The organism is Shewanella corallii (assembly GCF_023349125.1).
In the GTDB taxonomy this organism is placed as follows: Bacteria; Pseudomonadota; Gammaproteobacteria; order Enterobacterales; family Shewanellaceae; genus Shewanella; species Shewanella corallii.
Window position 1 is genome coordinate 634,386 of record NZ_JAKIKT010000002.1, and the last position, 57,671, is coordinate 692,056.

Genomic DNA, 57,671 nt, shown 5'->3' on the forward strand with positions numbered 1-57,671 from the left:
GCAGCTCTGCCAAACGCGCATCGGCAAAGCCTTTACGCTTCAGCTGACGCAGCAGGTCGGCATCCAGGTTAGCCCAACCCAGTTCACGAACCTTGTTCTCAGACTTAATCAGGTCTTCAATCTGTACCAGGAACCAGGGGTCAATATTGGTCAGCTTAAAGATGGCGTCCATAGACAAACCGGCACGGAAAGCGTCAGCGATGTACCAGATACGATCCGCACCCGGCTCTTTCAGCTCATGGCGGATTTTCTGCAGGGCATCAGCTTCTTCGACATCAACCACTGGGTCCAGACCGTTACGGCCTACTTCCAGACCGCGCAAAGCTTTCTGCAGAGACTCCTGGAAGGTACGACCAATCGCCATCACCTCACCCACAGACTTCATCTGAGTGGTCAGACGGTCGTTGGAACCGGCAAACTTTTCGAAGTTGAAACGTGGAACCTTGGTCACAACATAGTCGATAGCAGGTTCGAAAGAGGCTGGGGTCTTACCGCCTGTGATGTCGTTGGACAGTTCGTCCAGGGTGAAGCCTACTGCCAGCTTGGCCGCAATCTTGGCAATCGGGAAACCGGTTGCTTTGGAGGCCAGTGCAGATGAACGGGATACACGTGGGTTCATCTCGATGATAACCATACGGCCTGTCTTCGGGTTAATACCGAATTGAACGTTGGAACCACCGGTTTCTACGCCGATTTCACGCAATACCGCCATGGAGGCGTTACGCATGATCTGGTATTCCTTGTCGGTCAGCGTCTGAGCTGGCGCCACAGTGATAGAGTCACCGGTGTGAACGCCCATAGGATCGAAGTTTTCGATGGCACACACGATAATGCAGTTATCGTTGCGGTCACGAACCACTTCCATCTCGTACTCTTTCCAGCCGATCAGGGATTCGTCAATCAGCAGCTCATTGGTCGGAGACAAATCCAGACCACGGCTACAGATCTCTTCAAACTCTTCCTTGTTGTAAGCGATACCGCCGCCTGAGCCACCCATGGTGAAAGATGGACGGATGATACATGGGAAGCCCACTTCATCCAGCACGCCATAGGCTTCTTCCATAGTGTGGGCGATACCGGCACGAGGACATTCCAGGCCGATAGATTTCATAGCCACGTCGAAACGTGAGCGGTCTTCTGCTTTGTCGATAGCATCGGCAGTGGCACCGATCATCTCAACATTGAACTCAGCCAGTACGCCCTGACGTTCCAGTTCCAGTGCGCAGTTCAGTGCAGTCTGGCCGCCCATGGTAGGCAGAATCGCGTCTGGACGCTCTTTGGCGATAATGTTGCGCACCACTTCCCAGTGAATTGGCTCGATGTAAGTGGCATCGGCCATTTCCGGGTCGGTCATGATGGTGGCTGGGTTGGAGTTCACCAGAATGACACGGTAACCTTCTTCGCGCAGGGCTTTACAGGCCTGAGCACCTGAGTAGTCAAACTCACAGGCCTGACCGATAACAATCGGACCGGCACCCAGGATAAGGATACTTTGTATGTCTGTACGTTTTGGCATGGCTTACTTCTCTGCTCCGAATTCTGTTACTTGGCGGTCTGACGATATTGCTCAATCAGTTCGATAAAGTGGTCGAACAAAGGTGCACAATCGTGTGGGCCCGGGCTCGCTTCAGGATGTCCCTGGAAGCTGAACGCTGGCTTGTCGGTCAGGTGAATACCCTGCAGTGAGCCATCGAACAAGGACTTGTGAGTCACCTTGATGTTGGCTGGCAGTGTTGCCTCATCAGCAGCAAAACCGTGGTTCTGGCTGGTGATCATCACAGTGCCTTTTTCGATATCGCCCACCGGGTGGTTTGCACCATGGTGACCGAACTTCATCTTCAGAGTCTGTGCACCGCTGGCCAGAGCCAGTAGCTGATGACCCAGACAGATACCGAAAACAGGGATGTCGGTAGTCAGGATTTCCTGAATCGCTGCGATAGCGTAGTCACATGGCGCCGGGTCACCTGGGCCATTGGACAGAAACACACCGTCAGGATTCATCGCCAGTACTTCACTGGCAGGAGTTTGCGCAGGGACTACAGTGACATCACAGCCACGGTCAACCAGCATGCGCAAAATATTGGTTTTTACGCCATAGTCGTAAGCCACGACTTTGAACTTAAGCTCTTCGGCAGGTGTGTCTGAAGGCAGACCACCTTCCAGACGCCAGCTTCCTTTGCGCCACTGATAGGTCGACTCAGTGGTCACTTCCTTGGCCAGGTCCATCCCTTTCAGACCAGGGAATGCACGGGCAGCTTCCAGTGCTTTGGCTTCATCCATATCACCCACCAGGATACAACCTGCCTGAGCACCTTTCTCACGCAGAATGCGGGTCAGGCGACGGGTGTCAATGTCTGCAATACCAACTATGTTGTTGGACTTCAGATAGTCACTGAGGGATTGTTCATTGCGGAAGTTACTGGCGAGAAGAGGAAGATCCCGGATGATCAGACCACAGGCATGAACGCTGTTGGATTCTGTATCTTCTGAATTGGTACCGGTATTACCAATATGTGGGTAGGTTAAAGTAACGATTTGGCGAGAATAGGAAGGATCAGTCAGAATTTCTTGATACCCTGTCATCGAAGTGTTAAAAACAACTTCTCCAACGGCGATTCCATTCGCTCCAATTGCGGTACCTCTGAAAACGGATCCATCTTCGAGTACGAGTAAGGCAGACTGTGTCAACGCGACCTCCGAAAGACAAGCCACTGAAAATTGAATTTATTTGTATAGTTAAATTACCAAATTCCGCTTAATTTCGAAATTTTGACAAATTCCGAGGATTATACCTTGGGGATTAGAACCCGTCTACACCCAAGCTTTCTATTCTGAAAAAAAATTCCAAAAAAAACCGCCTTGCGGCGGCTTTCATTAACTTAACCCTAACACTTGCTGCATGTCATACAGACCGGCATCCTGACCAGATACCCATAAAGAGGCACGCATCGCACCATTAGCAAAGGTCATACGGCTTGAGGCTTTATGGGTAATCTCCAGACGTTCGCCGATATCAGCAAACATGGCGGTATGTTCACCTACCAGATCGCCAGCACGGATAGTGGCAAAACCTATTGTCTCGCGGTCACGCTCACCAGTAATCCCCTCACGCCCATAGACGGCGCACTTTTCCAGGTCACGGCCGAGCTTATTGGCAATCACCTCGCCCATCTTCAAGGCTGTTCCGCTGGGTGCGTCTTTCTTGAATCTGTGGTGGCCTTCGATAATTTCGATATCTGTGTATTCACCCATGACTTCAGCTGCCAGTTCCAGCAGCTTCCACATCAGGTTTACCCCCACAGACATATTGGGTGCCAGCACCACTGGGGTCTGCTCAGCAAAGGCAGCTATCTGCTCTTTCTGAGCAGCATTAAAGCCAGTAGTGCCTATCACTATGGCTTTATGGTTACGGGCACACCAATCCAGGTGCGCAAGCGTGCCTTCGGGGGAAGTGAAATCAATCAGAACATCAAAGTCATCGCTGGCTTTATCCAGGCTATCAACCAGAGCAATTGCCTTGTTGCCGATCCCCGCCAACTCACCGGCATCACAGCCCAGCAGGCTTGAATCAGGACGCTCGATAGCCGCCCCCAGAATAATGTCAGCATGGTTTTCAGTTGCTTCAATCAACGTCCGACCCATGCGGCCGCCGGCGCCTACTATCGCAACCCGAACATCTCCACTCATCACTAGCTCCCTGAATCTGATAACGCTATTGCCCGGCTCGCGGACAAATGAATGGATTGATTCTACATAAACTATGAAGAGGAGGGAGAAAAATCTCTATACTTGACCAGATTTCAGCGTTTTAAGGCTTACGTCAGTGCCAGGCGGATTCCGGGCATAAAAAAACGCCGGCAGTGCCGACGTTTTTATAAGTAATAGCATCAATCCAATTACAGGATATCCAGCAGCTCTACTTCAAATACCAGTGCAGAGTATGGAGGGATAGATGCACCGGCACCACGCTCGCCATAGGCCAGGTGCTGAGGTACATACAGCTTCCACTTGGAGCCAGCAGGCATCAGCTGCAGGGCTTCAGTCCAACCAGCGATTACACCGGATACAGGGAATTCAGCAGGCTGATCACGAACAACGGAACTGTCGAACACATCACCATTGATGAAAGTACCATGATAGTGAGTGCGTACAGTGTCATTGTAGGTAGGCTTGGCACCGTTACCTTCAGTGATGATTTCGTACTGCAGACCTGATTCAGTGGTGAATACACCGTCACGCTTTGCGTTGTCAGCCAGGAAAGCTTCGCCTTCAGCAGATGCAGCTGCAGCCGCTTCTTCCTGTGCCTTTTGCAGACGCTGACTGATTTCAGTGAAAGCAATCTGCATATCCTGCATGGATACTGCACTATCTTTGCCGTCGAACGCATCAGCCAAACCGGCTTGTACTGCAGCGATATCGATACCTTCGAAAGAGTTGGCTTTCAGCTGCTCACCCATTTGGCGACCTACACCATAGCTGGCGTGCTGTTCTACGGTAGAGAACTTCTCAGACATAATCAGGTTACTCTTGGTTAGTGATAATTTATGCGGCGGGCATTGTAACATAGTGCATTACGCAACGCCCTGCCATAACAGGGTAATTTCTGAGCACTTACCTCGGGCGACACTCACGTATCCCGTCTTCCCTGGCCTGTTGATAGGCTGGCATTACATGGGGAATTTGCTCGTTAAGCTCCTCTATACGACTGCCGTGGGATGGGTGAGTTGAGAGTATTTCCATGGGCTGACTGCCGGGCGCCCTGGCCATATTTTGCCACAGACTGACTGCTGCCCTGGGGTCAAATCCGGCTTTGGCCATCAGCACCAGCCCGACCACATCCGCCTCTGTCTCTTGATCACGGCTAAACGGCAGAGTAATACCCACTTCAGCGCCCAGGCCCAACGCGGCCATCACCATATCCCTATGCTCGACTTCGCCCATATCCAGAGCAAAATCCACCGCCTTAAGGCCAAAATTTTTCATCTCGGAACGGGAAGCCTGTTCGTTACCGTGACTGGACAGAACATGAGCCACTTCATGACCTATCACAGCGGCCAGTTCATCCGGCGTGTGGGCCAGATTAAGCATGCCGGTATACACACCAATAAAGCCACCGGGCAGCGCAAAGGCATTGACCTGAGGCGAGTCAAACAGCACGACTTCCCAGTGCTTATGACGGGTATCGCCCGCCTGCTTGACGATACGCTGAGTAATACAGTTGACGTAGGCGTTCAGCTGGGGATTGCGGTTAATGGGCAGACTTTGCTTCATTTGCGCAAAGCTCGCCTCTCCCATCTGTGCCATATCAGATTCGGAAAACAGTAGCGTCTGGCTACGCCCGGTTGGGGAGGTATGGGTATCGCAGCCACTCAATAAAGTGGCCGCCAGTGACAATACAAACGCAGGAATAAACTTCTTCATAGGCAAATAAACAGCATTCGATGACAACAGTGCTTATTTACCTATATGTGGGCAGCAAATGAATTATCCAATGACATTGGGCCAGGTTTAATTATTTTTGCTTGCTGCAGGTTGGCCAATTCATCGCTTTGGCCGCCTGATAATATTGTTGAGCCGATTGCTGTTGAGCGGTCAGCTCATTAATACGGGTACTGTGAGAGGGATGAGTGGACAGCATTTCGGGTGGTGCACCTTCACTGGCTTTGGCCATATTGTGCCAAAGGTCTACAGAAGCGGCCGGGTCAAAGCCGGCTCTGGCCATCAGTTCAACGCCCATAATATCTGCTTCAGTTTCCTGCTCTCTGCCATAGGGCAAAGTGAAAAACACATTGGTGCCCAATGCTGCCAACTGGGTAATCGTGCCGGCACTTTCAACACCATAGGCAGCAAGGCCAATATTCAGTATTTGCAGCCCGGTTCCCGTCAGCTCAGAGCGGGACACCTTTTCATTACTGTGGCGAGCCAGTACGTGCGCCACCTCGTGCCCCATGACCGCGGCCAATTGGTCCTCGTTTTGGGCGACATTCAGCATGCCGGTGTAAACCCCTATATATCCCCCTGGCAAGGCAAAGGCGTTCACCTGAGGAGAGTCAAACAGTACCACTTCCCATTGCTGAGCAGGCAGCACTCCGGTAATTCTGTCAGCGATGCAATTCACATAGGCAATCCTGGCCGGATCGCGGCTGACCTTTTCCTGCTGTTTCAACTGCTCAAAAGATACCTGCCCCAACTGCGCCATTTCTGCCTCGCTGTGCATCAGCATCTGGCTGCGTCCTGTGGGCGATTGGTGAGTGGCGCAGCCTGCCATTGTCAGGGTTAATGCCAGTGCGGCTAATTTCACAGATATCTTCATTGGTTTAGTCCGTTACAACAATGTGGATAGAGTGTAACCAATACAGACAGATAAAATCGATAGTCAGTGCAAAAGTAAAAAGCCCGATACTGTCACCAGTACCGGGCTTTGTTAATTCATCGTTCGACAGAGTCGGAGGATCAGTTATTCAGATCCTGGAAGAACTTCTTCACACCATCGAAGAAACCTTCAGCTTTAGGGCTGTGCTTGCGTGATTCGCCCGTCAGGGTTTCTTCAAACTCACGCAGCAGTTCTTTCTGACGCTCGTTCAGATTAACCGGGGTTTCAACTACAACCTTACACAGCAGATCGCCCACGGCATGGCTGCGAACAGACTTCACACCCTTGCCACGCAGACGGAACATACGACCTGTCTGAGTTTCCGTTGGGATCTTCAGGCTAACCTTACCATCCAGAGTTGGCACCTGAACTTCGCCGCCCAGTGCTGCCTTGCTGAAGGAGATAGGCACTTCGCAATACAGGTTGTTGCCATCACGCACAAAGATAGGATGTTCGCGCACGCTGACCTGTACATACAGATCGCCTGGAGGTGCACCGAACTCACCGGCTTCACCTTCACCCGCCAGACGGATACGGTCACCTGTATCAACACCGGCCGGGATCTTCACAGACAGAGTCTTGGTCTTCTCGACACGACCTTCGCCATGACACTTGCCACAAGGGTCTTTAATGATTTTACCGCGACCATGACAGGTTGGACATGGCTGCTGCACAGCAAAGAAACCCTGACGCATCTGCACCTGACCGGCACCATGACAGGTACCACAGGTTGTAGCGCTGCTGCCGGCTTTGGCACCAGAACCATCACAGACGTCACAGGTCGCCAGTGTTGGAATACGCAGTTCTTTGGTCAGGCCACGTACGGCCTCTTCCAGAGACAGTTCCAGGTTGTAACGCAGGTCTGAGCCACGGGCAGCCTGACGCTGACCACGGCGACCGCCGCCGAAGATATCACCAAAGACATCACCGAAAATATCACCGAAATCAGCGCCACCGCCGAACCCACCGCCACCACGGTTAGGATCAACACCGGCGTGACCAAATTGATCATAGGCCGCTTTCTTATCGGAATCGGTCAGGATCTCATAAGCTTCCTTCACCTCTTTAAAGGCGGTTTCCGCTTCTTTGTCACCCGGGTTACGGTCGGGATGGTATTTCATCGCCAGGCGCTTGTACGCCTTTTTGATATCGCGCTCGCTGGCGTCACGGCCAACGCCCAATACTTCGTAATAATCTCGCTTTGACATAGTCTTCGCTTTCTCTGAGCTGGCAGTTCATTTTGACTGCGGGAGACATAACAACGGGCGTTAGGGAGATCCCGTAACGCCCGCCGGACGAATAATTAAGGACTAAACCTCAATTATTTCTTGTCGTCTTTAACCTCTTCGAACTCGGCATCAACAACATCGTCAGCAGACGCATTGCTCTGACTGGCTTCAGCCTGGGCACCGCCCTGAGCAGACTGAGCTTTCGCCTGGGCAATTTCCATCAGCTTGGAAGAGGCTTCGATCAGCTCCTGAGAAGCTTTCTCGATGGCTTCTTTGTCATTGCCTTTGTTGGCAGTGTCAACTTTCGCCATAGCTTCTTCGATCTTGGTCTTGTCGTCAGCACTCAGTGCTTCACCGGCTTCTTCGATCTGCTTCTTGGTCGCGTGTACCAGACCATCAGCCTGGTTACGTGCAGTTACCAACTCTTCGAACTTCTTATCTTCGTCCGCGTGAGCTTCTGCGTCGCGTACCATTTTTTCGATCTCTTCATCGTTCAGACCAGAAGAGGCTTTGATGGTGATCTTCTGCTCTTTGCCGGTCTTCTTGTCTTTGGCAGACACATTCAGAATACCGTCAGCATCGATGTCGAAGGTTACTTCAATCTGTGGCATGCCGCGTGGAGCTGGCTCGATGCCTTCCAGGTTGAACTGACCCAGAGACTTGTTGGCGCTGGCCTGCTTACGCTCACCCTGCAGCACGTGAATGGTCACTGCGCTCTGGTTGTCGTCAGCAGTAGAGAAGGTCTGAGATGCCTTGGTAGGAATCGTGGTGTTCTTCTCAATCAGCTTGGTCATTACGCTGCCCATGGTTTCGATACCCAGAGACAGAGGAGTTACGTCCAGCAGCAGTACGTCTTTCACGTCACCGGCCAGTACACCACCCTGAATCGCAGCACCCATAGCTACCGCTTCATCCGGGTTAACGTCTTTACGAGGTTCTTTACCGAAGAAGTTGGTTACTGCTTCCTGAACCTTAGGCATACGGGTTTGACCACCCACCAGAATAACTTCGTTGATGTCAGACACAGACAGGTCAGCATCAGCCAGAGCAACTTTCAGTGGCTCCAGAGAGCGCTGGATCAGGTCTTCTACCAGAGATTCCAGCTTGGCACGGGTGATTTTAACCACCAGGTGCTTAGGACCGGTTGCATCAGCAGTGATGTATGGCAGGTTAACTTCAGTTTGAGTAGTGCTGGACAGCTCGATCTTGGCCTTTTCAGCGGCTTCTTTCAGACGCTGCATTGCCAGTGGGTCGTTGCGCAGATCCAGGCCCTGCTCTTTCTTGAATTCGTCAGCCAGGTAGTTGATCAGACGGTTGTCGAAGTCTTCACCACCCAGGTGAGTGTCACCGTTTGTTGCCAGTACTTCGAAAGTCTGGTCGCCGTCGTTGCTGTCGATTTCAATGATGGAGATATCGAAGGTACCACCACCCAGGTCGTATACAGCTACAATATTGTCGCCCTGCTTCTTGTCGATACCATAGGCCAGTGCCGCAGCAGTTGGCTCGTTGATGATACGCTTAACTTCCAGACCAGCGATACGACCGGCATCTTTGGTTGCCTGACGCTGAGCATCGTTGAAGTATGCAGGTACAGTGATAACCGCTTCAGTTACAGACTCACCCAGGAAGTCTTCAGCAGTTTTCTTCATTTTCTTCAGCACTTCAGCAGACACCTGAGGCGCTGCCATCTTGTTGCCGCGAGATTCAACCCAAGCGTCGCCGTTATCAGCTTCGATGATCTTGAATGGCATGATGTTTACGTCACGCTGTACTTCGTCATCGGTAAAGCGACGGCCAATCAGACGCTTGATAGCAAAGAAAGTGTTGGTTGGGTTGGTCACTGCCTGACGTTTTGCAGGCTGGCCTACCAGAGTCTCATCTTCGGTGTAGGCGATGATAGACGGAGTGGTACGATCGCCTTCGGCGTTCTCCAATACGCGAGCTTTACCACCATCCAGGATGGCAACGCAGGAGTTGGTTGTGCCCAAATCGATACCAATAATTTTACCCATGGGGTCCTCCAAAAAACTTTATAACGCTTAATTCTGTTCAATGATGGTGATATGGGGATGGTTTTCCCGGCTTTCAAGTCGCGCTTTCCATGCTGCCATATCTCTCTTAACTCCCTATATTGGGATGCCATTTCCAAAAACAAGGGATCGATGAAAAATTTTGATCTTTTTTTTCTGTGGTCAGGTTTTACACATTGTATAATGCATACAACTTTTGTAGTACCAGACCCCGTCAGGGGCATTGGATGGAAGCCCTACCTTGAAAACATCAAACCTGGCCTATGTCTATGGCATGGGGGCCGTACTTTGCTGGTCCACTGTTGCCACCGCCTTCAAGCTGGCACTGGCTCACTTTACACCGCTGCAACTGGTGCTGGTTGCGGTATGTACCTCGATTATTGCGCTGGCGGTGATCCTGGGGGTGCAGGGAAAACTTAAACTGCTTAAAGGCCAGTTTCGTAAGCGACCGCTGTTTTATCTGCAAACCGGCCTGCTTAATCCGTTTCTTTATTATCTGGTGTTGTTCGAAGCCTACTCGCTGTTGCCAGCCCAGCAAGCCTTGTCGCTGAACTACACCTGGGCCATCTTGCTGCCACTGCTGGCGGTGCCTCTGCTCAAACAGAAACTGCAGGGCAGCGATATTCTCGCGGCCATTACCGGCTATGTGGGGGTGTTGGTAATTGCCACCGGCGGCAACCCACTTTCAATGAACTTTGAAAACCCTCAGGGTGTGGCTCTGGCGCTGGCCTCCACTTTGCTTTGGAGCCTTTACTGGATTATCAACACCAGGGATAAAGGTGACCCGGTTGTCAGCCTGATGCTGAGCTTTATCATCAGCCTGCCCTTTATTCTGGTCACTGTACTGACCACAGATAAGCTGCCCAGCCTGAATCTGGAAGCCCTGGCCGCCGGGGTGTATGTAGGCCTGTTTGAAATGGGCATCACCTTTGTACTTTGGCTGATGGCGCTGAAAAAAGCCGAGCGCGCCGCCAATATCAGCACTTTGGCCTTTTTAACGCCGCTGCTGTCCATGTGCTTGATTGCGCTGGTGCTGAAAGAAACCATTACCGCGTCAACCATCGCCGGTATGGGATTGATTCTGTCGGCGCTGGTGATGCAGAAACTGCTGAAGCCCAGAGGTCCAAAGGTGGAGCCTGCAGCCTGATAATTAATTCTCAGAACTGGCATGACGCTCAAATAACAAAAGGCCGACATTCCAACTGTCGGCCTTATCGTTACTAAAACCCATCTGAACTTGCCTCAGGCGTTGAGCTTTAATCAGGAATGCGATTCAGCTCATCGTTTTTAACTCATATACATCAGTAATGTGAGCTAGCTTGCTGTCTGCGGCACACAAAATGCGTAGGGTTAACGGCGAATAAAGATAAATGCAAAAGGTCAGTGATACCTTTTGCCATAGAACAGGAATTCAGGATGTCTGACAGCGAAAAAGCGTTTTTTGACCGTGCCAGCGAGTTGATCCAACTGGCGAACAAACAGAACCAAAACACAGAAATCAAAACCGGCGAAGTCAGCGCTTCCTTTATGTATGCGGTAGCCCGTTACAATGCCTGGTTTGGCTCCACCAGTTTTGAAACCAAAGAGCAGATGCAGTCAAAGAAGCAGGAGATGATGGATTACTACATGGAGCGTTATAAAGAGATGCTCGAAGGTAATCTGAACGACTATATTGAGCGCTTCGACCACTACCGTCAGACTCAAAAATAAGCCAGACAGCCAATAACGAAAAAGCCCTTCAGCTGAAGGGCTTTTTTAATTCAGTTACCGGGCTCTACTTGCCATTGACATCCACTTCACCGACACCTACGTCGACATGAAGATTTCCCTGTCCGTTCAAGCTGGCGCTGTAACTGGCACTGACCATGGCGCGCTCGACTTCAGCTTTTTTGCCATTCATGGAGAAGCTGACATCACCCACACCTGAAGTCAGTTCAACGTCATCATACTGGTGGCTGTGGTTCACCTCTACCTCGCCAACGCCAAGGTCGATTTCCAGGCTGTTGTCCATGCCCCGGGTTTCAACTCTGCCCACACCCATCTCCAGATTTACCTCCACAGACGCCGGCAGTAAAATGCGCCACTCCTCTTTGACATCTTCGCTGTCACTCAGGCTCAGGGACAGGCGCTTTCCTTCATTCAACTGTACGTCCAGTTCGATATCGCTGACATCACGCTTATCACCAAAAAACAAAAATCCGGTTTCGGCACCTTCCAATTCAACCTGAATCTCTATCTGATCTGAGTCGGAAGCGATCAGCTCAACCTGCCCCACCCCTACATCCAGGTGTAAAACCTCCCCCTGATAATCGAAGGATTCAGTCAGGGTTTTGTCGTCGGCCAATGCGCTGCCTGATATCAGCAGCCCGGATAAAGTTAGTGCAGCAATTTTGGTTTTCAGCATTCTGTTCATTTTGCATCTCCGTGGATATATTCCTTTCCCCAGAAAAAGCAAAGACAATGCCAACCAACAAAACCCCTTAAGAAACAGTAACTTAACAAAAACATTCAATTTCAGACTTAAATATCAGCCTGCTTGGGTGGCGAATATAACCAACACATTTAGTGTTTTTAGCCAGATTGATTATTGCCTGGGCTTATCCTGGCTGAGAAAGAAACCTTCACTGACAGGAAGATGGTAGCCGGGCATGATAATCCTGCCATCAAGATGGGCGCAGATCTCCCGACCGTTAAGGGTTGCCAACGGTTGTTCCCGATGAATCGGCTGACCATTCTCAAACCCAGGGTACATGGAAAACTCATCCCCTTTGTTGACTGTCAGGGTATAACAAATCTCGGTATAGATTTTCCCCCAGGGGGCAGATGCCTTTGCCAGATAAGCTTTTGCAGATTCAACCTGTTCACAAGGGGCCATCATGCCAAGAATATAGCTGTGCAATATAACGGCATTCAGGCCATATTCCAGAGTGGATGCCTGATCATGTTGGCCACACTCAATGATATGAGAGGTCGTCAACTCAGGAACAAACCACTCAGCTAGGCAGCCTTGCAGCTGTTCCAGCAGACCTGAAATCTTGGGGACCGGGGTAACGGGCAGCAGCAGCTCAGCTGTATTCCGGGTCAGAGCTGACATAAAGGGCATACCATGGGCTGATGTAGAATGAAGATCCAGCAGGTGTATCTCTCTGTCTTCAAACTCATCCAAAATCGCACTCAGCTTATTGTTAATAGCCCTGGCAAGCTCAGGCTCATGCCCATAAATTGTCTCTTCAAGCAGGATTTCCGGAGTAAAACAGCGGTTGAGATCTCTGTCGATAAAACGTTTTCCCTGCAGGTATGCCTGTTTGTTTCCTTCTACAAACAACCAACTCCCTTTAGTCGGCAGACCCGCTATACACTCTTTAAGTTGCTCCAATACGTAATGTCCAACCGGCTCGTTGCCATGGACAAAGCCGGTCAGCACCATCAATGGTCCCGTCGGTGAACTCTTAAGCCAATGAAATACAGGTTCAGTCATAAATTCAGTACAAACTCGACAGCCAATGGGAGAACTCATTGAAGAGTTGCTTATCTGACAATACTCCAACGAGTTTACCGTCATGAATGATGGGTACGACTGAAATCTGTGTTGATTGCATCAACTCAACAGCTTCTTTCACACTTGTCGTGGGGGATAGGGTGATAACGTCGCGACTCATCAAGTCTTTTACCGGAACCAGGTGTACATCGCCCTGCTCGGCATAGGTGCCATAAATATCCAAAATATGACGGTAAGACAGCACACCAACTATGTCACCATTATCGCATTCGACTATCAGAGTGCGCAGATGATTCCAATGCATAATCTTGGCAGCGAAGTCGATAAGGTCGTTCTCGTTAACGGTAAACACCCGGGTATCCATCACCTGCTCAACGGTTTTGCCGCTCTTGGTGTACACCTCCAACTCTGTGGCACTGATATCTTTCCATTGATGCAAAGGTAAGTTGCTTTCCTGACGATTTAGCATCACCCGGGTCAACAGATTACTGCTGATACGCGCGTTAAAACCTTTGCTCTGAATAAAGTCGAAATTGCGAATCATCCATATGGCACTGTTGGTTTTGGTACTTACCCGGCCAGCAATTATCCCCAGATACAACTGAATATCTGCCTCATCCAACCCGGCCAGCCTTAGTCCCTTCTCAGCCACGGGCAGCAAGTGCTTTTCAATAAGCTCACAGCAACTGAGCTGTTCGCCGTTAAACCACTCCATTGTGGTATTGAGTGACTGAGCCGCGGCATTATCAAAGTTGGTTTTGGCCACATTGAAGGGCATCAGCTTGGTGACATCATCCAGCGTATGGCCGTAGCCATTAAGCAGCCCCAGGTAAAACGCCATGTTGGCAATAGCATCCTGACTGGTGGGGCCTGCAGGCAATGCTCGATTCTCAATTCGGAGGTGAGGTAAATTGTCTTTCACACCATAGCAGGGGCGATTCCAGCGATAGACAGTGCCATTGTGAAGACACAGAGCTTTGAGCTTGGGGATCTCACCATTGGTCAGCGCCTTCATTGAGTCCTGTTCACATTGCTCGGCAAACAGAATGCGGAACTTGGAAATATCCTCTTTAAAGATTTCAGCCACAGAAGCATCGATCCACTTGCTGCCAAACCAGACTCTGGGCTCCATTTCCCGGCTGTTCAGCTTGTTGTCACGGGTATCGATTGATTGTTGAAACAGTGCAATCCGGGTTTCATGCCAGAGCTTTTTACCCAGCAAAATCGGACTGTTGGCGGCAACCGCAAGCACGGGCGCGGTAATCGCCTGAGCAATATTGTAGTAATGTACAAATTCTTCCGGTGCTATCTGGAAATGGACCTGAAAACTGGTATTACAGGCCTCAATAAGCACGTTGTCATGGGTGAATGAAAGCTCATCTATGCCTTTGATATAAAGCTTATAATCTTCACCTTTCATATCGCATAGCACACGGTTGAGCTCGAAATAACGGTTCTTTGGGGTGATCTTGTCCAGCTCAAGATCTCTGGGCGCTATGGTCGGCAGGATCCCCGTAGCCATCACATTGCAACTCTCCCCGGTTGCTGCCTTTTTGAGGTTTGCTACCAGTCCATCAAGTTCCCGCTGCACAGCGCTGAGTACATCCCCATTAAACTCCCGGGGACTGAGATTCGCTTCAAGATTGAATAATGCAAGTTCGTGGGTAAAGAAGTCCGGATCCAGATGTTCCAGAACCTCCTGAGCTTTGGCGGCGGGCTCCATATCCTGCCCGAGTAGAAAGAACTCCTGTTCGGCGCCGATACGGCTGACACCGGTTTCAAATTTATTCTGCTGCAACATAGTTTCAAGGGCCTGGACATCCTTGAGCAAGTGCTGCATAAACAGGCGTTTATCATGATGAGATTTGGTGGTGTCACTAATATCCTGACCCATAGCGCCTCCCTACTGCACATTTTATTATTTAGCTCTCCTGAATATTAATGGCGTAAAGTTATCAACATGTAAACTGCCCAAATATACACGTCTTAGATGTAAGCCCTCCCGACGGAGAATGCATTACTTGCTCCTGTTATTTATTCCAAACAAAAACAAGCAAATATCAATTCTTTCTGATTATTTCAGCGCAAAGAAAAAAACAGGACATTCTCGGTCAAGGCAACAAACTGAGAGACCAAAATGAAGGGGGTGTCATCTTGATGATCACACACAGTAAAACCAAGATGGTGAGATGAAAGCCAAGAACCTCCCTACTGACAGGCCGAGATCAAATAATTCCATATTAACAACAACATAAACAACATAATTAAAATATTTGACTTTGTTAATTTAATGTTTAACATTAAATTTTTAGTGAATATCGTTAAGTATGTACTCAGCACCTGGATTCGGAAAACTAATATGGAATCAAATTCAGATATAGCCAAAATATGCAATCTGGGACAACGGGTGAGGTGGCTGTTATGGCTGATTTGCGGTCTTATACTGCTTTCAAATATTAGTTTATTTTTATTTTATGGTGTTGATACTCAACTATTTACCCGCACAAACTCTTTCATGATTCAGGAGTTGTTATTCTCTTCATTCTTTGATGACGCCATGTCCACCAGCATCCATGACTCTCCAAAATGGTTCACTAAAATTCTCTGGTATATCTCTGTCCCCGTCTGTCTGATCATCACAGCAATGATTCTGATAAAGCTGGACAGGCTATTTAAGTTCTATTCACAAGGTGTTGTTTTCCATCCACTAAATAATAAAAGAATGGCAAATATAGGATGGTTATTGATTGCACTCTATTTTACCGACGCAATTGCATCAATCACATTCGAGTCATTGCTGTTTAGCCTGCCCATGGAGAATATTATTATCAGCGAAGGGATCCCGGAAGAAGCGATCTTGTTTAGCAGTTTCTCAGAGGGCGACACCCAGATGATTGACTGTGTGCCACCACATACTCTCGAATCTGGAATGGACCTATCAGATGTTCCCGAATTCGGCCCTATCATATATAACAACGCGACATTGCTGTTATTTGGTTCCTTTCTGGTTGTGGTTGCCAGAATAATGAGTTATGCAGCAAACTTAAAAGAAGAAGTCGACACTTTGATTTAGGTACATGGATTGATTATGAGAATAGTTGTAAATCTCGAAGTGATGCTGGCCAAAAGGAATATGCGGTTAAATGAATTATCCCAACTGGTAGGAATATCAATCCAAAATTTGTCGATATTGAAAACAGGAAAAGCAAAAGCGATCAGGTTTTCGACATTGGCGTTGATTTGCGAAGCACTGGAATGTCAACCCGGTGATTTGCTCGAGTACCTGCCTGAATAGACGGCAATCTATTTCAGGCAGGATTTCATTTAACTAGCACAGTTAAACAATTGGAGTTTACAATGCACCACCCTAAAATCACAAGTTTGATTATCGCGTTTGCGGTAACATTCAGTGGCGCCTGTCTCGGGAACCCATACGATAAATTCTCAAAAATTAACAACAATAAACCCACACCAAGAGTCATAGGCGGCGAAGACGCTCAAAAAGGGGAGTTCCCATTTATGGCCTCCCTTATTCAAGCTAACGCCCCAACCACAGGCGCTGTTCAGCCTTTTTGCGGTGGTTCACTGATAGGAAAAAAGTACGTTCTCACCGCCAATCACTGTGTCGGCGGCTCTCCCAGTAACATAGATGTTCTTATTGGGCTCCATGATGTCAAAGCTCCTGGCGAAGCCAAACGTCACAAAGTCAGAGCCATATACGGGGATAGAGCCACCGATACCGCTCTGTTGGAACTGGTAGAGCCTGTGGAAAACGTCAGCCCTATTAAACTGATTACTCGTCAGCAAGCCGAGCAGCTGAAAGACGGCGATATGATGACGGTGATTGGCTTTGGCGTCACCATTGAAAATGATGAAAGACCCGCAGCCAAGATACTGCAAAAGGCAGATGTCCCCCAATTTAACCAAGCCCAATGCAATACCAACTATGAAGAATATACAGGTCATAAGAACCCTATTACTGACGCTATGATTTGTGCTGGCTATGCCAAGATCAAAAAAGATTCCTGCAATGGCGACAGTGGCGGACCACTGTTTATGAAAAGAGACGGCCAATATTATCAAACCGGGATCGTCAGTTGGGGCGCTCGGGTTTGCGCCAGCGAAAATCTGCCGGGAGTCTACGTCAGAGTCTCCAAGATGCTTGACTGGATTTATAAGCTTTCCTCGGGAGTGACATTCGACAGCACACTCAATTTGGGCTACTTGGAAATGACCCAGGATGTCGTCCATAAACTGAATATCAAGAACGAAGGAAGCGACAAATTTATTGTTAATAAAGTCGAGTTCAATGAGCTGAAAAATCTGGCTTCACCACAAGTTACCGATAACAGCTGCGATACGACAGATATTGAGCCGGGCAAAGAGTGTGATATTAAGTTTAAATTTGTCACCAGCACTGCCGGAACAGCCAGTTTAGCGATGACGTTGCATACCACTCACCCTATGCTTAAAACGGCGAACTCCAATGTCTCTGTTGAAATTGCAGAGAAATCAGATCTTGACCTGAAAAAGCTGCTGGATATCAAGTATCCGGGCTTTATCGAGTGGTACTCGGGAGGCAAAGGAAAGTGGCAACCCCAGTCCAGTCAAACATACACAGGTGACAGCGGCATAGAAACAGACTCTGTTGATGATAATAATGCTGCTGTATTGTTAGGCGTTATCAGCAGCGACAGGGTCACTGAATTAAGCTTCAGTTATCTTGTCAGTTCCGAAGCCAATAAGGATGGATTGCGGGTATCGGTAAACCAAAATGAAGAGCTGTTTGCCAGCGGCAGTACCCAGGACAAATTCCTGCATGTGACACTCCCTCTTTCCAAAGGTAAAGACAGAGTATTGTTTGCCTATACCAAAGACGATTCTGGCAGTGAAGGGGACGACAAGGCTTACCTGGACAATGTACAGCTGACCATTACCAATAAAGCGCCAACCATAGCCATTAAAGCCCCCAGGACCGTTGAGATAGGCAAAACGGCTAAGCTTGATGCCAGCGCGACCAAAGATCCTGATGGCGACACCCTCAGTTACAGTTGGAAGCTCACCAGTAACCCAGGTGGCGCAACCCTTACTGGCAACACCAATAACACAGCGACGTTAAAACCCGGCAAAAAAGCGGGCAAAGTTGAGTTTGAGTTGACAGTAACAGATCAGTACGGCGCAAAAGCAACCAGCCAGGGCGCTGTCATCATTCAGGAGAAGCGCAAAGGTGGAAGTATCTCACTGTCGTTAATCTTACTGCTGGCACTTCTGGCAATGGTGTCGTGCCCAAGACGCAAACGGGCATAAACCTATTTGAGGGCTTTGGAGTGATCTCCAAAGCCCTGTCAGGAGCTTCAGTATGAAAAACCAATTATTACTCGCAATTGTGATTGCGATGGTTTCTGTTCCCGCCATCGCCACCATCTACCACGCCAAAATGAACAGTTTCTACATCAAGTCCCCCTCTCCCGAGCTTCTTTATGGCGTAAAGGTAGTGGGAAAGAGTATCCAGGTGGCGGTAGTTTCAACCGGATGCACAGGTGCGGCATCATTTAAGATGAAGGTTATTGATGAAAGTGAACAACAAACAACCCTGCAATTACTCAGGGTCAAGCCGGATCTTTGCAGGGCGATTCCTCATCTGATTGAAATCGAAATCCCTCTTCCGAAGGGAGCTATTGGGAGGGAGATACTGATGTCCAACTCAATTGGTGACGCCTCTCGATACCAACGTAATATTAAGGTGCTTCCAAAGCCTGATTGATTTCTGAGTGGATATATAGAAGCTGTAACTCGAGTGCCCCGTGCTCACTCAAATCAAGATGAAAAACTTCGGCAGTAGCCGCTGCCACCTTATCCTCTTTGTGCCAGTCTCCTTCACAATCTCTTTCCGTTGAACATAATGAGAATGTGTCCAATAAGCTAAACGAAAGATCACGGAAGCCCGACGCTGCTATCGTTATAATTCGCTATTTACCGCGGATAATTCAGATGACTCCAGCCACAGTTCAGGCCAAGAAGGCCAAAATTCCATATGAGTTACATGAGTACCATCATGACAAAGAGGTGCACGCATTTGGCGACGAGGTTGCACAAAAACTGAACGCGGATCCGACGCAGGTATTCAAAACACTTCTGGTGGCTGAATCCAGCAACTCAGTACCGGTTGCCGTCGCTCTGGTGCCTGTCAGCCATCAATTGGATCTTAAGGCATTATCCAAAGTGCTCGGCCTGAAGAAATTGACCATGGCAGGGGTTGAGCCTGCTCAGAAAAGCACAGGCTATCTGGTGGGCGGCATCAGCCCTTTGGGGCAGAAGAAACGCTTACCCACAGTGATAGACGATACTGCGACCAACTTTGATTTTATCTATGTCAGTGGCGGCAAACGTGGATTGCAACTCAGCTTAAAGGCAGCAGATCTGGGTAAGGTGCTGAATGCTAAATTTGCCGATCTTAAACACTGTTAAGCATTCTCTTAAAAAGCCTTTTTGCAATTGCGGCATCAGAGGGTTATAAACAGAAACAGAGGATTGGAAGCAAGGATGGAGGGGCAATGGACGAGCCCGGCAAGTTTATCAATTTAAAGAATGAGCGCAGGCTCAAATATCTGGGCATTGTGGTTGGCCTGGTAATATTTACCATTCAACGTTATACCGGCAATGACTACACCCATCTGTTGGTACTGCTCTACTTTATGTTTCTGTTGCCTTCTATCGGTCTGGACCGCGCCGCACAGGAGAGATACTTCCCGTTTTCACAACAGTTTTTTGCTGCTCTGAGAGCGGTGACCATAGTGATTACTCTTATCGTGCTGGGCCTGTATATTTACGCTATGAGCACGCCACTGGGGCAACCCATCACACTGCCGGATCACCTTAAATATCCCCATGAGCTGAAACAGCCAGAGTAATTGCGATAAAAAAGGCCGCATTGATGCGGCCCTTTTTATTTCGCTTAGCTGCGGGCGGTGTAATCACCCCAGGCCAACCACTTAAAGGTAGTGAGGGCTTCCAGTCCCATGGGGCCACGGGCATGTAGCTTCTGGGTAGATACAGCAACCTCTGCGCCCAGACCAAATTGGCCTCCGTCGGTAAAACGGGTGCTGGCATTCACATACACTGCAGATGAGTCTACTTGCTCCATAAAGCGAGCCGCGGTGTGAATATTATCGGTCAGAATCGCTTCTGAGTGGCCGCTGGAATGACGGCGGATATGGGTCACGGCTTGATCCAAATCGGCCACAACTCGCACGCCCAGGGTCAACGACAGCCACTCAGTGCTGAAAGACTCATTATCAGCAGTATGCATCTCAACATTCAGTCCTGCAGCCAGCTCACGGGTTTTGTCACAGCCATAAAAGCGCACGCCCTGAGCAGCCAGCTCAGTTAATGCCGCCGGAATCACCTCGGCAGCGACCTTTTCGTGTACCAACAGAGTATCCAGTGCGTTACAGACAGTTGGACGCTGCACCTTGGCGTTGATGATCACCGGGTTGATGCGGCTTAAATCAGCTTGCTCATCAATAAACATATGGCAGATACCAATACCACCGAGAATGACCGGAATAGTCGCCTGCTCTGCACACAAGCGCTGCAGCTTCTGACCACCACGGGGCACAATCATATCCACATATTGATCCAGCTTGAGCAGGCCACTGACCAGCTCGCGGTCCGGGTTATCAATTAGCTGCACAGCATCCTGTGGCAAACCCTGCTCAACCACAGCACGGCGAATGGCGGATGCCAGCGCGCGGTTGGAATTTACGGTTTCTTTACCGCCACGCAGGATCACTGCATTGCCTGTCTTCAGCGCCAGTACCGCAATGTCTACGGTCACATTAGGGCGGGCTTCATAGATCACACCGATGACGCCAAGAGGCACGCGGCGACGGGCCAGACGCATACCATTGTCCAGCACGCGGCTGTCAATTTCGCTGCCCACGGGGTCAGCCAGGGCAATCACATTATCGATGTCTGCAATCACGCCCTGCAGCCGGGCTTCATCAAGCAGCAGACGGTCCACCATGGCATCGTTCAAGCCGGCTTCACGTGCGGCGGCCACATCCATTTCGTTGGCGGCCAGGATCTCTTTCTTGTGGGCCTGCAGTGATGCCGCAATCGCTGTCAGCAATTGCTGTTTATCTTTGGCAGTCAGGTTGGCCAGAGAATAACTGGCTTCACGGCCCTGCTTACCCAGGTTGTCCAGGTAAGTCTGTTTGTCTTGTGCACTCATCGTCATTACAACACCACCATATCGTTTCTGTGTACTACGGCATTGCCGTAGTCATACCCCAGCAAAGACTCGATATCATCCGAATGCTTACCGGCAATCTTCTGCATGGCAGCTGCGTTATAGCGGGCCAGACCGCGTGCAAACACCCTGCCGTTGGCATCGGTCAGCTTCAGGGTGTCACCGCGCTCAAATTCACCTTCAACGGACACCACACCTTTGGACAGCAAACTGCGACCTTTATTAGCCACGGCATTCACCGCACCTTCATCCAGTACCAGCTGACCTCTTGGCTTGGGACCGGCCAGGATCCACTGCTTGCGGCTCTCCAGTGGATGCTCAATAGCACAGAAATGAGTACCGACAGCTTCTTTGCAGCTCAGCTTCTTGATCACATCCGGGTGCTGACCCGAGGCGATCACCACTTCGATACCGGCGCGACGGGCAATATCCGCGGCTTCCAGTTTGGTCGCCATACCACCTGTGCCCAGACCGGACACCGAGCCGCCAGCAAGCTTACGCAGGCTATCGTCAATATTGGCGACTTCGGGGATCAATTTTGCATCAGGATTATTACGGGGATCCGCGTCGAACAAACCTTTTTGATCTGTCAGCAGGATAAGCAGGTCAGCATCACATAAAAGTGCAGCGCGGGCAGACAGGTTGTCGTTGTCACCCACTTTGATTTCCTGAGTCGCGACAGCGTCGTTCTCATTGATAATAGGCACAATCCCCTGAGCCAACAGGGCATTCAAGGTATCGCGGGCATTGAGATAGCGTTCACGGTCATGCAGATCCGCACGGGTCAGCAACAGCTGGCCCACATTAAAACCATAAATGCCAAACAGCTGTGACCAGGCCAGGATCAGCTGACTTTGCCCTACCGCTGCCAACAACTGTTTGCTGGCCATGGTATCGGGCAACTGGGGGTGCTGCAGATGCTCACGACCGGCAGCAATTGCTCCGGAAGTACACAACACCACTTCCACACCGGCTTTCATCAGATGCGCCATCTGGCGGGTTAATTCCGCCATCTGCGCTTTATCCAGGCTGCGACTGCCTGATGTCAGCACACTGGTTCCCAGTTTTACCACTACGCGGCGGTAAGCTATCTCACTTGCGTTCATTCTGTTTCAGCATAAAAAATTCGATGGATCCTTATACCCAATCCCCCGCGGAATTAACAGTACCGACAACAGGCATATGATGGATATTCATCATAGATGAGCAAGATTTCATCCACACTGGAATGACCCCGGATACAAAAAAGCACGTCCTGTGACGTGCTTTTTAACTCAGTGATCAACCCGAAGCAGAGTTGCATGATAACTTGCTTTTATCAGGCGAACGCAAACTTGGCCACAAACAGGGCTGCCAACACCACTACGCCAGCAGTCAGGTCACGGTAACGACCACTCATCAGCTTGATCGCGGCGTAAGAGATAAAGCCAAAGGCGATACCGGTAGCAATGGAGTATGTCAGAGGCATCAGAATACAGACCACAACCACAGGAGCTGCTTCAGTCAGATCTTCCCACTCTACATGTACCAGTCCAGACATCATCAGAATGGCGACATAGAACAGAGTACCCGCGGTGGCATAGGCTGGCACCATACCTGCCAGCGGCGAGATAAACAGAGCAGCCAAAAACAGCAAACCCACAACAACCGCAGTTAAACCGGTACGGCCACCAGCACTCACACCTGCGGTACTTTCGATATAACTTGTGGTGGTTGACGTACCCAATACAGCACCTGCGATAGTCGCTGTACTGTCAGCCATCAAAGCACGGTTCAAGCGAGGCAGGCGTCCTTTGTCATCCAGGAAACCACCACGCTGAGCGACTGCAACCAGAGTGCCGGAAGTGTCAAACAGGTCAACAAACAGGAAGGCAAACACCACTGACAGCATAGAGATTTCCAGCGCACCGGAGAGGTCCATGGCCATAAAGGTTGGCGCAATCGACGGCGGTGTAGACACCAGGCCTTTGTACTCCACACCACCGAAAATCACACCCAATGCAGTAATAGACAGGATGCTGATAATCACCGCAGATTTAAATCCACGCTGAACCAGCGCGATAATGATAAAGAATCCCAGAGTCGCCATCAGCGCAGGGAAGGAAGTGATATCCCCCATGGTCACCAGAGTCGCCGGGCTGGCAACCACGATACCTGAACTTTGCAGCGCAAGCAGCGCCAGAAACAGACCGATACCAGCAGCAATACCCAGTCGCAGCGACATGGGAATTGAGTTCACAATCCACTCGCGAATGCGGGCCAGAGACAAGGCCATAAAACAGATACCGGACAGGAATACTGCACCCAGTGCAGTTTCCCAGCTGTAGCCCATTTCACCAACCACAGTGTAAGTGAAGAAGGCGTTCAGACCCATACCGGGAGCCAGTGCAATGGGATAGTTGGCGACGACACCCATGACGATACAGCCAATGGCTGCCGCCAGACAGGTGGCCACAAATACAGCACCATGGTCCATACCGGCATCTGCCAGCATCATAGGGTTAACAAACAGGATGTAGGCCATGGTCAGGAAGGTGGTAAAACCTGCGATCACTTCCTGCTTAAGGCTGGTTTGGTTTTGCTTGAGTTTGAACAGTTTTTCCAACATGGAAGCTGGTTCCTATAGCGCGAAACAAACAGTGTGGGTAAGTGACCCGGTACCTACCGGAACAGCCATCCTGGAAAGCCACTCACATTTGCGGCGGGATTATAGGAATTTCAACCAGATCAGACCAGCAAGCTAACGCCCACCAGACAGAACATATTGTTCCAAAAGCCGAACGATCGACCTGATTTTTAGACGATGCTGCTATATCTTTCGCTTATGTTGCGGGTTGTTAAACGTTAAAGGGAACACCCAGAGAGCAAATTGCAGATAAAAAAAAGCCTGCTCAAAGAGCAGGCCAAGACAAAACTCATACTTTTCCGCAGGGAAATTGGTTACCGCGCCAGCGAGTAATCAGGGCCACCGATGCGAAAGGTGACTAACAACAGAAAAGCAGTTTGTCCGAAACACACCCAAAGGGTGATACAAAGGTTGATGGATGATGGAAACTTTCCGGTAAGGAGTGTGAGTCCTTACAGTGACATTGGGTAAATGCCACCACGCAAAACACTGGTATCAAACCAGGTGCTCTGCCAATAAATAGAGGTCATCGCTTGATAAGCCATGATTGAGATACTCCGAAATCAAAAGTTGTAAAAAAATTACTCTAGCGAAGCTTGGCTCGGTTCCCTGGAGCTAGAGATTCTCGGTTCCGTGGAGACAACTTATCATTCATATCCTTGGAGATTATTCCGTAAGGAGGTGAACTAGAGCTGGTGGCCACCTTGGCTCAACCAACGCGAGCCATTCTACATTTATGTAGTTTTATTACAATAGATCGCTGAATATTTTTTCTAAAAACTCAAAATTAAGTAATTTTATTACCAAACAACCATGCTAAGCCCCAGTCAATAAAAAACGCCGCAGAGTAACCCACGGCGTTTTACCTTTGGCCATCAATACCGATCAATGACTGGATTTGGACAAGATGTACTGCAGCAGAGCTGTCAGCGGCGCCGCAGTTGGCACGCCATAAACCGGATCACCCTCAGTGGCGCTGCCAGCAATATCCAGATGGGTGTATGGCAGTGGTAACTCATCCTCGCCTGTGTTGTCCATCAGGCCCGAGGCTTTCAGCAGGAAGGCCGCCGGGAATTGGTGACCTCTTGCAGTGATGGAGGACGGCGCATTATTGGAACTGAGAATATCTGCCGCATCTGAGACATCACGGATTTTGGCAAAGTCTTCACGACGCAATCGGGAGATTTCCATAGGATCCCCCCAACTCTCACCGATTTCATTCAGACTGTTGGCAACGCCCTGCTCCCTGGCGACCGCATTCTCCACTGCGGCAGTGTAGCCTCCATAGGCGCGAACCACATGACCAGTAAGAGTAGCCACCGAGAACAGCTCAGGAGCAACACACTCTTTTGCCTTAATACGCAGGTGAGACAGCACATCAGCCAGCACCAATCGACCTTCGGCATCTGTATTACCAATGCGTACCCGTACACCAGCATGACTGGTAATAATCTCATCGGTAACAAACGCTTCTGAGCCAATGCTGTTGCGTACCAATCCCACATCGGCAATGACCCGAATCCCTTTTGGCTTGAGTTCCGACAGAGACTTCATCAGCCCCACTACAGCTGCAGCGCCCCCCTTGTCCCGGCTCATACCGGCCATGGCACCACCAATCTTCAGATCCGCGCCGCCGGTGTCATACACCACACCTTTGCCAGCCAACAGGAAAGTATGCTGACACTCTCCCTCACCCTGATATTCGAACCGCACAACACGGGGTTGATGACGAGCGACCTGAAAAGAAGCTCTGGCTACCGCGCTCATAAGCGGGTAATCCCGCTCCAGCGCATCCCGGTTCTCTTCTACCCTGATTGTCAGCCCTGAGTCCTGCAGGTGTGCCACGCTGTAATGGGCGAACGCCGGCGCTGACATCCGCTCCGGCTCAGTACCACAAAGGTCCCGCGCCAGATATTTGCCCGCCTCAATGGCGCTTAACTGAGCAACGGTTTGCTCATCGGCCAATACCCCCACGGCATCCAATGCAGCAGACAAACCTTCAGCTTCGCGCTTCTCCAACGGCTGCCACAACGCCTGAGCAAAACCCAAAGCGGCAACCTGCAACGCTTGCTTGTAAGCTGCATCCAATTTGGCATCCAGCATCAGTAAAGGTCGACGGGCACCAACCGCTTTGGCTAACGCGGCGGCCTGCTTGCCCATATCAGCAAACAGACGAACATCTTGATATTCATTGTCAGTACCTGTCACCGGCGCCAATATCATTCGACCGCCACTGACCTGAGGCGCTGCCAGCATGGTCAAAGTGTTACCCACACGGGCATCCAGCAGCTTGCCAGCCTGGGCAATATCAGCCAGTACCTTATTAGCTGGCCACTCACCCGCTGTGGTAAACAACACCAGCAGATCCCAATCCTGTTCGCGCCACGCGTTCTCCGCAGCCGGAGTAAAGAAGTTGCTTGTCATGTAAGGTCCATTTGTTGTCATTATCAGCCTCATTCTATACACAATCGCTGAGGGTTAAAGACCCCATATCCCCAAGTTTGGATTCCATGAGTCAAGTCCGCTGTACAGAAGCCATATTGACCCCAACATTCAGGTCTGTGCAGTAAACCATCAGCTGGCAACTTTCTCTTCCACCAGTGGACACCATCACCTGCCAGAGCCCTTGGGCAGCGCTGGGTCTGTGATACACTCGGGCCAGATATTACAAAGGCCTTTATGAGGGAATCTTTCGTGACAAGCATTAACCAGTTATATCCCCAACCCCTGTGGCAGTGGTTTGAGCAGATCTGTGCCATCCCGCACCCGTCTAAACATGAAGCAGCCCTGAGCGCTCATATTCAGGCATGGGCCAAAGAGAAAGGCCTGGCCGTTACCGAAGATAAAGTGGGTAACCTGATTATCCGCAAGCCAGCAACTGCTGGTATGGAAAACCGCAAAATTGTGGTTATCCAGGCGCATATCGACATGGTGCCGCAGAAGAACAACGACAAGGTTCATGACTTCGAAAAAGACCCAATTGAACCCTGGATTGATGGCGAATGGGTAAAGGCCAAAGGCACGACTCTGGGTTCAGACAACGGTATTGGTATGGCGTCAGCACTGGCGATTCTGGGCAGTGATGATATTCCCCATGGTCCGCTGGAAGTGCTGCTGACGATAGATGAAGAAGCCGGTATGACAGGTGCTTTCGGCCTGGAAGCAGGCATGTTGGAAGCCGACATTCTGATCAATACCGACTCAGAGCAGGAAGGCGAAATCTATATGGGTTGTGCCGGTGGTGTGGACGCTGAAATCACCCTGCCTATGGTTTGGGAAGCACCGGCTGAAGGCTACCAGTGTTTTGAGTTGAACCTGTCTGGCCTCAAAGGTGGTCACTCAGGTGTGAACATTCACCTGGGGCGTGGCAATGCCAACAAACTGCTGGGGCGTTTCCTGTTTGAAAATGCTGAAGCCCTGCAACTGGAACTGACTGCTTTCTCCGGTGGTTCGTTGCGTAACGCGATTCCACGTGAAGCAGGTGTCACCATTATGGTGCCCGAGGAGCATGTTGCCGCCTTGCGTACCAAAGTTGCCGAGTTCGAAGCCCTGATCCGCGAAGAACTGGCTGTCGCTGACCCAGATGGCACGCTGACGCTGAAGGAGGCTGCAACACCATCCAGAGTGATGAGCGAGCAGAGCCAGAACACACTGATTGACCTGCTGCACGCCTGCCCCAACGGTGTAATGCGCATGAGTGATGAAGTGGAAGGCGTCACTGAAACCTCTCTTAACGTGGGCGTAATCTCCACCGACGAGCAGGAAGTCAAAGTTCTGTGTCTGATCCGTTCACTGATTGATTCAGGTCGCACTCAGGTAGAAGGCATGTTGATCGCTCTGGCCAACCTGGCCGGTGCTGAAATCGAACTGTCAGGGGCTTACCCAGGTTGGAAGCCGGATAACAGTTCACCTGTCATGGCAATCGTGCGTGAAACCTATCAGGATATCTATCACAAAGAACCTGTGATCATGGTTATCCACGCGGGTCTGGAGTGTGGTCTGTTCAAAAAGCCATATCCTGAGATGGATATGGTCTCCATTGGCCCCACCATTCGCTTCCCGCACAGCCCGGATGAAATGGTCAACATTGAGACTGTTGGTCAGTACTGGCAATTACTGCTGGCAGTGCTGGAACGTATTCCGACCAAAGATTGATATCAGCTGACAAAGAGCTGAAATAACAAAGCCACATCGATATTCGATGTGGCTTTTTCGTCACTGTTACCTACAAATACAAAGAGTAGGTATAGAAGTCTTCCAACACTCTTTTGTAGCCCTGTTTTTCATAGAGGTGCTGGCCAGGAAGATTGGTATTCTGGGTGGACAGATCCATACGCCTGGCACCTGCGCCTTCCGCATAAACTCTGGCGGCATTCATCAACCCGGTCGCGACACCTGACTTACGGGCACTTTCTGCCACATACAGGTCGTAAAGAATCATTATTTTGCAGGCCTCCACCGAGCAAAACGATGGGTACAGTTGAGTAAAACCAAGGGCGCTGTCATTCTCCAATGCCAGAAAAATCACAGATTCATTGTTATTTAAACGCGCAGCGATAAACTCTCTGGCAAGGGGAATGTCTGATTAGCAGTGATAGAACACCCTGTAATCATTAAATAACTCGGCAACTTGGTCGAGATGACTGATGCCAGCACGGATGATTTCCATGACTTGCTCCCGCTAAGGGTAAAGACTCAGTCTAACTCGCAGCAACGTGCGGACAAGATTAACTCTGGCCGATTCAGGATGAATTCCGGTTCACGCCTGTAGCGTACAGTTGAGATTCTAAATAAGAGAGATGCAATTCTGGTGTTTATAATATTTATGCTGGTATCAGTGGTACTGATTAAACTGTCTCTGATTGGACAGGGATTGATGAGCATTGCCATTGGCGCCATAGCATGGATAGTTTGTCGCAAGCTTCCATTCAAGCTCGACCCAGTGCTCAAACAAAAGTTCAGTCGATTGTTTGCTACTGCTGCCCTCCTTCATATCAGTCTGTACCTGGTATTGATCGCCAAAATGACCTTGATAGATAAAGCGTCCGACATTCCCGGATTTATGCTCAGTCACCTGCTGCTACACCATCTTGTATGCGCGCTGCTGGCAGCACCTTTGGTGTTTATGACGGTAGCTATATACAACACGCGCCGCACGCTTAATCAAGGTTAAACCCTCCATCAGTCAATATAAGCTGAGTGTCAAAGCGCTAAATCCAGCTGACAGACATTGGAGTTCTGCTCATCAGTTTGCTGTTCAGCCAGTCCTACAGAAATCCCCACCAGACGAATTCCCCGGCCCTCTGCCCGCTCCATGGCCAGAGCCAGCAAGTCCTGAAACAGATTCACAGACAGGGAATCACTGCGGTGTTCAATCGTGGTCTGTTTAAAGTCGGCAAACTTGAGTTTAACCACCTGCTTATGAATACCTCTGCCCGGCGCTCCCCGTGCCATACGGGTAGAAAGCTCGGGGATCAGTCCTGACATCACCTGGTTGGCCTGGGAGAGCTCATAAATGTCCTGCGCCAGCGTGGTTTCCACCCCCACGGACTTACGCACCCTGTTAGGTGAAATAGCTCTGGGATCTATGCCTTTTGATCTTTCCACCAACAAAGCACCAAATTTACCAAACCTTTCGGTCAACATGGCCGGTTCAGCCCCTTGTACATCACCACAGGTATGCAGTCCCATGGACGCCAGCTTTTCCCCAGTCACCTTACCAACACCGGGGATTTTTCCCAGAGGCAGGGTTTTCACAAACTCAGACACAGCATCAGGGGTTATCACATATTGCCCATTGGGTTTATTTAGATCCGAAGCTACCTTGGCCAGAAACTTTACCGGTGCAATACCTGCAGATGCCGTGAGGCCAGTTGCTTCGAAGATCTCTTTGCGGATGGCCTCAGCAATCAGGGTTGCCGAGCCCCGACAAGCGGTGCAGTCGGTCACATCCAGATAGGCTTCGTCCAGTGACAGAGGTTCAATTAACGAGGTGTAACGGGAGAACACATCCCGAATCTGGGATGACACCTGCTTATATACGTCCATGCGTCCAGGCACCAGAATCAGGTCCGGACACAGCCGCAGTGCATAGGCTGACGCCATCGCACTGCGAACACCGAACTTGCGGGCTTCATAGTTACAGGTACTGATCACCCCTCGGCGATCGCTGCGACCGCCAACTGCCAGGGGCTTTCCCCTGAGTTCAGGGAAGTCACGCATTTCAACGGCTGCATAGAAGCAGTCCATATCGACATGAATAATTTTACGCACAGTGTTCCTCCAACAGAAAGGATACTGTACAAATAAACAGTGTCAAGCAAGATCCGAACGTTAACCTGCAGGAGCGGCCTCAGTTCCCATCTTTGACTGCTGATAATTAGCCAGACCCATCTTGTCGATAAGTCCCAACTGCTTCTCCAGCCAGTACATATGGTCTGCCTCAGTTTCTTCCAGCAATACCTGCAAAATATCCCGGGTCTGGAAGTCACGCTTCTCTTCACACAAAGCGATCACTTGCCGCAGATCTTCAGCGACCTTGTACTCATACTGCAGATCATTGTGCAGCATCTCGGGCGTATCTTTACCTATGGTCAATGGTGCGCGGCTGGCGACATCAGGTTTGCCCTCCAGAAACAGGATTCGCTGAATAAGCCTGGATGCATGTTCACGTTCATCATCGGACTCGTGATTAATACGCTCATAAAGTTCGTTCAACCCCCAGTCCTCATACATGCGGGCATGAACAAAGTACTGGTCCATGGCGGTCAGCTCATTGGTCAACAAGCGGTTGAGTGCGTCGATTACCTCTGCATTGCCTTTCATCATCTGCCTCCTTAAATCTGTGATTGCAGGTAATTCTCGATACCTGTCATGCCAATCAACTCAAACTGGGCTTCCAGCCAATCCAGGTGCTCCTCTTCATCCTCCAACAGCTCCTGCAGCATATCCCTGCTGACATAATCCCGGTGCTGCTCACACAGGGCAATAGAGTCCCTGAGCAGGTCCAGTTCTCCCCGTAACATCAACATGTCACAACTGAACATCTCCTCGGTGTGCTCACCTATCATCAGCTTATCCAGCAATTGCAGGTTGGGGAGTCCCTCAAGAAACAGAATGCGCTCTATCAACTTGTCTGAGTGCTTCATATCCTGAATCGACTTGCGATACTCCACCTTATCCAGGCCGTCCAGGCCCCAATTACGGAACATACGAGCGTGCAGAAAATACTGGTTGATGGCGGTCAGCTCGCTGGTCAACACCTTGTTGAGTTGCTTAAGGACATCGGCATGGCCTTTCATAATGGCTCCCTGTCAGAATTTTGATCTGGATCAAGGTTTAGTAAATCATGCTCAGAGGAATATTCAATTCCTTTATTTTTCATAAAGTTAAGCAAAGAGAACCATTATCATTCCAACTTGCATTTACGCTTAAGCAATTCTTTCAAGCGATTGTATTTACGACGAAAATGAAAACGACCACCAAATTGGTGGCCGTTCAACAAAACTCAAAACGCTAAAGAGGGGGACAGGTATTCAAAAAAGTTCTATGTCATCTTCGAAGTGCTCATTGGTCATCACACCATCATCCAGCAGGTCACAATAGAAGGCGATTTTTCCCCTTCCGTTTTCCTTCACGTAGTACAGCGCTCTGTCAGCCTGGACCAAAAGGTCGGTAGGGTTCTCTGCGCCGGAAGCATTGACCCCGCCAATGGAGCAGCGCACAGGCCATAACTTATCGTTACGAATGCCAGCAATTTCCTTCTGGAACTGTTTCAGTACTTCCCTTGCTTTCTCTTTGGTTCTGGGGCTGAGTAACACCACAAACTCATCCCCTCCGAATCGGAACAACAGATCTTCATCATCAAAGACTTTGATCATTGTGTTGGCCACCAACAAGAGGATTTCATCACCGTAGAGGTGACCGAAGGTGTCATTAATCTTCTTGAATTTATCGACGTCGAATATCACCAGCCAGAAAAACTTGGGGTCACCACTTTGTTCGCAAACCGCACTGTCATCATCTTCCAATACAGCGAGCACCTGAGAGTAGTAAGCTTTCTTATTCAGCAAACCGGTCAGACTATCGGTTTCCATATCCAGCATTACATTGAGAAAGTTCTCATACACCCGGGCAAAGCCGGTAAGCAAACTGATTTGATGTTCAGACATTTCCATAATGGATTTAATCAGCAACACTTTCACCGTGTTACCGTTAACCATAATAGGAAATGCAGTCAATACACTGTCATCGTGACGCTCAGACACCACCTGCTTCTGACGTGAGCACTTCTGAACGCATTCAAGCAGTGAAGACTCAGGCAGCGCATTCTTCTTCGGGAACATACAGGCAGGAAAATGGATCGGACTGTTCACCGCGACAAAGGCAACAGCGGTAGCATCCAGTGAACTGTGAATAGTCTCCACCAGGCTCTCACCCAAAGCACGGATCTGACGTTTACCGGTTAGCTGCACTACAGAGTTAAGCACAGCCTCGGAGGCTCTGCCCACCATCTCAGCAGCGGCTTCTACCGGATTGGATGCCAAGCCGTTCGATTCATCGGCATCGTTGTATTGCAAGTGCACTCTCCCCTGCACAGATGAAGCTGTCATGCGCTACCACCTAAATCACCCTGGATAATATTGAGTATAGACAGCTTTAAAGCACACGGGCGGGGAGGAAATAAAAACGGCGCCAATGGCGCCGTTTTTTCTGTAACCGGGTTTAAATAATGCGGTTTTGAGTCAACCGCTCGTTACGGGCTTCCTCTTCAGCCTTGGCCATTTTGGCCTTTCTATTGTCGCAGGGCTCATCACAATCACAGGCTTTGTCTATCCCGATGGCGCCCAAACCGCCGCAGCTTCCCGCCACCGCCTTGCGCTTAATGATATAGCCAACCGACATCAGTAAGAAAAACAACAATAACACCACAAACGCGGCCAAAAATGTGCTCATACTTCACTCCTACTGCTGAGTAATATAGGGTTTGAATGCTTCGCTGTAGTAGGTCTTGAACCCATCACCCTGGTATTCTATTAGCATCACGGCAAGCCCCTCACGCTCCGCCAGCGCCAAAGACTCCTTGGTGCCCATGACCATCATGGCCGTCGCCAGTCCATCAGCAACCATACAACTCTTATCCATGACCGTCACCGATGCCAGTTTATGTTCTATCGGATAACCGGTACGCGGGTCAATAATATGGGAAAATCGTTGACCCTCTTCTTCATAATAGTTGCGGTAGTCACCGGAAGTGGCAATAGCAATATCTTTTGGCTCAATCACGAGTTGCACTGTTCTGGCATCCTCGGTCGGACGCTCGACGGCAATACGCCAGGGTTCACCGCCGGCTTTGGTACCTTTGAGTGATACCTCACCGCCGATTTCCACCAAATAACCGGATACGCCGTACTTATCCAAGATGGCAGCAATTTTGTCTACGCCGAAACCTTTGGCAATGGATGACAAGTCGACATAGAGCTCAGGCTTGGTTTTCTCCAGCCGATCGCCGGAGATTTTAATTCCCTCTATTCCCACGTCCGCCATCGCCTCATCGATTTCAAACTGGGAAGGGATGCTGGTTGGTCTGGCGTCTGGGCCAAAACCCCATAAGTTCACCAAAGGCCCCATGGTTATATCCAGTGCGCCATGGGTGAGCTTATGCAAACGTATCCCCTCTTCCACCACTTTAAGGGTGTCTGGAGACACGACCACACTCTGTGCCAATGCCAGCTTATTAAAGCGGGACAGCTCAGAGTCAGGGCGGTAGGTCGACATCTGGTCGTTAACCTGTTCCAGTGCCAAATCGATCTCGGCCTGCAGTAACTGTGCATCGGGCAAACTGTCATTGGGAACCAACTTAATGTGGTAAGTCGTACCCATGGTGTTGCCGGAATAGGACTGTAACTTGGCCGGAGAAGAACAAGCTGCAATAAAAAAGGCCAACCCTACAAAGGCCAGCCATTTTCCCAAGGTCTTAATCATGATGACCCTTAACCCTTCAATCAAAATTGGAAAAACGCTGCGTGACAGTATATCACGCAGCGCGTCGGGTATTATCCGCCGAAGTCATCCAACAGGATGTTTTCGTCTTCCACACCGAGATCTTTCAGCATACCGATCACGGCGGCATTCATCATTGGAGGGCCACACATGTAGTACTCGCAATCTTCCGGCGCTTCGTGGTCACGCAGGTAGTTCTCGTACAGTACGTTGTGAATGAAGCCGGTGTAACCGTCCCAGTTGTCCTCTGGCTGAGGATCTGACAGGGCCACGTGCCACTGGAAGTTATCGTTGTCAGCCGCCAGGCCATCGAAATCTTCAACATAGAACATTTCGCGCTTGGAGCGGGCACCGTACCAGAAGCTCATCTTACGCTTGGACTGAAGACGCTTCAGCTGGTCGAAGATATGTGAACGCATTGGCGCCATACCTGCACCACCACCAATAAATACCATTTCAGCATCGGTATCCTTGGCGAAGAACTCACCGAATGGGCCGGAGATAGTAACCTTGTCACCTTCCTTCAGGCTCCAGATGTATGAAGACATCTTACCGCAAGGCAGAGACAGGTCGCGTGGCGGCGGCGTCGCAATACGTACGTTCAGCATGATGATGCCAAACTCTTCTGGGTAGTTCGCCATGGAGTATGCACGAATAGTCGGCTCATCCACTTTGGACTCCAGCTTGAAGAAGCCGAAATGCTCCCAGTCGCCTCGATACTCTTCAGGAATATCGTAATCGGCGTATCTTACATGGTGTGCAGGGGCTTCAATCTGGATGTAACCACCGGCGCGGAAAGGTACTGACTCACCATCAGGGATGGCCAGCTTAAGCTCCTTAATAAAGGTGGCTTTGTTGTCATTGGAAACAACGCTGCATTCCCACTTCTTGATGCCGAAGATCTCTTCGTCCAGTTCAATATCCATGTCAGTTTTAACGTTAACCTGACAGGCCAGACGACAACCCTGTTTGGCTTCACCTTTGCTGATGTGGTCCAGCTCGGTTGGCAAAATATCACCACCGCCTGAGGTCACATTCACACGGCACTGGCCACAAGAACCACCACCACCACAGGCTGAGGAAACGAAGATACCGTTATCGGCCAACGCTCCCAACAACTTGCCACCAGCACCGGTTTTGATGGCCTTTTCAGGGTCATCGTTAATGCTAATCGTCACGTCACCGCTGGCTACCAGCTTGGATTTGGCGAACATAATCACCAAAACCAGTACCAGTACAATGGCGGTAAACATACTCACGCCCAGATATACTTCCAGCGGAGTCGAGCTCAAAATATCCATGTACTTATCCTTAGAAGGTCGATTCTGAAAAGTCGTACAGGGTGTCCCTTACAGAGACACACCGGAGAACGACATAAAACCTAAGGCCATCAGACCAGCTGTGATAAATGTAATCCCAAGACCACGCAACCCATCGGGTACGTCGGCGTACTTCATCTTCTCGCGGATACCGGCCAGCAGCACGATAGCCAGTGCCCAACCGATACCGGAACCGATACCGAATACCAGGCTTTCACCCAGGTTGTAATCACGCTCAACCATGAAGGAAACCGCACCGAAAATCGCACAGTTCACTGTAATCAATGGCAGGAAGATACCCAGCGCGTTGTACAAAGGTGGGAAGTACTTATCCAGGGTCATTTCCAGAATCTGTACCAGAGCCGCAATCACACCGATGAAGGTAATGAACTTCAGGAAGCTCAAATCCGCTTCAGGCAGACCAGCCCATGCCAGCGCACCCGGCGCCAGAATTCCCTGATAAATAATTTGGTTAACCGGCACAGAGATGGCCAGTACCACAATTACCGCTACACCCAGACCCATGGAGGTGGTGACTTTCTTGGAAACCGCCAGGAAAGTACACATCCCCAGGAAGAAAGCCAGCGCCATGTTCTCGATGAAAATAGAGCGGATTAACAGACTGATATAATGTTCCATCTCATCTTATCCTTTTGCTTCAACTTGCTCTGGCTTGTATATGCGGATAACCCAGATGATGCCGCCGATCAGGAAGAATGCACTTGGAGGCAGCAGCATCATGCCGTTTGGCTCATACCAGCCACCCTCTGAAACCTTCTTCAGCAGCTCAACACCGAACAGAGAGCCGTTACCAAACAGTTCACGGAAGAAACCAACAGCAAGCAGGATTGCACCATAACCCAGGCCGTTACCGATACCATCCATAAAGCTCATCATAGGAGGAGTCTTCATGGCGTAGGCTTCAGCGCGCCCCATTACGATACAGTTGGTAATAATCAGACCAACGAATACCGACAGCTGCTTGGCTACGTCATAGGCGTATGCCTGCAGCACCTGGTCAACCACGATTACCAAAGAAGCGATGATGGTCATCTGCACGATGATACGCACGCTGCTTGGGATGTGGTTACGGATAATAGAGATAAACAGGTTTGAGAAGGCACAAACCGCAGTCAGTGCAATCGTCATCACCATAGCGGTTTCCATCTTACTGGTTACCGCCAGTGCACTACAGATACCCAGGATCTGCAGGGCAATCGGGTTGTTGCTGATAATAGGTCCGGTGAGGACCTGCTTCAGTTCTTTAGCATCAGCCATTAGCTCAGTCCTCCGTCACGGGCCTTGTCGATGAACTTCTCAAAGCCTTCTTTACCCAGCCAGAACTCCAGAGAGTACTGCACGCCGTTACTGGTCAGTGTTGCACCAGACAGAGCGTCTACACCGTACTCAGTCTGAGCAACGGCAGGGTTCTTGGTTACCTTGATAGCCAGTTCACCTTGGTCGTTATACAGCTTCTTGCCGTGCCACTTTGCGATCCACTTTGGATTCTGTACCTCACCACCCAGACCAGGAGTTTCACCTGAACCGGAGAAGTCGTAGTAAACTAGGTTCTGAATCGTGTTCATGTCAGGATCCAGTGCCAGGAAAGCATACATGGTTGACCACAGACCATAGCCCTTGATAGGCAGAATCACAGTCTTCAGGGTACCGGCCTCATCGTGCACCAGGTAAACCACTGCATCGTTGGCTACGCGCTTAACAGATGCAATGTCGTTTTCTGGGATAAATGAGGTCTTCGGGTCCCGGGCCGCTTTTTCCATATCAAAGCTGTTGCCATCAACATCAACAAACTCACCGGTTGCCAGAGAAACTACTTTGGCCTCAACGAATTTGTTATAGGTCTCCAGGATCTGCTCTTTGGTCATACCTGCATCTTTGGTGTTCAGCAGGTTGGCCGCTTCCAGAATGTACTTCTGGCGATCCAGCAGCTTGTTTTCCTGTTGGATTGGCTTAAGCACTACCGCCGCAGTCGATACGAAGATAGAGCAAATCAAACACAAGCCAATGACAACGAAAAGCGTTCTTCCGAACGAGTCCTTTTTACTAGCCACGTGCGATCCTCCGCTTGATATTGGCCTGAACCACAAAATGGTCGAACAGTGGTGCAAACAGGTTGGCAAACAGAATCGCCAACATCATGCCTTCAGGGAATGCAGGGTTGATGACACGGATAAATACCGCCATGGCACCAATCAGCGCACCATAAGCCCACTTGGCATTGTTGGTGAAAGAGGCTGACACAGGGTCTGTCGCCATAAACATCATACCGAAGGCAAAGCCACCCAGAACCAGGTGCCAGTACCAAGGCATGGCGAACATTGGGTTGGTGTCGCTACCGATAAGATTCAGCAGGCTGGAAACTGCAACCATACCCAGGAACACACCACCTATGATGCGCCAGGAAGCGATACGGGTATACACAATTACCAGACCACCCAGCAGGATAGCCAGAGTCGATACTTCACCCACAGAGCCTGGGATAAAGCCGAAGAAGGAATCCCACCATTGCTGGCTCAAACCGTATTCCAGAGTACCGCTGGCAGCCTGGCTCAGTGCAGTCGCACCTGAATAGCCATCAGCTACAACCCAGGTGGTATCGCCGGACATGTTCAGCGGATAGGCGAAGAACAGGAAGGCACGACCCGCCAGGGCAGGGTTAAGGAAGTTACGGCCAGTACCGCCGAATACTTCTTTAGCCACAACCACACCGAAGGTGATACCCAGCGCTACCATCCACAATGGAATAGTTGCGGGCAAGGTCAGGGCAAACAGAATCGAGGTAACGAAGAAGCCTTCGTTAACCTCATGACCACGGACAGAGGCAAACAGCACTTCCCAGAAACCACCAACTGCAAAAGTCACAGCATAAATAGGCAGGAAGAAACAGGCGCCGTACCACATCAAGGTGGCCCAACCTGAGTTGGCGGTCAGCTCAGCCCCGAACATGCTGAACAGGGAAACCTGCCACACATCCGGAGTGCCGAAACCGGCAATCAGAGCGTCCTGCGCCTGCAGGCCGACGTTGAACATACCGACAAACATCGCAGGGAAAGTACAGGCCCATACGGTGATCATCATGCGCTTCAGATCCAGGTTGTCGCGAACATGGGTGCGACCCTTGTTCACTTTACCCGGAGTGTAAAAAATGGTGGCGGCGGCTTCGTAAAGAGCGTACCACTTTTCGTATTTACCGCCTTTTTCAAACTGCGGCTCAATACGTTCGATAAATTCTTTCAAGCTCATAAGCCTTCCCTCTCGATCGTATCCAGACAATCCCGCAGGTAGACGCCATAGTCATACTTGCCGGGACAAACGAACGTACACAGGGCCAAATCTTCTTCATCCAACTCCAGTGCACCCAGCGCCATGGCTTCTTCCGTGTCGCCGGACACAAGGTCACGCAGCAACATAGTCGGCAGAATATCCAGTGGCATTACACGTTCATACGCACCAATTGGCACCATGGCGCGATCTGAACCGCCGGTAGAGGTGGTCATGTTGAACAAACCAGAAGACAGGTGGCTTAAGAAAGCACGGGTAATGGAGTATTTATCCTTGCCCGGCATAGCCCAGCCGAAGAACTCTTTCTCGGTACCTTCTTCCAGAATGGTTACCTGGTTGTGGTAGCGTCCGAGGAAGTCGTGAGGACCGTTGGCAGTGCGACCGTTCAGGACAGAGCCTGATACCAGACGCAGGTTTTCACCTTCAGATTCACCCTGGGTCAGCTGTGATACCTGAGCGCCGAGACGAGAACGAACCAAACGGGGATTCTTGGCGTGAGGACCTGAGATAGCAACGACGCGGTCAGTGTAGAGTTCACCTGTGGTGAACAACTTACCGACAGCAATCACGTCCTGATAACCGATATGCCATACGGTACGGGTACCGGATGCAGGCAGCAGGAAGTGAATGTGAGTACCTGCGTTACCGGCAGGATGTTTGCCGCCAAACTCTTCTACCTGAGCGTTACCGGCAGGGATATCCGCGCCAGGAGCTTTACACAGGTAAACTTTACCTTCGGTGAGTTTAGACAGTAGCGTCAGACCGTTAACGAAATCATCTTTATGCTCATTGATGATTACCGCAGGGTCGGCCGCCAGTGGCTGGGTATCAGTTGCAGTCACAAAAATACCGGCAGCTTTGGAGTCAATGGCCGGTACTTTACTGAATGGACGGGTTCTGAGCGCGGTCCACAAACCTGAGTTGATCAGATTGCTGCGTACCTGCTCGTCAGTCAGTGCGTCGAGGTTTTGCGCATCATGCTTATCAAAAGCGACGGCATCGTCCCCTTCGACTTCGATGACAACAGACTGCAAAACGCGTCGGGCACCACGGTTGATTTCGGTTACTTTACCACTGGCTAAAGCTGTATATATAACGCCTGGGTTCTTCTTGTCTTCGAAGATCACCTGGCCCTTTTGCACCTTATCTCCTACCTTAATCTTCATGGTAGGACGTAAGCCGATATACTCTTCACCCAATGTAGCTATGTGTTTAATGGCTTGACCATCATGGATGGCTTGCTCTGGTCTGCCTGAGATAGGCAGGTCCAATCCTTTCTTAATTGTAATCATATCCACAAGCACTACGTTTGAAGGAAAGACAATGCGCCGCATTCCCGCATCAATTTCAAAGAGTTAATCCAAACCCCAAAATTGAGCTAGCGCAGATTTATCACAGAAATGCGACAATAATCACGCTGTTCGCGCGCATTTTACCCCAATTAACACATCACTGCCACGAAAATAACGACCATTTATCTGTGATCAAACAGCCAAAAGGCCAGCAATCGTGAACATCGACAGGGGTTTTTCCGGTGAAAGCCGCTAAAAATCACATTTTGCAGTAGATGCAAAAATAAAACATTAGTTTTTAACGATTTACATCCAAACGCACACTAAACAAACGGTGTTGCCGAATTTTTGCGCTCAAAACCGAGTTTATCGACTAAAGTCCAATACAAAACTGCAACTGAAATCGACTCACCCATGGGGAGGCCTCGTGCGATCTGGCTCACCCTTCCCTTAAGAAAAATAGCAGCGAACCCTCATTTCGCCACATATATATCGAGAGAATCCCACTTATTGCAGTAAGTTAACCGTAAGTGGGCGCACACATTCACTCCAAACACTCACACATTGGCGGCAAACAAAAGCGCCACAAACCTCACACCGTCACCTTCAGCGCGGCAGAGAAACTTCACAGACCAGCCAAAATCTCGTCGCTGAGAGTCAGTTCAGCATTCCTGTTAACATTGACACCGGCGGCAATCACCGCCCGGGCAATGGCCTGCGCCTCCTCCAGAGAGTGCATCTCGAAGGTGCCACACTGGTAGGCGTTCAATTCAGGGATCTGTTTTTGTTCAGAGACGTCCAATACATCGGCCATAGCGGCAAGCCAGGCATCAGCCACCACAAGTTCATTGGGTTGTCCCACCAGGCTCATATAAAAGCCGGTGCGACAGCCCATGGGAGAGATATCAATAATCTCAACCGAGTCGCCATTCAAATGGTCACGCATAAAGCCGGCAAACAGGTGCTCCAGTGTGTGGATGCCCCGTTCACTCAGAATACTTTTATTGGGAATACAAAAACGCAGGTCGAAGACGGTAATGGTATCGCCGGAGGGCGTACTCATGGTTTTAGCTACCCGCACTGCGGGCGCATGCATCCGGGTATGATCCACAGTAAAGCTACCAAGCAGTGGCATAGACTTCTCCAGGGTGTATTCCATTTCCACAGGAAGCAGCAAACCGGGACCGACAAAAGGGCACTTAATCCTTATCCGCGGGCAACTGAATCAGTGTTAAGCCAGCGACAGAGAGTCCGGGACTGCACTGCTTCTTCCATTAGGAAGTGGCTGTTATCTGTTAAATAACAGCCACTCACAAGTGAATCACAAGGATATCACCAATAAGACACCAAAGAGTAGCCTGCACTTTACTCAGGCGCTGTAATTGTCACCAAAAAGTGCAGGTGTGTGGTTAGTCAGGTTGACGGGCCTCGGTATAAGCATCCTCGGCTATGCTGTGGTAACGGCGGACACCCTGCTCATATTCACGATAGGCATCGTGAACCTTTTTCATCAGCGGGTCTTTGTTTGACTGCTCGGCAATCACCTCGATGGATGTGTCTCTCAAACTATCCAGCACATCTTCCGGGAAGGCTCTTAGCTGCACACCATGTTCATTGACCAGAGCATCCAGGGCCTCCACATGGCGGGTAGTGTATTCATCCAGCATATCCTGATTAATTGCCTTGGCTGCCACTCTGACAATCGCCTGCAGATCTGCAGGCAATTGCTCGTAGGCCTGCTTGTTGATCAAAAATTCCAGAGTCGTACCCGGCTCATGCCAACCAGGGTAGTAGTAGAATTTGGCAGCTTTGTGCAGACCAAAAGCCAGATCGTTAAAAGGTCCCACCCACTCAGTGGCATCTATGGTGCCGGTTTGCAGCGCGGTAAACAGCTCACGGCCCGGCAGCGTTACCGGTGTGCCGCCCAAACGTTCCAGCACTTCACCACCCAGCCCGGGCAAACGCATCTTCAGGCCTTTCAGGTCATCCAGGGAGTTAATCTCTTTATTGAACCAGCCGCCCATCTGCACGCCTGAGTTACCTCCCGGCATTGGCAGAATGCCAAATGGCTCATAAACCTCTTCCCACAACTCCTGACCGCCACCATAGGTGAGCCAACCATTCATCTCCTTGGCATTCAAGCCGAAAGGAATTGAAGTAAAGAACTGGGCAGCCGGAGACTTACCCTTCCAGTAATAGGCCGCGCTGTGTCCCATCTGGGCAGTCCCCTGACTGACCGCATCGAATACTTCAAACGCAGGAACCAGTTCACCCGCCCCGTACACTTTAATTTTAAGGCGACCGGCAGACATCTCATCCACCAGCACAGCGAAACGCTCAGGCCCCATCCCCAATCCGGGAAAGTTCTTGGGCCAGGAGGTCACCAGATTCCACTGATAGGTTTTTGCAGGCTCAGCAGCAGTCCCTTCCCCCTGAGACTGCTGCTTATCACCACAGCCGGACAACAACATGGTGACCGCCACAGCCAAACCGGTTAGCCACTTATTCATTTTTATTACCCTCATCCCTGTCGACCCGTCTCAAGGGCCTAACCATATATCTGCTGAGGCAACCAGGTCGCCAGCTCAGGCCAGATACTCAACAACAACATTAACAGCAGCTGGATCATCACAAAGGGAATCACCCCTTTATAGATCTGGCCACTGGTCACCAAGTCTTTTGCCACACCCCGCAGATAGAAAAGTGCAAATCCGAACGGCGGAGTTAAAAATGAGGTCTGCAAATTGACGGCGATCATGATGCCAAGCCACACAGGGTCCAGCCCCATGGCCAACAAAATCGGCGCCACCAGAGGCACAACCACAAAGGTGATCTCAATAAAATCCAGAATAAAGCCCAGCAGGAAAATCACCGCCATGACCAATATCATGGCGCCAATCACACCGCCGGGCATATTGGAAAACAGCTGATGAATCAGTTCTTCACCGCCAAGACCACGAAAGACCAATGAGAAAATTGAGGCGCCGATCAGGATAAGAAACACCATGGAAGTGACTTTGACCGTACTCAGCATCACCTCTTTCAAGCCCTTTAGCGTCAACTGGCGTTTCAACAGGGCAATCACCAGGGCGCCAGCCCCACCCACGGAGGCTGCTTCCGTCGGCGTAGCGACCCCCAGCAGAATAGAGCCCAGCACCATCAATATCAGTATCAGTGGTGGCAATAGCGCCCACGCGGTACGCAGCCAGAACTGACTGTCCAGTTGTCCCTGTTCTGCAACAGCAGGAAAGCGTTCAGGCTTTCTATATATAAGGAAGAGTGTGTAAAGGCAGTACAGTCCCACCAGCACCAATCCGGGGATCAGTGCACCGGCAAACAGATCACCAACAGAAACTGACTTGGGACTGAATATCCCCATGGATAACTGCGCCTGCTGATAGGCATTGGACAGTACATCTCCGAGCAGAATAAGGGCGATAGAGGGCGGGATAATCTGCCCCAGTGTCCCTGTGGCACAGATAGCACCGGCACTAAAAGAGGGGCTGTAACCGCGATTAATCAGGGCAGGTAAAGACATTAGCCCCATGGTCACCACAGTGGCACCGACAATACCTGTGCTGGCAGCCAGTAACATGCCCACAAAGAACACGCTGAATATCAGCCCACCACGAAAACGCCCGAACAGTTCTGCCATACTGGTCAGCAACTGCTCCGCCACTTTGGATTTTTCCAGCACAGTACCCATAAATACAAACAGAGGCACAGCCATCAAAATCGGGTTATTCAACACCCCATATAAACGACTGGGCAGAGCATTGAGCAACATGGGGTTAAAGTCGCCACTCAGGGTACCGATTCCAGCAAACAAGAGCGCCATACCTGCCAGAGTAAAGGCCACTGGATAGCCCAGCATCAGCACCAAACAGATGCATAAAAACAGCAGCAGGGCCATCATAATCCTTCCCCTTCATGGCTGATGGGATTGCTGGCAGAGTTAATGTTACCACCGTGCCCAAACAGGGCTTTACCATGGTTATAAAGCTCCACCACGGCCTGAAGAATAAGGCTCACAACCAGTATCAACAGCAGACTCTTTTGCACATAGATTAGCGGCAGGCCTCCCGCCTCTACCGACCTCTCGCCGATACGCCAGGAAGTCGCGACATATTCAAAACACCAGATCCCTATAAACAGAGTGACGGGCAGAAGCAGTAACAAGGTGCCGAGAAAATCCACCCAATGACGGCCGCGTTCGGAAAAACGCCGATAGAAAATATCCACCCGTACATGGGCGTCATGCTTGAGGGTATATCCGGCTCCTAAAGTGAATACCGCACCATGCAGATACAAAGCCGTATCCTGCAGTGCAGTCGCGCCGGTATTAAAAACATATCTGAGAATAACTACCGCCAGAGTCAGCAGCAGTAAAATCAATGTGGCCCAACTGACCAAGCGGCCGGAATATTCGGTCAGCCAGGAGCAGGCAGCGATCAGTTTGTTCATACAACTCTACTGTTTTGTTGTTTGTTTTTATAACAACATATTGATAACAGAAAAGTTACAGACTGAAAATCAGAAACACAGAGGTTGGAGGTGAGTATTTATACAAAAACCGGGCAGACAGCAGAAATGACAGAATGATGAAAGCAGTGGGAGGCTGGGGCAGGAAAAACAAAGGCCCGCTCATTGACTGGCGGGCCTGACTAATTGACGAACCAGCTCAACCCTTACACTTGGGAGAGTCCGGCGCACCCTCACGCTGCGACCACTCCTGCTCAGTGTAAGTGTGCATAGTCAGGGCGTGAACGCCCGCAGCCAGCTCATCTGCCAGCAACTCGTTCACCAAACGGTGACGGGCGATCAGACGTTTACCTTCAAACTCACCGCTGACAACCACCACTTTAAAGTGGGTTTCTGAGTTTGGCGGAACATGGTGAAACTTACTCTCGTTAATCACTTCCAGGTGAGAGGGAGAAAAAGCCTGGGTCAATTTATCGCTAATTGTCGTCTGAACGCTCATACATCAGCTCTCTGTAAATAAAAATGCTATCGCAGGGTAAAGGCGAGTGCGATATGAGTCAATCGCCTGCGTGGAATCCGGGAATAAGCTGCCGAAAGGTAAAGTTCCAGCGGGTCCCCTCCTGTTTAAGCCGCTTGGGTAAGCTATGCTGCCAGGTCTGCTGCATAGGATAATGCATCAGCAACAGGTCGCCGGACTCAAGGTGCAATATCCTCTTCTCTCCTGTGTCATTGTGTCTGAGCACAAAGTCCCGTCCCTCACCCAGAGTCACAGAGGCAATATCACTCCCCGGCACCAATTCATCTTCATCGTCGGCGTGCCACCCCATACAATCTCTGCCACCGGCATAGCGGTTTACCAACACACCATTGCTGACAAAGCCAAAATCCTTGCTCAACTGGTGCCTTAAACGATTGGCGTAATAAGGCCAGGGAGTGGGTACCACAAGCAACCCTGAATACTTGTACTCAACCCCCTCATCACCAAACCAGATTTGGGTACGGGGTATCTTGTGGGCCTTACCGTAAACCGTCACCTCGGGTCTTTCATAGGGATAGGCTTCGGCCTCCGTCAACAACAGTGACTGCTGACGGGAATTCAAATAGCCCTTAACCCAGGTCCAGGGCTCCTGGCTTTGTTGAAAGAGTTGCTGCTGCATAATTCTTTAGTTCGCCTTGTGTTTATTCACACCTGGCTGAATTTTGTAGGTTATAATTCCGCACTTTGACGTTTCATCAACTCAGTGTGACATATGACAACCCAGTTTTCAGCCATCGGCTCAGCGCTCGAATTACATCGTTACCCACAGACTCAGATCTCCAATCTGCAGGCCTGGGATGCGGCCGACGAGCATCTGCTGAAATGGCTGGATGAACAGGCAGACATAAGTGGTCCAATCGGCATCATCAACGACAGTTTCGGTGCCCTGACCTGCGGCATTCGCGCCAAATACCCTGAGCAGCTCTGGGTCGAAACGGATGCCAAAACCAGCCTGCTGGGAATTCAGCATAACCTGAGCCGCAACCAGTTGAAGGATGACAATATCAGCTGGTTAACCAGCCGTGATACCTTGCCCTCTCAATCGGCTTTGGTACTGATGAAGCTTCCGAAAAACCTGAACTACTTTGCCCACCAGCTGATCCGCTTGTCAGCTGTGATGCCACAGGGCAGCACCTTACAAATTGGTGCAAGGGCCAAATCCATCAATCAAAGCCTGTTGGCGCTGATTGCCAAACATTTTGGTCCGGCTACTGCCAGTCTTGCCTGGAAAAAGACCCGGGTGATCACTGCCATCGCCGATGGCAAAACCAGAGCAGAGCCCAAGCCTCAGCGCTGGAATGTGCCTGAATATGGTCTGACGTTAAGTAACCTGTCCAATGTGTTTGCTGCCAATAAGCTGGATATCGGTGCCCGAATCATGCTGGAAAATTTGCCTCAGGGTGAGTTCCAACAAATTATCGATCTTGGTTGTGGCAACGGTGTGCTGGGTTTACGTGCCGCCAGCTGCTATCCGGACGCCAGTGTACACTTTGTTGATGACTCAGAAATGGCAGTGGCCAGCGCCAGAGAAAACTGGCAAAGCAATGGCCTGGAGCCGGAGCGTGGTCACTTCCACTGGGATGATTGCCTGACCCACCTGGATGCAGGCCTGCAGGCTGACTTGGTGCTGTGTAATCCGCCTTTCCATCAGGGTGAAGCCATTACCGACCATATCGCCTGGCAGATGTTCAATGACGCCCGCAAACGTCTCAAGCCTGGTGGCATATTGCATATCGTCGGTAATCGCCACCTGGGTTATCACATCAAACTCAAGCGATTATTCGGCAATTGTCAGACCGTTGCCAGCAATGGCAAATTCGTGATTCTGCAATCCACCAAGTAAACCGGGATATTGAGGAAGCAGACAGTTGTCTGCTTCCTACCCTGTTACAATCAGTCCAATTCATTTCTGACGGTACCCACCATGTCTTTTGCCTCATTGAATCTCGACGCCCGTCTGCTGGCGAATCTGCAACACCTAGGATTTAATACGCCTACGGATATTCAGGCCAGCGCCATTCCTCTGGTGTTGGCAGGCAAAGATCTGATGGCCGGAGCCAAAACCGGCAGTGGCAAAACTGCCGCCTTTTCTCTGCCGATCATTAATCAACTTCTTGGCATACAGAGCGATGGCAAACCCAAGGCTCTGGTACTGGTGCCGACCCGTGAATTGGCCCAGCAGGTGCAGGAAAATATCAGCCATTATGCTCAGGGATTGCCAATCAGAAGCGTCTGCCTCTATGGCGGCGCGGCGTTCGAGCCACAACAGCAACTACTGGCCAAAGGGGCGGATATAGTCGTGGCTACACCGGGACGCCTGCTTGACCATGTGCGCAAACACACAGTGGATTTGAGAGGCCTAAACTGGCTGGTGCTGGATGAAGCCGATCGTATGCTGGATATGGGCTTCAAAGATGAAATCCAGATGGTGCTGAGAAAAGTGCCAAAGCAACGTCAAACCATGCTGTTTTCTGCGACTTTCGACGACAGCATTTTCCGCTTCAGCAAATCATTACTGAGCAGCCCGGCCCTGGTAGAGGTGGATAAGCGCAACGCCGGTAATCAGGATATTGAGCAGCAGGTGTATGAGGTTGATGATGACCGAAAAGCCGCTTTGCTTAACCACCTGCTGTCCCATAAAGGATGGCCTCAGGTATTGGTGTTCAGCCGTACCAAACAAAGTGCCGACAAACTGGCGCAGGATTTGGCAGGCAAAGGGCTAAAGGTAAAAGCCTTTCACGGCGACCTGTCACAAAAAGCCCGGGATACAGTACTGAGCGAGTTTAAAAGCGGTGAGCTGCAGGCTTTGATAGCCACTGATGTCGCTGCCCGGGGACTGGATATTGATGAGCTGCCTGTGGTGATCAATATGGAACTGCCATTTGTGGCAGAAGACTATGTGCACCGTATCGGTCGCACCGGACGCGCCGGCAACAAGGGGCTGGCCATCACCTTTTTTACCAATAAAGATGCCAGAGCCATGGAGGAGCTGGAAGTCCTGCTCGATACCCGTCTGCCAAGACAATGGTATCCGGGCTTTGAACCTGACCTTATGCGGGAAGATGACAGTCCACGCCTGTCCAAAGCAGCCCAGAAACAAAGGGCGCGAAAACGTGCATTGGGCGGAAATACCCGCAAAAGACGTTAATCCCTATTGACGCCCGGTCGATTCAGCGCCGGGCGTTCGTAAGCCATATCCTCAGCCAAAACTAATCCAGCCCGGCAATCGCGGCTATTGCCTGACGGTTGGTCGCTGAAAATACCTTGTCCATCGCCTCAGCAGCGTCAAGCCAGCAGTAACTTGTATGCTCCTGCTCAGCCAGTACCACGTTAATATTCTGCGGAACGCAAACACTGAACAGATGCTCTGTGTTCTCTTTGGTATCCGGGGCATATCGGCTCTGCCACTGGGGCATAATGGCGTAACGGGTTTGGCTGCAATGATCTTTAAGCTCAAGCTGAGCCTGTGAAATGCAGATCCCGGTTTCCTCCCACAACTCTCTGATGGCGCTTTGTCGCGGCGTTTCGCCCCACTCCACACCACCAGTTACAGATTGCCAAAACCCCTTGGGGTAACAGCGCTCCAGCAACAAAAACCTGCCATCAGGGCTGTAAACCACCACCAACACAGACACTGGCTGACGATATTGATTGTCACTCAAGGGCTTACCTCCGTATAAAAACACACTGGTACTTTAGTTTGCGTCGCAAATTCATTAACATTTTTGCAAAGCCTGAGGAAGGTGCGAATAAGTCCCGTGCGTGCTCTGCGAGTGGTGACAGTCTCTAGATGCGCGGCGCAGTTTGAAGTTAATGGCCCTAGTCCTTAGCAAGAACTGCAACAAAGCAGATAGGGCTGTCAGCCTCGCCCTTCGGGGCTTTCGAGCAATCACGATTTCTTTGGTATTCAGCTTTGAAAGGCAACCAGCCTTCCTTTATCTGAATACCTCGAACTCGCTTCTGCTCATAAGCCAGAGTGCCGCGAGGATTTGTTCGCACCTTCCCTAGGACTGCCCGGCAATAATGACAGTGGAAAAGGAAAAGGCGCAATGAACAAAATAATAAAAGGCCTGGCTCTTGGGACTGGCGTACTGGCATTGGCTGGCGCAACAGTTTATGGGCTTATGTGGGCTAACCTGCCCTCACTGGATGGCAAACTGCAAGTCGAAGGTCCCCGGGACACAATAACACTCTCCAGAGATGACTTGGGCAACGCGATAATTCATGCCAGTGACAGGGCTGATGCGGCTTTTGCTCTCGGCTTTGCCCACGGTCAGGACAGATTCTTTCAGATGGATCTGCTGCGTCGCAACGCTGCCGGTGAACTTGCCGCCCTGTTTGGCGACGCCGCCCTGCCCCTGGATAAAAAGCACAGATTTCACCAGTTCAGAAAAAGAGCCACTATGGCTTTGGAGCAACTTGATCCTGAGCAGCGAGAGATCCTGCGACAATACACTCTTGGGGTAAATACCGCCTTGGATGCTCAACAGGTAAAAAGTTTCGAATACCTGCTTACCAACACCACACCAGAACCATGGCGGCCGGAGGACAGTCTGTTAGCCATCTACTCCATGTATCTGGATCTGCAAGCTGGTACAGTGGAGCGGGAAAAAGTGCTTACCTATATTCAGCAATCTCTGGGGCAACCCATGGTGGACTTTATTACCCAGACAGATCCTTTACAGGCTGCGCTGGATGGCTCCACCCTGCCGCTGGATAATCTTGCTATACCCGCCCTGCCAGACGCATTAATGCAAACGTCAGTACACACCTTTATCGAGCAGGATGAGGTAGTGGGCAGTAATAACTGGGCGGTTACCGGCGAGTTAACCAAGTCTGGTCACGCCATGCTCTCCGATGATATGCACCTGGGTTTGAACGTTCCTGTTATTTGGTATCGCACACAACTCAACTATCAATCCAATGGAAACGATATTCAGGTAACCGGAGTCAGTCTGCCCGGCGCCCCGGCCATTGTCGTGGGCACCAATAATCATATCGCCTGGGGTTTCACCAATGGCTATATCGACACCGCCGACTGGGTCGCTCTGGATAGCAACACTCAGCTCACGACTGAAACAGAGCAGCTTAAATCCACTTCGGGTATTCATGAACATCAGATGATCACCTCAGAGTATGGACCTGTGACCAAAATTGGCGACGCTCAGTACGCCCTGTCCTGGGTGGCACACCAGCCTTATGCGGTCAATATGGAGCTGATGGCACTGGAAACCGCAAACACAGTGGATGCAGGACTGCTCGCCACCCAGCGCGCAGGCATACCTGTGCAGAATATGCTAATTGTCGACCGTCAGGGCAACGCCGCGTGGCGTCTTACCGGAGCTGTACCTGCCAGAGATAATCCGTCTTCCCTGCCTGTCAGCGCTTCTGACTACCCCTCTTCTCAATGGCAAAGCCAGGCCGGGGATGTTCCCGTGGTGAAAAATCCGGACCATCACAGGCTCTGGAGCGCCAACAGCCGGGTAGTCAGTGCAGCAGACGATAAGAGATTCGGTAACGGCGGCTACGCGATTGGCAGTCGTTCGGTGCAGATTCGGGATAACCTGATGGCCGGCGACAGCTTTAATGAAGCTGACTTTATGGCAATGCAGCTGGACAATCGGGCCATCTTTATGAGCCGCTGGCACGCCTTGTTATTGGCCACGCTTAACACCCAACCACAGCAGTTTGCCGATGATATCCGGGAGCTTGAACAGTGGCAGGCTTGTGCCTGCAGTGAATCTGTCGGCTATACCCTGGTCAGCCACTTCCGCAGTCAGCTGTTCGATGCCGTGTTTGCACCAATTCAAACCCAGCTTAACAGGGAAAACATGAGCCTGCGCAGACTGAAACGGGATTTGGAACCCGCTGTTTGGCAGCTGCTTGAGCAGCAACCTCAGGATTGGTTACCTACAGAACATCAGGATTGGCAAAGCTGGATGCTGGCTATCTACAGTGACAGTAAAGCTGAACTGCTGGCCAAGTACAGCGACAAGGGACGACTGACAGATCTTAACTGGGGCAAAGTTAACGCATTAAAAATACAGCACCCGTTCAGTCGCCAGATCCCCCAGCTAAGCTGGCTACTGGATATGCCCTCAGTGACCGGCTTCGGTGGCAGATTTGAACCTGCAGTACAGACCACCACCTTTGGTGCCTCTCAGCGCTTTATCGTCCAGCCGGGACGAGAGCAAGACGGGATTATGTCTATCCCGGGAGGCCAGTCGGGTAACCCGGTATCCCGGTTCTATCGCAAGGGCTTTAGTGATTATGCCAACCACAGGGGCACGCCTTTATTACCGGGCGCAGCCGTCCACACCATCACTATCCAGCCTCAGTAGTGCCTGTACTAATCTGGATTAAAGCCTGGCAAGGGGAAACTGTTTCCCCTTTTGCCATCTTTGTTCACGCTTTTCGTCTCTCGCCTCAGGGCACACGCCAACATTCAGCAGCCTCTGGCTTTAAACCGGTTACACCAGCGAATGAGCCTCAGACAGCAGGAACGCCACAACAAAGCATTAACAAATCAATAGCTTGCAAGAGTTTAGGAACACAGTGTTCCCGTTCTAAAACAGCAGATACACCCATGCTCAAAAATCATAATAAAGTCTTTATAAAACATTGAGTAACGAAGAAACTAAAGGTGAGAAAGCATGAGGACGCTGAGGAAAAAACAAACAGAAAAGCTGGAGGCGCAGCAAATTTAATCCGCCAGCTATTGCCAGCGAAATTTCTCTGCCTATAATGCCGAAAACCGGAGCGTCTGCCAACGCTCCGGTTTTTTTGTGCCTGCTCTTCAGCGTTTTGATAACTATCTGCCAATAGCGATCAAGGTGAGAGCAAAAGTCCGATGACGACTTCCCAGGAAGTCTGAAACTAAAGTTACCAGCCAGAGTTTACAAACTTAGAGGAATTCTCAATGCGTATCGAACAAGACCTGAAATTGGGTTTTAAAGATGTACTGTTTCGCCCGAAACGCTCCACCCTGAAAAGCCGATCTCAAGTTGAATTAACCCGCGAGTTTACCTTCAAGCACAGCGGTCGTCAATGGTCCGGCGTACCGGTAATCGCCGCCAACATGGACTCTGTAGGCTCTTTCGCCATGGCCGCCTCTCTGGCCAAACACGGCTGTATGACAGCAGTTCACAAGCACTACACTGTGCAAGACTGGAGCGACTTCGTTGCCACTGCTGACACTCAAACTCTGAACAATGTGATGGTCTCTACCGGTACTTCTGATGCTGATTTCCAGAAGACTCAAGACATCATGGCCCTGTCTGATGAGCTGATCTTCATCTGTATCGACATCGCCAACGGTTACTCCGAGCACCTGGTGGAATATGTTCAGCGTGTTCGCGCCCAGTTCCCTGACAAAGTGATCAGTGCGGGTAACGTAGTAACGGGTGACATGGTAGAAGAGCTGATCCTGGCGGGCGCAGATATAGTTAAAGTGGGTATTGGCCCTGGCTCTGTATGTACTACCCGGGTAAAGACTGGTGTGGGTTACCCGCAGCTGTCTGCCATTATCGAGTGCGCTGATGCAGCACACGGTCTGGGCGGTCAAATCATTGGTGACGGCGGTTGTGCCTGTGCCGGTGACGTTGCCAAGGCGTTCGGTGGCGGTGCCGATTTCGTCATGCTGGGTGGCATGCTGGCCGGTCACGAGGAGAGTGGCGGTGAGATAATCGAGCAAGACGGTAAACAGTTTATGAAGTTCTATGGCATGTCTTCTCAGTCTGCCATGGACAAACACTCTGGCGGTGTTGCCAAGTACCGCGCAGCTGAAGGTAAAACTGTATTGCTGCCATTCCGCGGCAGTGTTGAATACACCATCGCCGATATCCTGGGTGGCGTACGTTCAACCTGTACCTATGTAGGTGCGGCCAAGCTGAAAGAGCTGACCAAGCGCACTACCTTTATCCGTGTGCAAGAGCAGGAAAACAACGTATACGGTAAAGAGTGATCTAGTCGCTCTACTCCTTCCCTACTCTCAGGGGAAATAAATTAAGCGCGGGCACTGTCCCGCGCTTTTTGCTATTTTGTCGCACTCCAATATCTACCAAATTAAGATTACTGCACCTTAAGCGGGCAGTACATCTGGCTAAATCCAGGGATATTCTGCTCCCATACCGGTACTTCCTCTCCAACTATCGATCTGAGTAAATCAATAAATGTCTTGGTTTTCATCGGGGCATCACGATGGGGATAGACGGCATAGAAGGTTCCCAGCTCTTCTAACGGCAAGTGTGTCATTACAGGGACTAATCGTCCTTCAAGGACCTCCCGCCCGAGCATCTGCGCGGTGACAACTGCCAACAAATTTCCGGCGACCGCTGCCTGTACGATCATTCTTGCGTCATTCACACGATAAACCGCATTCAAGTGAAAATATTGAGTTTGTTCTCTGTTATCAAGATAGCTGAACTTGTCCAGCAAATTGCCCGGAGCAGAATAGACAGCGGCAGGCGCAGCCTCAAGTTTTGCAATTGTGTCTATCGCCCCAAAACGCTCAATAAAGTCAGGAGAGGCCACAATTAATAAGCGGTTTCGGGCAAGTCTACGGGTAATTAGGCTGGAGTCTCTGGGCTTACCCAAACGAAAGCCCAAATCAAACCCTTCTCCAACAAGATCGACAATCCTGTCTTCCAGTCTCAGCTCTATCTCAACCTGGGGATGCGCTTGTTGAAACGCCAACACCGCTTGCTGTACATATTGGCGGCCAAAATCAGTGGTGCTGGCTATTCTCAATTTACCGGCCAGCTCAGTATGGTAGTTCTGTGCCACCCTCTGGGTATTGTTCAAAAGTGCCCTCAGCTGATGGGCTTGTGACACTACTTCACTGCCTGCTGCGGTCAGCGCCAGCGAACGGGTGGTTCGATTTAGCAGACGCACTCCCAATTCCTGCTCCAATCTGGCGATCTGCTTTGACACCACAGAACGATCCAGGTTGCGCAGATCCGCAACCCGTGAAAACGAGCCTTGCTCAACCACCTCAAGCAAAAGCAATAAACGATTGGAAAAGTCCATAACACCTCATTGTTGCAAATACAGCATCAATATTGTGCCAATTTACGGATTTTTCATCTCCAATAACAGCTTTATATTGCTCAATAACAAACGGGCAAACGGTGCCTTTAAGGAGCAAATTATGACAAGCAAACACTACAGTAAACTGGCTATCAGCGAACAAAATGGCATTGCCACAGTCTCCATCCAAAACCCACCTGTGAATGTGCTGACCATAGACCTGATTAATGAGCTCAATCACTTTATTATGTCACTGCAGGACAACAGGGATATCAAGGTAGTCGTGTTCAAATCCCTTCACGCCGCATTTTTTCTGGCACACCTGGACTTGAACGTTATCAATGGGACTCAGGGCGGACAGGCTGCATCGATTGAATTCAATCACATGATTACCAACATCAAAAAGATGAAGCAGATTTCTGTTGCCGTGGTGGATGGTGTCGCCAGGGGTGGCGGTAACGAGTTTGTGATGGCCTGCGACCTGGCATACGGCACTGAAAATGCGGCGTTTGCCCAGCCTGAGATCCACGTGAATATTCCAACCGGCGGTCAGGGTGCCGTTCAGTTTGCCCGTCGTTTGGGTAAAGGTAAGGCACTGCAGGCTTTACTGCTGGGCAACGACTTCAGCGCCAAACAGGCAGAAGCACTGAATATCATCACCCAATTTGTACCCAAGGCTGAAATGGATACCTTCCTAGCACAAACCCTTGGCGTCATCGCTTCATTGGAAGTGCGCGATATACAGATGTACAAAGAAATTATTGCGACCTCCATCATAGATCAAGAGGCGGGTGCCGAGCTGGAACTGCGCTACTTCCTCAGCCGTGCCGGTGAAAATAAGACGCAGCAGATTATTGAAGCGTTTTTAAAACATGGTGGTCAAACTGAGCGTGAAGCCAGAGACATTCAGGGTATCTTTGTGGATACAGCCCAGGAGTTGGCCACACTGAAGTAATGCTCTACCAGGGTCTGTTGACCTGTGAACATGGCTAGCAAACTTCAACTATACAAGTTCAATATACCCGAGACAGGACGATATAAAGTCGTCCTGTCTGTGTTTACCTACCCCTCAATTTCTATCCAGAATGTGTTTAACTGAGTGGTAAGTCTGGCTCTCACGCAGGGCCAAACCGTGCCAAAACCTTCCTCTATTCGGTCTTGTGCTGTGACCAGAATTTATCTGACGCAATGACAGGGGACTTTTTGATGGACACTATGTTGATCAACTTTCTGGATCTGATGACCAGCCTTTTTCTATTGGCGGTAGGCTGTGTCGTGGTCTGGATTATCTATATGTACTTCGCAGACAAGCACCAGCAAACCCACGCAATTCGCCGCAACTATCCGGTGATTGGCCGTTTCAGATACTTTTTTGAAAAGCAGGGCGAGTTTTTCCGCCAATACTTTTTTGCCCAGGACAGGGAGGAGATGCCCTTTAACCGCGCTGAGCGCAGCTGGGTTTACCGTGCCGCCAAGAATGTTGACCGCACCATAGCTTTTGGCTCTACCCGCAACCTCAACCCCAGCGGCACAATTTTGTTTATGAACCATCCCTTCCCCACGTTGGAGGAGGACGCCTCTCAACCCAGTGATATCACCTTCGGCCCCTCTCAGCCAAAGCCGTTCTCCACCTCTTCGGTATTCAATATCTCGGGTATGAGTTATGGCGCACTTTCTTCCCGCGCTGTGCTGGCGCTATCAAAAGGGGCAAAACAGGCAGGATGCTGGATGAATACAGGAGAAGGTGGGTTGAGCCCCTACCATCTGCAGGGCGGCGCGGACATAGTATTTCAAATTGGTACTGCCAAATATGGCGTGCGGGACAGAGATGGCAAACTGAGCGATGAAAAGCTGAAACAGATCGCCGCTCATGAGCAGGTACGCATGTTTGAGCTCAAACTGAGTCAGGGGGCCAAGCCTGGTAAAGGTGGTATGTTGCCCGGTGCCAAAGTATCCGAAGAGATTGCCAACATCCGCGGTATTCCGGTGGGTCAGGACTCCTACAGTCCAAACCGGCATCCGGATATCAATTCAACCACAGATCTGCTGGATATGGTTGCTCATATCAGACAGGTAACAGGTAAGCCCTGCGGCTTCAAACTTGTGGTGGGACTGTCAGCCTGGTTGGACGACCTGCTGAAGGAGATAAGCGAAAGAGACCCGCAACTTGGCCCGGACTTTATCACCATAGACAGTGCAGATGGCGGCACCGGTGCCGCACCACAACCTTTGATGGACTATGTGGGGCTGCCTCTGCAGGAAAGCCTGCCTTTGGTCATCGCTCTGCGTAAAAAGCATGGGCTGCAGGACAGAATCAGAATCATTGCCTCAGGCAAACTAATCACCCCGGGCAAAGTGGCCTGGGCGCTGGCAACCGGCGCAGACGCCATAGTGTCTGCCAGGGGCAACATGTTCGCCCTTGGCTGCATTCAGGCGCTGCAATGCAACAAAAACACCTGCCCAACCGGGATTACCACTCATAACGTCAAATTGCAGCAAGGGTTGGATGTGGAAGACAAAGCGGAGCGGGTAGCCAACTACAACAAGTACATGCACTACGGCGTGGGCTTGATTGCTCATTCCTGTGGCGTGGATAACGTGCGTAAGCTGTGTCCGGAACATGTGCGCATAGTCTGTGACAACAGCTTGTCAGTGGCGATGGACAAACTCTATGAGCAGTATCATTAGCCCTGCTGTTTTAAACGAGAAACAAACGGCAACACTTGTAAGCCAGATGTTTGTGCAGGCATACTTTCACAGATAACTTATCACTCAAGGAGGATGTGAAATGACACAGGAATACACTGAAGTGAACCGTGATACTGGTGAAGGCAATGCCAAAATTGTGTACCTGCTGTATTTGGTCGGTCTGTTTATTGGGGTTACAGGTATTGTTGGCGTAGTGCTGGCTTATGTGAATCGCAGTGAAGCAGACGACTGGGTGCAGACCCACTATCAGTACCAGATCCGCACCTTCTGGATCGGCCTGCTGCTGATGTTCGTCGGTACAGTGCTGGCTTTGGTGCTGATTGGTTACCTGATCTGGATGTTCTGGCTTGTCTGGTTAATCGTTCGCTGCATTAAAGGCTTCCAGGCGCTGGACAAGAAGCAGCCAATTGACAATCCAACGACCTGGTTGTTCTAACATTACCAATAACTAAAACTAAGGGGAGCCGTGGCTCCCCTTTTTATATTTAGGGTCTGTTGACCTTTCATGGTTGAATTTTGCTCGAGATAGACGCGCTTTAATCGCGACGCAAAGTGTGCCGCCTAGTGGGCCTAAGCAAATACCTTGCAACAAAGAGTAAAGCGCGTATAGCCGAGCCCTTCGGGCAGCGTTTGTCGTCGCTTTCTACTGCATTAACGCTCATTTATGTAGAACAACTACACTTCAATCGCGTTGCTTTGTATAAAACAACGACAAAGAGCTGCAAAAACCATCTCCAAAGGTCAACAGACCCTATTGACTAACGCATTCCCCGCTCTACCTTGATTCTGTCATAGGCCTTTTGCACATCCTGAGCAGTTTGTTTGGCAAGCTCCATCATCTCAGGTGGTAAGCCTTTGGCCACCAATTTATCGGGGTGGTGCTCATTCATCAGTTTACGGTATGCGCGCTTAACATCCTGATCGCTGGATGAGGCAGCAATCCCCAACACCTTATAGGCTTCTTCAATGGGTTGCACCGCAGAGCCGCCGC

General features: G+C 50.4%; 54 protein-coding genes (2 of these 54 cut by a window edge). 17 read left to right on the forward strand and 37 right to left on the reverse strand.

Annotation, left to right across the window (positions count from 1 at the left end):
• From carB to dnaK, 8 genes are all read right to left on the reverse strand, one after another.
• A protein-coding gene (carB, locus tag L2725_RS08065; protein ID WP_249248459.1) for a carbamoyl-phosphate synthase large subunit crosses the window boundary here: on the reverse strand, nt 1-1,516 show its 5' end (the start). The gene continues 1,709 nt to the left of window position 1, outside the view; 1,516 of the gene's 3,225 nt are visible here — the first part of the coding sequence; its start codon is at nt 1,514-1,516; the stop codon falls past the left edge of the window.
• 26 nt (nt 1,517-1,542) lie between these two features.
• Nucleotides 1,543-2,688, reverse strand: coding sequence for a glutamine-hydrolyzing carbamoyl-phosphate synthase small subunit (carA, locus tag L2725_RS08070; protein WP_115136122.1), 1,146 nt, complete (start codon nt 2,686-2,688; stop codon nt 1,543-1,545).
• Between the two features lie 186 nt (nt 2,689-2,874).
• Nucleotides 2,875-3,687, reverse strand: coding sequence for a 4-hydroxy-tetrahydrodipicolinate reductase (dapB, locus tag L2725_RS08075; RefSeq protein ID WP_249248461.1), 813 nt, complete (start codon nt 3,685-3,687; stop codon nt 2,875-2,877).
• 209 nt (nt 3,688-3,896) lie between these two features.
• A complete protein-coding gene (bamJ, locus tag L2725_RS08080; RefSeq protein ID WP_115136124.1) occupies nt 3,897-4,514 on the reverse strand; it encodes a BamJ family beta-barrel-assembly machinery protein in 618 nt (205 codons plus the stop codon).
• Between the two features lie 97 nt (nt 4,515-4,611).
• A complete protein-coding gene (locus L2725_RS08085) occupies nt 4,612-5,421 on the reverse strand; it encodes a M48 family metallopeptidase (RefSeq protein WP_249248462.1) in 810 nt (269 codons plus the stop codon).
• 91 nt (nt 5,422-5,512) lie between these two features.
• Nucleotides 5,513-6,313 (reverse strand): M48 family metallopeptidase, encoded by an 801-nt coding sequence (locus tag L2725_RS08090; protein ID WP_249248463.1) that lies wholly within the window; start codon nt 6,311-6,313, stop codon nt 5,513-5,515.
• Between the two features lie 140 nt (nt 6,314-6,453).
• Entirely contained in the window at nt 6,454-7,581 is a 1,128-nt protein-coding gene (dnaJ, locus tag L2725_RS08095) for a molecular chaperone DnaJ (protein WP_115136128.1), read from the reverse strand.
• 113 nt (nt 7,582-7,694) lie between these two features.
• Nucleotides 7,695-9,614: a molecular chaperone DnaK gene (dnaK, locus tag L2725_RS08100; RefSeq protein ID WP_249248464.1), complete on the reverse strand. Its 1,920-nt coding sequence runs from the start codon at nt 9,612-9,614 to the stop codon at nt 7,695-7,697.
• A 259-nt stretch (nt 9,615-9,873) separates the two neighbouring features.
• On the opposite strand from dnaK, the gene L2725_RS08105 reads away from it, so the two are divergent.
• On the forward strand, nt 9,874-10,779 hold the full coding sequence (locus tag L2725_RS08105) for a DMT family transporter (protein WP_249248466.1): 906 nt from the start codon (nt 9,874-9,876) through the stop codon (nt 10,777-10,779).
• A gap of 269 nt (nt 10,780-11,048) precedes the next feature.
• Complete coding sequence (locus tag L2725_RS08110; RefSeq protein ID WP_249248467.1) at nt 11,049-11,342, forward strand: DUF3144 domain-containing protein; 294 nt, start codon at nt 11,049-11,051, stop codon at nt 11,340-11,342.
• A 64-nt stretch (nt 11,343-11,406) separates the two neighbouring features.
• Here the strand turns inward: L2725_RS08110 and L2725_RS08115 are convergent, their stop codons facing one another.
• The 3 genes from L2725_RS08115 to L2725_RS08125 all read right to left on the reverse strand — a co-directional run bounded on the left by L2725_RS08115 (nt 11,407) and on the right by L2725_RS08125 (nt 15,025).
• Nucleotides 11,407-12,045, reverse strand: a complete 639-nt coding sequence (locus L2725_RS08115) for a hypothetical protein (protein ID WP_249248468.1) — start codon at nt 12,043-12,045, stop codon at nt 11,407-11,409.
• A 171-nt stretch (nt 12,046-12,216) separates the two neighbouring features.
• The gene (locus tag L2725_RS08120) at nt 12,217-13,149 is read right to left on the reverse strand and encodes a M14 family metallopeptidase (protein ID WP_249248469.1); all 933 of its coding nucleotides are present in this window, start codon (nt 13,147-13,149) and stop codon (nt 12,217-12,219) included.
• Nucleotides 13,115-15,025, reverse strand: coding sequence for a glutamate-cysteine ligase family protein (locus tag L2725_RS08125; RefSeq protein ID WP_249248470.1), 1,911 nt, complete (start codon nt 15,023-15,025; stop codon nt 13,115-13,117). Before L2725_RS08125 ends, L2725_RS08120 begins: the two co-directional genes overlap by 35 nt.
• A 465-nt stretch (nt 15,026-15,490) precedes the next feature.
• Between L2725_RS08125 and L2725_RS08130 the strand changes: the two genes are divergently transcribed.
• The 6 genes from L2725_RS08130 (at nt 15,491) to L2725_RS08155 (ending at nt 20,042) form a co-directional block, all read left to right on the forward strand.
• Nucleotides 15,491-16,204, forward strand: coding sequence for a hypothetical protein (locus L2725_RS08130; protein WP_249248471.1), 714 nt, complete (start codon nt 15,491-15,493; stop codon nt 16,202-16,204).
• Between the two features lie 15 nt (nt 16,205-16,219).
• Entirely contained in the window at nt 16,220-16,426 is a 207-nt protein-coding gene (locus L2725_RS08135; protein WP_249248472.1) for a helix-turn-helix domain-containing protein, read from the forward strand.
• A 62-nt stretch (nt 16,427-16,488) separates the two neighbouring features.
• On the forward strand, nt 16,489-18,438 hold the full coding sequence (locus L2725_RS08140; RefSeq protein ID WP_249248473.1) for a S1 family peptidase: 1,950 nt from the start codon (nt 16,489-16,491) through the stop codon (nt 18,436-18,438).
• Between the two features lie 52 nt (nt 18,439-18,490).
• On the forward strand, nt 18,491-18,895 hold the full coding sequence (locus L2725_RS08145; protein ID WP_249248475.1) for a hypothetical protein: 405 nt from the start codon (nt 18,491-18,493) through the stop codon (nt 18,893-18,895).
• Nucleotides 18,896-19,122: 227 nt separating this feature from the next.
• Complete coding sequence (gene ybaK, locus L2725_RS08150; RefSeq protein WP_249248477.1) at nt 19,123-19,599, forward strand: Cys-tRNA(Pro) deacylase; 477 nt, start codon at nt 19,123-19,125, stop codon at nt 19,597-19,599.
• 86 nt (nt 19,600-19,685) lie between these two features.
• Complete coding sequence (locus L2725_RS08155; protein WP_249248478.1) at nt 19,686-20,042, forward strand: hypothetical protein; 357 nt, start codon at nt 19,686-19,688, stop codon at nt 20,040-20,042.
• Between the two features lie 44 nt (nt 20,043-20,086).
• Here L2725_RS08155 and L2725_RS08160 read toward each other — a convergent pair whose 3' ends face one another.
• The 4 genes from L2725_RS08160 to L2725_RS08175 form a co-directional block, all read right to left on the reverse strand.
• A complete protein-coding gene (locus L2725_RS08160) occupies nt 20,087-21,364 on the reverse strand; it encodes a glutamate-5-semialdehyde dehydrogenase (protein ID WP_249248663.1) in 1,278 nt (425 codons plus the stop codon).
• Between the two features lie 5 nt (nt 21,365-21,369).
• Nucleotides 21,370-22,488: a glutamate 5-kinase gene (gene proB / locus L2725_RS08165; protein ID WP_249248479.1), complete on the reverse strand. Its 1,119-nt coding sequence runs from the start codon at nt 22,486-22,488 to the stop codon at nt 21,370-21,372.
• A gap of 212 nt (nt 22,489-22,700) precedes the next feature.
• Nucleotides 22,701-23,990, reverse strand: a complete 1,290-nt coding sequence (locus L2725_RS08170; RefSeq protein ID WP_249248480.1) for an NCS2 family permease — start codon at nt 23,988-23,990, stop codon at nt 22,701-22,703.
• A 903-nt stretch (nt 23,991-24,893) separates the two neighbouring features.
• Nucleotides 24,894-26,432 carry a M17 family metallopeptidase gene (locus L2725_RS08175; protein ID WP_249248481.1) on the reverse strand — a complete coding sequence of 513 codons (1,539 nt, stop codon included), beginning with the start codon at nt 26,430-26,432 and terminating at the stop codon, nt 24,894-24,896.
• Nucleotides 26,433-26,702: 270 nt separating this feature from the next.
• On the opposite strand from L2725_RS08175, the gene L2725_RS08180 reads away from it, so the two are divergent.
• Nucleotides 26,703-28,163: a beta-Ala-His dipeptidase gene (locus L2725_RS08180; protein WP_115136146.1), complete on the forward strand. Its 1,461-nt coding sequence runs from the start codon at nt 26,703-26,705 to the stop codon at nt 28,161-28,163.
• A 70-nt stretch (nt 28,164-28,233) separates the two neighbouring features.
• Here L2725_RS08180 and L2725_RS08185 read toward each other — a convergent pair whose 3' ends face one another.
• On the reverse strand, nt 28,234-28,587 hold the full coding sequence (locus tag L2725_RS08185) for a GNAT family N-acetyltransferase (RefSeq protein ID WP_346429389.1): 354 nt from the start codon (nt 28,585-28,587) through the stop codon (nt 28,234-28,236).
• A 231-nt stretch (nt 28,588-28,818) separates the two neighbouring features.
• Here L2725_RS08185 and L2725_RS08190 point away from each other — a divergent pair, with 231 nt between their 5' ends.
• Nucleotides 28,819-29,181 carry a hypothetical protein gene (locus L2725_RS08190; RefSeq protein WP_249248483.1) on the forward strand — a complete coding sequence of 121 codons (363 nt, stop codon included), beginning with the start codon at nt 28,819-28,821 and terminating at the stop codon, nt 29,179-29,181.
• Nucleotides 29,182-29,210: 29 nt separating this feature from the next.
• Here L2725_RS08190 and dinB read toward each other — a convergent pair whose 3' ends face one another.
• The 18 genes from dinB to L2725_RS08280 all read right to left on the reverse strand — a co-directional run bounded on the left by dinB (nt 29,211) and on the right by L2725_RS08280 (nt 45,563).
• Nucleotides 29,211-30,281, reverse strand: a complete 1,071-nt coding sequence (gene dinB / locus L2725_RS08195; protein WP_249248484.1) for a DNA polymerase IV — start codon at nt 30,279-30,281, stop codon at nt 29,211-29,213.
• 60 nt (nt 30,282-30,341) lie between these two features.
• A complete protein-coding gene (bfr, locus tag L2725_RS08200) occupies nt 30,342-30,833 on the reverse strand; it encodes a bacterioferritin (RefSeq protein WP_249248664.1) in 492 nt (163 codons plus the stop codon).
• An 11-nt stretch (nt 30,834-30,844) separates the two neighbouring features.
• A complete protein-coding gene (gene bfr / locus L2725_RS08205; protein WP_249248485.1) occupies nt 30,845-31,309 on the reverse strand; it encodes a bacterioferritin in 465 nt (154 codons plus the stop codon).
• A 234-nt stretch (nt 31,310-31,543) separates the two neighbouring features.
• Nucleotides 31,544-32,620: a GGDEF domain-containing protein gene (locus tag L2725_RS08210; RefSeq protein ID WP_249248487.1), complete on the reverse strand. Its 1,077-nt coding sequence runs from the start codon at nt 32,618-32,620 to the stop codon at nt 31,544-31,546.
• Between the two features lie 112 nt (nt 32,621-32,732).
• Nucleotides 32,733-32,963 carry a (Na+)-NQR maturation NqrM gene (nqrM, locus tag L2725_RS08215; RefSeq protein WP_115136153.1) on the reverse strand — a complete coding sequence of 77 codons (231 nt, stop codon included), beginning with the start codon at nt 32,961-32,963 and terminating at the stop codon, nt 32,733-32,735.
• Between the two features lie 9 nt (nt 32,964-32,972).
• The gene (locus L2725_RS08220; RefSeq protein ID WP_249248489.1) at nt 32,973-33,992 is read right to left on the reverse strand and encodes an FAD:protein FMN transferase; all 1,020 of its coding nucleotides are present in this window, start codon (nt 33,990-33,992) and stop codon (nt 32,973-32,975) included.
• 71 nt (nt 33,993-34,063) lie between these two features.
• Nucleotides 34,064-35,311, reverse strand: a complete 1,248-nt coding sequence (nqrF, locus tag L2725_RS08225; protein ID WP_115136155.1) for an NADH:ubiquinone reductase (Na(+)-transporting) subunit F — start codon at nt 35,309-35,311, stop codon at nt 34,064-34,066.
• Between the two features lie 48 nt (nt 35,312-35,359).
• The gene (gene nqrE / locus L2725_RS08230) at nt 35,360-35,968 is read right to left on the reverse strand and encodes an NADH:ubiquinone reductase (Na(+)-transporting) subunit E (RefSeq protein WP_115136156.1); all 609 of its coding nucleotides are present in this window, start codon (nt 35,966-35,968) and stop codon (nt 35,360-35,362) included.
• Nucleotides 35,969-35,974: 6 nt separating this feature from the next.
• Nucleotides 35,975-36,607 (reverse strand): NADH:ubiquinone reductase (Na(+)-transporting) subunit D, encoded by a 633-nt coding sequence (locus tag L2725_RS08235; protein ID WP_115136157.1) that lies wholly within the window; start codon nt 36,605-36,607, stop codon nt 35,975-35,977.
• Nucleotides 36,607-37,401 (reverse strand): Na(+)-translocating NADH-quinone reductase subunit C, encoded by a 795-nt coding sequence (locus tag L2725_RS08240; protein WP_248935377.1) that lies wholly within the window; start codon nt 37,399-37,401, stop codon nt 36,607-36,609. Before L2725_RS08240 ends, L2725_RS08235 begins: the two co-directional genes overlap by 1 nt.
• Nucleotides 37,394-38,593 carry an NADH:ubiquinone reductase (Na(+)-transporting) subunit B gene (locus tag L2725_RS08245; protein ID WP_115136159.1) on the reverse strand — a complete coding sequence of 400 codons (1,200 nt, stop codon included), beginning with the start codon at nt 38,591-38,593 and terminating at the stop codon, nt 37,394-37,396. The genes L2725_RS08240 and L2725_RS08245 overlap by 8 nt, the downstream gene beginning before the upstream one ends.
• Nucleotides 38,590-39,924, reverse strand: coding sequence for a Na(+)-translocating NADH-quinone reductase subunit A (locus L2725_RS08250; protein WP_249248490.1), 1,335 nt, complete (start codon nt 39,922-39,924; stop codon nt 38,590-38,592). Before L2725_RS08250 ends, L2725_RS08245 begins: the two co-directional genes overlap by 4 nt.
• 625 nt (nt 39,925-40,549) lie before the next feature.
• Complete coding sequence (gene luxS, locus L2725_RS08255; protein WP_249248492.1) at nt 40,550-41,059, reverse strand: S-ribosylhomocysteine lyase; 510 nt, start codon at nt 41,057-41,059, stop codon at nt 40,550-40,552.
• A 274-nt stretch (nt 41,060-41,333) separates the two neighbouring features.
• The gene (locus tag L2725_RS08260; RefSeq protein WP_249248494.1) at nt 41,334-42,434 is read right to left on the reverse strand and encodes a TRAP transporter substrate-binding protein; all 1,101 of its coding nucleotides are present in this window, start codon (nt 42,432-42,434) and stop codon (nt 41,334-41,336) included.
• Nucleotides 42,435-42,472: 38 nt separating this feature from the next.
• Nucleotides 42,473-43,837, reverse strand: a complete 1,365-nt coding sequence (locus tag L2725_RS08265; RefSeq protein ID WP_249248665.1) for a TRAP transporter large permease — start codon at nt 43,835-43,837, stop codon at nt 42,473-42,475.
• On the reverse strand, nt 43,837-44,388 hold the full coding sequence (locus L2725_RS08270; RefSeq protein WP_249248495.1) for a TRAP transporter small permease subunit: 552 nt from the start codon (nt 44,386-44,388) through the stop codon (nt 43,837-43,839). Before L2725_RS08270 ends, L2725_RS08265 begins: the two co-directional genes overlap by 1 nt.
• Nucleotides 44,389-44,605: 217 nt before the next feature.
• Nucleotides 44,606-44,905: a BolA family protein gene (locus L2725_RS08275; RefSeq protein ID WP_249248496.1), complete on the reverse strand. Its 300-nt coding sequence runs from the start codon at nt 44,903-44,905 to the stop codon at nt 44,606-44,608.
• A 58-nt stretch (nt 44,906-44,963) separates the two neighbouring features.
• Nucleotides 44,964-45,563 (reverse strand): alpha-ketoglutarate-dependent dioxygenase AlkB family protein, encoded by a 600-nt coding sequence (locus L2725_RS08280; RefSeq protein WP_249248497.1) that lies wholly within the window; start codon nt 45,561-45,563, stop codon nt 44,964-44,966.
• A 93-nt stretch (nt 45,564-45,656) separates the two neighbouring features.
• Here L2725_RS08280 and L2725_RS08285 point away from each other — a divergent pair, with 93 nt between their 5' ends.
• Complete coding sequence (locus tag L2725_RS08285; protein ID WP_249248498.1) at nt 45,657-46,787, forward strand: methyltransferase; 1,131 nt, start codon at nt 45,657-45,659, stop codon at nt 46,785-46,787.
• A gap of 81 nt (nt 46,788-46,868) precedes the next feature.
• A complete protein-coding gene (locus L2725_RS08290; RefSeq protein ID WP_249248499.1) occupies nt 46,869-48,092 on the forward strand; it encodes a DEAD/DEAH box helicase in 1,224 nt (407 codons plus the stop codon).
• 61 nt (nt 48,093-48,153) lie between these two features.
• Here L2725_RS08290 and nudB read toward each other — a convergent pair whose 3' ends face one another.
• Nucleotides 48,154-48,606, reverse strand: coding sequence for a dihydroneopterin triphosphate diphosphatase (gene nudB, locus L2725_RS08295; protein WP_249248500.1), 453 nt, complete (start codon nt 48,604-48,606; stop codon nt 48,154-48,156).
• Nucleotides 48,607-48,993: 387 nt separating this feature from the next.
• Between nudB and L2725_RS08300 the strand changes: the two genes are divergently transcribed.
• Nucleotides 48,994-51,285 carry a penicillin acylase family protein gene (locus L2725_RS08300; RefSeq protein WP_249248501.1) on the forward strand — a complete coding sequence of 764 codons (2,292 nt, stop codon included), beginning with the start codon at nt 48,994-48,996 and terminating at the stop codon, nt 51,283-51,285.
• A gap of 578 nt (nt 51,286-51,863) precedes the next feature.
• On the forward strand, nt 51,864-52,907 hold the full coding sequence (locus tag L2725_RS08305) for a GMP reductase (protein ID WP_249248503.1): 1,044 nt from the start codon (nt 51,864-51,866) through the stop codon (nt 52,905-52,907).
• Between the two features lie 107 nt (nt 52,908-53,014).
• Here the strand turns inward: L2725_RS08305 and L2725_RS08310 are convergent, their stop codons facing one another.
• Nucleotides 53,015-53,971, reverse strand: a complete 957-nt coding sequence (locus L2725_RS08310) for a LysR family transcriptional regulator (RefSeq protein ID WP_249248505.1) — start codon at nt 53,969-53,971, stop codon at nt 53,015-53,017.
• Nucleotides 53,972-54,092: 121 nt separating this feature from the next.
• On the opposite strand from L2725_RS08310, the gene L2725_RS08315 reads away from it, so the two are divergent.
• From L2725_RS08315 to L2725_RS08325, 3 genes are all read left to right on the forward strand, one after another.
• Nucleotides 54,093-54,926: an enoyl-CoA hydratase/isomerase family protein gene (locus L2725_RS08315; protein WP_249248506.1), complete on the forward strand. Its 834-nt coding sequence runs from the start codon at nt 54,093-54,095 to the stop codon at nt 54,924-54,926.
• 251 nt (nt 54,927-55,177) lie between these two features.
• Nucleotides 55,178-56,659 carry an FMN-binding glutamate synthase family protein gene (locus L2725_RS08320; RefSeq protein ID WP_249248507.1) on the forward strand — a complete coding sequence of 494 codons (1,482 nt, stop codon included), beginning with the start codon at nt 55,178-55,180 and terminating at the stop codon, nt 56,657-56,659.
• A gap of 100 nt (nt 56,660-56,759) precedes the next feature.
• Complete coding sequence (locus tag L2725_RS08325; protein WP_249248508.1) at nt 56,760-57,116, forward strand: DUF4870 family protein; 357 nt, start codon at nt 56,760-56,762, stop codon at nt 57,114-57,116.
• A gap of 322 nt (nt 57,117-57,438) precedes the next feature.
• On the opposite strand, the gene djlA is transcribed toward L2725_RS08325, so the two are convergent.
• Nucleotides 57,439-57,671 carry the final stretch of a co-chaperone DjlA gene (gene djlA / locus L2725_RS08335; RefSeq protein WP_249248510.1) on the reverse strand. The gene runs 547 nt beyond the window's last position, so 233 of the gene's 780 nt are visible here — the last part of the coding sequence; its start codon lies beyond the right edge, outside the window; its stop codon occupies nt 57,439-57,441.

What these genes read in the sequence shown, in the direction of transcription:
- dapB (WP_249248461.1), bottom strand. Translation starts at nt 3,687, where the DNA reads ATGAGTGGAGATGTTCGGGTTGCGATAGTAGGCGCCGGCGGCCGCATG.
- bamJ (WP_115136124.1), bottom strand. Translation starts at nt 4,514, where the DNA reads ATGTCTGAGAAGTTCTCTACCGTAGAACAGCACGCCAGCTATGGTGTA.
- L2725_RS08085 (WP_249248462.1), bottom strand. Translation starts at nt 5,421, where the DNA reads ATGAAGAAGTTTATTCCTGCGTTTGTATTGTCACTGGCGGCCACTTTA.
- L2725_RS08090 (WP_249248463.1), bottom strand. Translation starts at nt 6,313, where the DNA reads ATGAAGATATCTGTGAAATTAGCCGCACTGGCATTAACCCTGACAATG.
- dnaJ (WP_115136128.1), bottom strand. Translation starts at nt 7,581, where the DNA reads ATGTCAAAGCGAGATTATTACGAAGTATTGGGCGTTGGCCGTGACGCC.
- dnaK (WP_249248464.1), bottom strand. Translation starts at nt 9,614, where the DNA reads ATGGGTAAAATTATTGGTATCGATTTGGGCACAACCAACTCCTGCGTT.
- L2725_RS08110 (WP_249248467.1), top strand. Translation starts at nt 11,049, where the DNA reads ATGTCTGACAGCGAAAAAGCGTTTTTTGACCGTGCCAGCGAGTTGATC.
- L2725_RS08115 (WP_249248468.1), bottom strand. Translation starts at nt 12,045, where the DNA reads ATGAACAGAATGCTGAAAACCAAAATTGCTGCACTAACTTTATCCGGG.
- L2725_RS08120 (WP_249248469.1), bottom strand. Translation starts at nt 13,149, where the DNA reads ATGAGTTCTCCCATTGGCTGTCGAGTTTGTACTGAATTTATGACTGAA.
- L2725_RS08125 (WP_249248470.1), bottom strand. Translation starts at nt 15,025, where the DNA reads ATGGGTCAGGATATTAGTGACACCACCAAATCTCATCATGATAAACGC.
- L2725_RS08130 (WP_249248471.1), top strand. Translation starts at nt 15,491, where the DNA reads ATGGAATCAAATTCAGATATAGCCAAAATATGCAATCTGGGACAACGG.
- L2725_RS08135 (WP_249248472.1), top strand. Translation starts at nt 16,220, where the DNA reads ATGAGAATAGTTGTAAATCTCGAAGTGATGCTGGCCAAAAGGAATATG.
- L2725_RS08140 (WP_249248473.1), top strand. Translation starts at nt 16,489, where the DNA reads ATGCACCACCCTAAAATCACAAGTTTGATTATCGCGTTTGCGGTAACA.
- L2725_RS08145 (WP_249248475.1), top strand. Translation starts at nt 18,491, where the DNA reads ATGAAAAACCAATTATTACTCGCAATTGTGATTGCGATGGTTTCTGTT.
- ybaK (WP_249248477.1), top strand. Translation starts at nt 19,123, where the DNA reads ATGACTCCAGCCACAGTTCAGGCCAAGAAGGCCAAAATTCCATATGAG.
- L2725_RS08155 (WP_249248478.1), top strand. Translation starts at nt 19,686, where the DNA reads ATGGACGAGCCCGGCAAGTTTATCAATTTAAAGAATGAGCGCAGGCTC.
- L2725_RS08160 (WP_249248663.1), bottom strand. Translation starts at nt 21,364, where the DNA reads ATGAGTGCACAAGACAAACAGACTTACCTGGACAACCTGGGTAAGCAG.
- proB (WP_249248479.1), bottom strand. Translation starts at nt 22,488, where the DNA reads ATGAACGCAAGTGAGATAGCTTACCGCCGCGTAGTGGTAAAACTGGGA.
- L2725_RS08170 (WP_249248480.1), bottom strand. Translation starts at nt 23,990, where the DNA reads ATGTTGGAAAAACTGTTCAAACTCAAGCAAAACCAAACCAGCCTTAAG.
- L2725_RS08175 (WP_249248481.1), bottom strand. Translation starts at nt 26,432, where the DNA reads ATGACAAGCAACTTCTTTACTCCGGCTGCGGAGAACGCGTGGCGCGAA.
- bfr (WP_249248664.1), bottom strand. Translation starts at nt 30,833, where the DNA reads ATGAAAGGCAATGCAGAGGTAATCGACGCACTCAACCGCTTGTTGACC.
- bfr (WP_249248485.1), bottom strand. Translation starts at nt 31,309, where the DNA reads ATGAAAGGCCATGCCGATGTCCTTAAGCAACTCAACAAGGTGTTGACC.
- L2725_RS08210 (WP_249248487.1), bottom strand. Translation starts at nt 32,620, where the DNA reads ATGACAGCTTCATCTGTGCAGGGGAGAGTGCACTTGCAATACAACGAT.
- nqrM (WP_115136153.1), bottom strand. Translation starts at nt 32,963, where the DNA reads ATGAGCACATTTTTGGCCGCGTTTGTGGTGTTATTGTTGTTTTTCTTA.
- L2725_RS08220 (WP_249248489.1), bottom strand. Translation starts at nt 33,992, where the DNA reads ATGATTAAGACCTTGGGAAAATGGCTGGCCTTTGTAGGGTTGGCCTTT.
- nqrF (WP_115136155.1), bottom strand. Translation starts at nt 35,311, where the DNA reads ATGGATATTTTGAGCTCGACTCCGCTGGAAGTATATCTGGGCGTGAGT.
- nqrE (WP_115136156.1), bottom strand. Translation starts at nt 35,968, where the DNA reads ATGGAACATTATATCAGTCTGTTAATCCGCTCTATTTTCATCGAGAAC.
- L2725_RS08235 (WP_115136157.1), bottom strand. Translation starts at nt 36,607, where the DNA reads ATGGCTGATGCTAAAGAACTGAAGCAGGTCCTCACCGGACCTATTATC.
- L2725_RS08245 (WP_115136159.1), bottom strand. Translation starts at nt 38,593, where the DNA reads ATGAGCTTGAAAGAATTTATCGAACGTATTGAGCCGCAGTTTGAAAAA.
- L2725_RS08250 (WP_249248490.1), bottom strand. Translation starts at nt 39,924, where the DNA reads ATGATTACAATTAAGAAAGGATTGGACCTGCCTATCTCAGGCAGACCA.
- luxS (WP_249248492.1), bottom strand. Translation starts at nt 41,059, where the DNA reads ATGCCACTGCTTGGTAGCTTTACTGTGGATCATACCCGGATGCATGCG.
- L2725_RS08260 (WP_249248494.1), bottom strand. Translation starts at nt 42,434, where the DNA reads ATGAATAAGTGGCTAACCGGTTTGGCTGTGGCGGTCACCATGTTGTTG.
- L2725_RS08265 (WP_249248665.1), bottom strand. Translation starts at nt 43,837, where the DNA reads ATGGCCCTGCTGCTGTTTTTATGCATCTGTTTGGTGCTGATGCTGGGC.
- L2725_RS08270 (WP_249248495.1), bottom strand. Translation starts at nt 44,388, where the DNA reads ATGAACAAACTGATCGCTGCCTGCTCCTGGCTGACCGAATATTCCGGC.
- L2725_RS08275 (WP_249248496.1), bottom strand. Translation starts at nt 44,905, where the DNA reads ATGAGCGTTCAGACGACAATTAGCGATAAATTGACCCAGGCTTTTTCT.
- L2725_RS08280 (WP_249248497.1), bottom strand. Translation starts at nt 45,563, where the DNA reads ATGCAGCAGCAACTCTTTCAACAAAGCCAGGAGCCCTGGACCTGGGTT.
- L2725_RS08285 (WP_249248498.1), top strand. Translation starts at nt 45,657, where the DNA reads ATGACAACCCAGTTTTCAGCCATCGGCTCAGCGCTCGAATTACATCGT.
- L2725_RS08290 (WP_249248499.1), top strand. Translation starts at nt 46,869, where the DNA reads ATGTCTTTTGCCTCATTGAATCTCGACGCCCGTCTGCTGGCGAATCTG.
- L2725_RS08300 (WP_249248501.1), top strand. Translation starts at nt 48,994, where the DNA reads ATGAACAAAATAATAAAAGGCCTGGCTCTTGGGACTGGCGTACTGGCA.
- L2725_RS08305 (WP_249248503.1), top strand. Translation starts at nt 51,864, where the DNA reads ATGCGTATCGAACAAGACCTGAAATTGGGTTTTAAAGATGTACTGTTT.
- L2725_RS08310 (WP_249248505.1), bottom strand. Translation starts at nt 53,971, where the DNA reads ATGGACTTTTCCAATCGTTTATTGCTTTTGCTTGAGGTGGTTGAGCAA.
- L2725_RS08315 (WP_249248506.1), top strand. Translation starts at nt 54,093, where the DNA reads ATGACAAGCAAACACTACAGTAAACTGGCTATCAGCGAACAAAATGGC.
- L2725_RS08320 (WP_249248507.1), top strand. Translation starts at nt 55,178, where the DNA reads ATGGACACTATGTTGATCAACTTTCTGGATCTGATGACCAGCCTTTTT.
- L2725_RS08325 (WP_249248508.1), top strand. Translation starts at nt 56,760, where the DNA reads ATGACACAGGAATACACTGAAGTGAACCGTGATACTGGTGAAGGCAAT.